This window comes from Streptomyces blattellae (assembly GCF_009709555.1).
Classification (GTDB): Bacteria; Actinomycetota; Actinomycetes; order Streptomycetales; family Streptomycetaceae; genus Streptomyces; species Streptomyces blattellae.
In genome coordinates, this window is sequence record NZ_WJBG01000215.1 from 1 (window position 1) to 56,131 (window position 56,131).

The window sequence follows — 56,131 nt, forward strand, 5'->3', positions numbered from 1 at the left end:
GCCTAATGGGAGCTGCCGGGTCGGAGAGACTCGGTGCCGTAGCCGCCAGCAGGTGAGCACTTATGTCGCCGGAACCACTGTGAGTTCTGTGGTCAGACCGTGCCCCTGCTGGTTGGCCGGAAGGCCATGACCGCTGATGGGGTGGCGTGCCCGCCGAGCTGAGCGTGAGCACTGGATCCATTAGGCCGCGTGCCGTGTCTTCCGCGGGCTGCATGACCGGGAAGTACCTGACCTGGAGGATGAGTTGCTGCTGATCGGCGACGACTGGGCCGAGGACCACCACGATGTCGAAGTCCAGGACACCACCGGCCGCCGCCTCGCGACCGCAAGGTTGCCCGAGGGCGCGGACGGTATCACCAAGCTCCACGAGCTTGTGGCGAAGCATGCGGGTGAGGACCTCGTCCCCTGCGACGTGATCGTCGGGATCGAGACGGACCGCGGCACCTGGGTGCAGGCCCTGCTTGCGGCCGGCTACCGGGTCTACGCGATCAACCCTCGGCAGGTCGCCCGGTTCAAGGAGCGGTACAGCACCTCCGGCGCCAAGAGCGACAGAGGCGACGCCCACGCGCTGGCCGACATGGTCCGCATCGACCGCGACCAGCTGCGGCCCATCGCCGGCGACAGCGACCAGGCCCAGGCCGTCAAGGTCGTCGCCCGCGCCCACCAGACCCTGATCTGGGAACGCACCCGCACCTTCCAACGACTGCGCAACACGCTGCGCGAGTACTTCCCCGCAGCCCTGAACGCCTACGCGAGCCTGGAGCTGACCAGCACCGACGCGCTGGAACTGCTCATCAAGGCGCCCACCCCCCAGGCGGCGGCCAGGCTCACCCGCATCCAGATCACCGCCATCTTGGCCCGCGCCCGACGCCACAACCGGGACCAGAAGGCCGGGGCCATCCAGGCCGCCTTGCGCGAGAAGCACCTGGAACTGCCCGAGCCGGTGGCCGCCGCCTACGGGGCCACCACGACCGCCCATGCTCGTCTCCTGATCGCCCTCAACGAACAGATAGCCGCGATGGAAGAGCAGGTGAAGGCGCATTTTCTCGCGCACCCGGACGCTGAGATCTACCTCTCCATGCCCGGCATCGGAGAGATCACCGGCGCCCGGGTGCTCGCCGAGTTCGGGGACGATCCCACCCGTTACAGCTCCGCCAAGGCCCGCAAGAACTACGCCGGAACCAGCCCCGTTACCCGGGCCTCCGGCAAGAGCCACACCGTCCAGGCCCGCTACGTGCGCAACAACCGGCTCGCCGACGCGCTTCAGCGCCAGGCGTTCTCCGCCCTGCGGGCCTCACCCGGCGCCCGCCGGTACTACGACAAGCAGCGAGCCCGCGAGGCCGGCTACAACTCTGCCCTCCGCCAGGTCGGCAACAGGCTCGTCGGCATCCTCCACGGATGCCTCAAGACCCGCACCCTCTACGACGAAGCAACCGCCTGGTCGCACCACGCACAACCCCATACCGCTTGACACCAAACGACATGGGGTGTCTGACCAGAATCTCGTCGCCCAGGTGCAGGACCGAGTTTCCCGTCTCCTGTCTCGACAGCGCCTTTCCGTCGAAGTGACGGGTGACTTCGCCCGTGCCGATCCGGAGTGTCTCCACACAGAGCTCGCTGCTCAGGTTCAACTTCGAGCGGCCGTACCTCAGGGCCAGTTCGGAGGTGTCCGGTGAGAAGGACGCCCTGTAGTACCACGCGGGGACTTCAGCGGAGACTACGTGCGTGATCAGCGGCTTTTGCGGCAACCGGTCGACGAGGTCCCGCAGTTGACCGGGAGACCGCACCGACGCTCCCGAGAGCACTTCCGCCACTCCTCCGGCGCGCTCCGGCACGGGCAGGAGGGCGGCAGCCGCGGCCGCCTTGGCCGGCGGCAGGTCGCGTGTGAGGCGGCGCAGCTCAGCCCAGTCCTGACGCTCCGCCAGATGGTGTGCGAGGTAGTCGAGTTCGTCGTACGTCATCTCGGCGATCCGGTCGCGCCGGTCACCGGTGACCACTACCCGGATGACCTCTCCGTCACCCTCGGCGGCCATGACCGTACGCAGTCGTCCGCGCAGCCCGGGGGTTGCCGCGCGGTAGGCCAGGGCCAGCAGTGAGCCGTCCGGATCGAGGGCCTGGCGCTGGGCCGGCTGCCCGATGAGGGTGAGATACGCGGCCTGGTCGGCGGGCTCGGACGGTGCCACCGCCAGCAGGTCCCCGACATCTGGGTCGGGCAGGTCGGCGGCCCGGCGGCGTACCGCTTCGTGCACGGCGGGATCGCCCGCGGCGCACGCCCTCACCACCTGCGACCAGGCACGCCGGGCACGCCACCCGCGGGAGCCGTCGGCCCGTCGGCGCGCGGCGAGCTCGGTCAGCCGGGAGGCCTGGGGTGCGCCGAGCGACTTCGTCATACGGCTCACCCGCCCAACTCGATCTCGTGGTCCCCGGCACGCGCGGTGGCGTGCGTGTCTCCGAGCCCCACGTCGTGCCGGAACCGGTGTTCCAGGCACGTCCGCAGCAGTCCCAGCGCCTGCCGGGACGATTCGTTCAGGACCGGGTGCTCCATCACCGTGACCACTTTCGTCAGCTCCCCGTGGCCCATCACGCCCATGGGGCCGGCGACGAACGGGCGAAGGGCGAGGGCGGTGAGGACGTAGATGTCGACGGCGCCCTCTTCCAGGCCCGCCACCGCCAGTAGGTCTCCCCCTGGCGACACCCGTGCGCAACGCGCCCTGGCACGAGGCGTGTCGGCGAGTAGGGGGATCTGCTCGGACACGGGGTCTTCGGGCATGGGCGTGTCACGCGTCGGCGGCACGTCGAGGAGTTGCAGATGCGTTCCCGTGACGGCGAGGAACCGGTCCAGTGCGGGTGACCAGGCGAGGTGGACCGGAACTGTCCCGTACGTCCAGGCCCGGGACATCAGTGGTACCTCTGAGGTCGTCAGAGGTTCGTGCCACACATGCAGACCGCCGGATCCGGTGCCGCAGACAAGGGCGGAGGGCGAGATGGCGGCCGACTGGATGCCGTATCTCAGGGTTTCGGGGCGAATGAGCTGGTGCACGACGGAATTGGCGAGGTCGACCACGATGTGGGCGTTTTCGCTGACCACCGCGATCACGCGCCCCTCCGCATCGACTGTGGTGGCCCTCGGAGCGAAATACTCCGTCCCACCCAGTTTGTCGCTGTAGGTAAGGCCCCCGCCGGAGCGGCCGACGAACACCGCCCACATGCTCGACTTGGGGGCCCTCGCGGTCACGGCAAAGGCACGGTCGCCGGTGATGCGCTCCACGCCACGCACGTCGCTGGGCTGGTTGGCCAGCGTCAGCGTGCCGCTCTCGGCGGCGTAGTGGATCTGCTTACCCGCCACGAGGGCCATGGCGTCGGAGCCCAGATGCGCGATCCGCCGCGCCGGATGCGGGAGGTCGTCGTCCAGCCATACCAACGTCAGACCGGCGAGATCGACGATACCGGCGCAATGCCCCGGCCCCCGCCCGGCGAACGCGAGTTGGCTGCCGTCCGGACCGAAGTCGAGAGCGTGCACCGCGATCGCCTGCTCGTCGGGGGCGCTCGGCCAGATCCGGGTGCGAGGGATGGAGTTGAGCGGACCCGCGCCGGCCAGGGCTTCCACGAACCGGGCCATGGCCTTCGAGTCCGCCGCACGCAGCGCTTCGAAGACACGGCGGTCGTCCTCGCCGGACGGCCGCCAGTCGCCGAACCTGTCGGCCACTCGCACCGCATCGGGCAGTGGCATCAGCAGCGTGAGGGGCCACAAGCGGTCCCAGTCACGTCGATCCGCCAACCGATCTGCCACATACCTGCGTTCGTCCTTGGAGAGGGAGGCGAAGTCTCCCCGCTGGGCACTCTGTCCCGCCAGCACGCGCAGCACATCCAGGGCGCCCAGTCTGCTCATCTCGGTCCGCAGAACCGAACGCTGCTCGTCGGAGGCAGCCCGGTAGCCGAGCGCCAGGAGAGAGCCGTCGGGATCCAGCGCCCGATACTGCGCCAGCTGCCCGGTGCGTACGAAGAACACGGCACGCTGGACCTGATCGGCGGGCGCGAGGTGGTGCTCGGCGCAGAAGGCTGCCGCCCAGGGGGAGTCCAGAGCCGCCGCGCAGAACAGGTCGATGGTCTCGGGGTCGCCCGCAGCGAGCAGCCGGGCCCGGGCACGTTCGCCGAGCGGGTGGCCGAAGCGCAGCGCGGCATCGACGAGCGTGCCTTGTTCCAGGGGTACGTCTTCCAGGGGTACGTCGTCGAGCGCCAGGCGGCTGAGGGAGCGCATCCGGGCCTCGGAGGCCGCTGGGGCGGGGCCCCAGTGCTTCAGCAGTGACCACAGCTCGGCGTCGTCCCGGTCGAGCCAGTCCTGCCATGCGGCCTCGATGAGCAGGGCCGGTACGGGCGTTGAACCCTGTGTCAGCTCCGCCATGAGAGGCGAAGCCCACCGCCCCGGAGACGGCCCGGACGCCGACGGCGTCAGCCAGCACCGGAACACCGCCTCCTGGCCGTAGGTCTCCCTCGCGCGGGCGACGGCGCGCAGGGCCAGGGGCACGCCCGTGTCGGCAGCACGCAAGACGGCAGCGAGAGCCCGGCGGCCCAGCCGCGACTCCGGAGTGGCCCGCAGCCGTAGCACCAGTGCGGCGGTCCATACCCCCATCGGCCTCACCTCTCTCCGTCCTTGCCCAGAGCGATGTCCGTGGCGGCACTCACGGTCACCGGACCGGAGCCCAGCGCGATGTCCCCACCGAAGCGCTCGCGGAGACAGGCCGCCAGCAGGTGCGGTGCGTCTCGTAGCACGGGGTCGCCCATCTTCGTACGCAGGTCCCGTACGCGTTGCGCGTCCTGGGGGCCGCCGTGCAGCAGGGGTTGTTCCACCCGCAGTTGGTCCCAGCGGTGGTGCTCGGCCAACTGGTGCCCGGCGTAGTCGAGTTCGTCGTCCGCCATCTCGGCGATCCGGTCGCGTGGGTCGCCGGTGACCACCACCCGGATCACCGCGGTGTCGCCCTCGGCCGCCACGGGCGTCCGCAGCCGCTCCCGCACATCGGGCGCAGCGGACCGGTGGGCAAGGACGTCGGCGTGCCAGTCGGCTGAGCGAGTGCGCGGGGGGCACGGCGTCGGGTGTGGCGGGGCGATTCCACCGTTTCAGCAGGGACCACAGCTCGCTGTCGTGCTCCGCCAGCCAGTCGCTCCAGGCGGCGTCGACGACCCAGCCGGGAACCGTCGAGGCGTCGGCCGCCAGTTCGTCGAGCACGGGGGAGGCCCACGGCCGTGCCGGGCGGTCGGACAGCGACGGTTCCAGCCACACCTGCCACAGCGCTTCGTGCCCCCGGGCGGCGACGGCCCGCGCGAGGGCCCGCGAAGCCGAGGGCTCACCGGCGTCGGCCGCGCGCACCACGGTGAACAGGGCCCGGTCCAGCCGCTGCCCTCGCAGGGGAAGCCGCAGCAGCAGTGCGGCTACGCGTGGACGCATGATCATCGCCCTGGCCGGTCCTCGCCCGGGGCTACGTCCTGCGGCCCGCCCGCGGAGGCCGGCCCGGGGTCCGGCGCGAGGCCCCCGCGGAAGCGCTCCGCACGGCACACGTCGTGGAGCCCGAGAGTCCTTCGTACGGCAGGAGCCCCGATCCGCAAGCACAACATCCGTACGCGTCGCCGGTCATGCGGGGTGGTGTGCAGCAGCGGCCGTTCCACGGCTGCACGTGCGCGGAGACGGTCGAGTTCGCCGTGTGACAGTTCGGCGATCCGGTCCCGCTGCTCACCGGTGTTCACCACTCGGATCGCCTCCCCCGCGCCCTCCCGGCCAGAGCCGTACGCAGCCGCCCGCGCGGTTCCGCGTCGGCCGCCCGGTAGGCCGGTGCGAGCAGCCGGTCCCGGGCGTGTTCGCCGATCGGGTGGTCGAAGCGGGCGCCGGTGCCGGCGGGCTGCCGGGCGTCGGGGGGCGGCTCTTGGCGGCCGAGAGCCAGTCGGCTGAGACCGCACGGGTCGGCGAGGTCGGCGACGTGGGACGCGGGCCGCCCCCACCTCTTCAGCAGCGCCCACAGCCCCGCTCCGGCCTCGTCCAGCCGGTCGCGCCAGGCCGTGTCCACGGGGAACCCGGGCACAGGCGCCGTACGGGCGGCCGGCCGCCGCCCGGCAGGTGACGCCCGGCGGTCGGCGAACGGCGCCGACCGCCGCAGCCAGGACGCCCAGGCCATGCTGTGGGCCTCGCGGCGCAGGCAGGAGCCGCCCGGCAGCGCAAGCCAGACCAGAACCGCGACGGCACCGAGCCGCTCCGCTCCACCGGGCCGCTTCGCTCCACCGAGCCGCTTCGCTCCACCGAGCCGCTTCGCTCCACCGGACCATGCCATGGCCCTACACCTCCAGTACCGGTACCTGGTGCTCGGCCGCCCGGTCCGCCCCGGTGAACGACGCCGACTGGGCGCGGCCTTCGCGCAGCCAGGCGCGCAGGTCCTCGATGACCTCGCGTTGGGAGCGGCTGAGGGGGACGGTGCGGGCGGCGGCGCGGGCGATGTCGTCGGTGGTGATGTCGCGTTCCTCGGCGAACGCCTCGTACATCGCGTCCACCACGACCTGTTCCAGCTCGGCGCCGACGAATCCGTCGCAGACCCGGGCCAGTTCGTACACGTCGAACATCTGCGGCTTGCGGCCGCGTTTGCGCAGGTGGACGGTGATGATCTCGCGGCGTTCCTCTTCGGTGGGCAGGTCGAGGAAGAACACCTCGTCGAAGCGGCCCCGGCGCAGGGTCTCCGGCGGCAGGGCGCTGACGTCGTTGGCGGTGGCCACCACGAACACCGGGGCGGTCTTCTCCTGCATCCAGGTCAGCACGGTGCCGAAGACCCGCTGCGAGGTGCCGCCGTCGTGCCCGCCGGACGACAGCGCCTTCTCCACCTCGTCGATCCACAGCACGCACGGGGAGACGGTCTCGGCCAGGCGCAGGGCGCGGCGCACCCGTTCCTCCGACTCGCCGACCAGGGAGCCGAACAGCGCGCCGACGTCCAGGCGCAGCAGCGGCAGCCGCCACAGCCCGCCGATCATCTTCGCCGTCAGGCTCTTGCCGGTGCCGGGGATACCGATCAGCGCGATGCCCTTGGGCGCGGGCAGCCGGAACTGGCGGGCGGCGTCGCCGAAGGCGCGTTCGCGCAGCCGCAGCCACTCCTTGAGCACGTCCAGGCCGCCGAGGTCGTCGGGGCTCTCCTCGGCGCTGTAGAACTCCAGGGCCTCGTTCTCCCGGATGACGGCCTTCTTCTCCGCCAGCACCGCCTCGATGTCGCGGTCGTCGAGGACCTCGTCCCGCACGATGGCCTTGGCGAAGGCCCGCCGGGCCTGGGCGGCGGTCAGGCCCAGCGCGGCCTGCGCCAGCCGGCTGCGGCCCGCCGCGGTGAGCGTGGACTTCACCCCCTTGGTGCTGTCGATGAGATGGTCCAGCTCCCGGCGCAGCGCGTCGGCCTCGGGCAGCGGCATCTCCACCACCACCGCGTCGTCGCCCAGTTCCACGGGCAGGTCGCGCACCGGGGTGGTGACGATCAGCGAGGAGCCGGTGAAGACGAGTTTGTGGGCGAGGTTGCGCAGGCGCCGGCGCACGGCCGGGTCGCGTTCCCAGAAGGCGTGGAAGTCTTTGAGGACGTACAGGTCGCGGCGGTGCGGTTCCTTCTGCGCCAGTTCCTTGATCTTGGTCAGGGCGTCCGGCGGGGTGGCCGCCCTGGGCAGCTGACGGCCCGACGCCGACTCCAGGCCGTCGGCGATGTCCCAGGTGATGAGGTCGGAGGAGGGGTCCCGGTCCCGGCGGACCTGGTCCAGCACGTCCAGTGCCCGCTGCTCCTCGACCGTGACCAGCACGATCAGCGCCACCCGGGCGCGCAGGTACAGCCGGATCTCGTCGTGGATGTTCACCGTGCCCACGTCAGAACTCCCCTTCCGGTGCGGCCATCCCGGTGAATGTCAGCGTCCCGTCGTCCGTGACGGTGATCTCCAACTCCGGTACGGCGGCCAGGTCGCCGGCCGTGTAGCGCCCGGTGCGCAGCCAGTACTCCTTGTTCGCCGAGCCCCGCAGCCCCCGCGCCAGACGGAGGCGCGCGTTGTAGCGTCCGGCGATCACCACGTCCGCGTCGGCGACGGCCGCCGAGCGGGCCGCGTCCGCCTCGATCTCGGCCCGGGAGAACCCGCTCAGCACGATCACCGACAGTCCGCTGCGGGCCCGCACCGCGCCGCAGAACGCGGCCACCGCGGCGGGCTGCTCCAGCGGCTCACCACCCGTCACCGTGACCCCCTCGACGCACGCGGCGTCGGCCAGCACCTCCTCGGCCACCTCGCCGGCCGTCCGCACGACACCCGCGCCCGACCCGGAATGCGTCTGAGGGTTGAAGCAGCCGGGGCAGCCCAAGGCACACCCCTGACTCCACACCACATACCGAACTCCCGGACCGTTGGCGGCACTTCGAGGCACCACGGCATGCAGCCGCCACGGTGCGTCCAGGCCGCTCACCCCTGCCACAGCCGGTCCTGCTCCTCGGTCCCGTCCTGCTGATAGGCCTCCTCGGTGAGCACCTGGTGCTCCACCGCCCCGCCGAGCAGCCGGACCAACTCGTCGGTGTCCGCCACACACCGCGTGCCGGCCACCCCTTGGACGTGCACCTCCACGGTGCCGTCCGCCGCGATGACGACCTCGACACTCTCCTCCGCCATCAACTCGCCCTCCACCCAGGGAAAAAGACCCCGCCATTGTGCCGGGAAGAGCTCGGGAGGGGTCCCGGGATACTCCAGTTCGGGCGAGCCTGTACGCGTCGCGGGCGGTGTGCAAGAGGGCGGGCCGGCTACGTGCTCGCGGTCTCGTCCGGGTGGAGGGCGTCGAGGACGAGGGTGAGGCCGAAGGTGAACTCGTCGGCGTAGTCGTAGCCGGTTTTGAGGACGTGCTCGGTGGCCAGCTCGGTGAGGTGGGGGTGGGTGTCGGCCGGCATGTCGCGCAGGATGGCGCTCGCGACCTCGTCCAGCTCCGCCGCACCTCGGAACGGCAGGCTCAGCTCCTGGAGCACGAAGCCGTACAGGTAGCTGTCGATCAGTGAGACGGCGTGCGCGGTCATCGGGACGGAGAATCCGCCCGCGCGCAACGCGCCGAGCACGGCGTCGTGGTGGCGCAGGGTCGCGGGGCCGGGCTGGGAGCGCGAGCACATCAGGCCGATGGCCCAGGGGTGGCGCTTGAGGGCGGCGCGGGTGGAGTTCGCGCGGTGGTGCATGGCGCTTTTCCAGTCCGTGTCCTGCGGCGGCACATCGATCTCGTCGAACACGGCGTCCACCAGGCCGTCGAGGATGTCCTCCCGGCCGGTCACATGGTGATAGAGCGACATCGCCTCGACGCCCAGCGGTTCGGCGATGGCCCGCATGGTGAGTGCGGCGGTCGAGCCTTTGTCGTCCGCCACCGCCATCGCCGTACGGATCACCCGCTCGCGGCTGAGCGGGGTGCGTGCCGACGCCCTGCGCCGAGCTCCCTTGCCGCTCTCGCCCATCCGGCCTCCCCTTCCATCCCACTTGACCGCCTTACGGCATAAGGCTAGCGTACCTTACAACATAAGGTCAGGATGCCGGCGAAAGGCTTGCGCCATGGGCACGGATCGGGTGAAGAAGGTCTGCATCGTCGGAGCTTCCGGGAAGCTCGGGCAGTACATGGTCCGGCACGCACTGGAACGCGGCTATGAGGTGGTCGGTGTGTGCCGGGAGCGCAGTGTGCCGAAGCTGGCCGGGTTCGAAGGCCGGATGACCGTCGTGCCCGGAGACACGAACGACCCCGAGGTGATCCGGCGGGCCGTCGCCGGGTGCGACGGGGTGCTGACGGTGCTGGTCCCCTGGGGCGTACGGCAGTACTCGTCGGGCACGGCACAGGCGGTGCTCGACCATGCCCGGCCGGGCGCGCGTCTGGTCTTCTCCTGCGGCTGGCACATCACGCGCGACGGCAAGGACACGTACTCGCGGACGTTCACCCTCGCCCTCCGGGTCGCCGCCGCGCTGGCCAAGCTCGTCCGTGCCGCCGAGATCGACGACCAGGTGGAGGCGTGCCGACGGGTGTTCGCCAGCGACACCCGGTGGACCGTGGTGCGTGGCAGCAGCCTGGAGGAGGGCGAGAGCCAGGGCCTGCCGGTGTGGAGCCGGCACGTGGGAGACCCGGTGCTGGCCAGCAACCTGACCCGCCGCGTCGACTTCGCGCTGTTCATGGTGGAAGCGCTCACCGACGACACGCTCGTCCAGGAGGCCCCGGCCATCGTCGGCTGCCGCACCCCCAGCGCCCTCGCGCACGCCGGGGGCGGCCACGGCGACGCCTAGGCCCAGCGAAAACGCCTAGGCCCGGCGAATCGGTCAGCGTGCGGCGAGCAGTTCGAGGGTGTCGATGACTCGGTTGGAGAAGCCCCACTCGTTGTCGTACCAGGCGACCACCTTGACGTGGCGGCCGTCGACGCGGGTGAGGGCCGAGTCGAAGACGGCCGAGGCGGGGTTGCCCGTGATGTCGGAGGAGACGAGCGGGTCGTCCGAGTACTCAAGGATGCCGGAGAGGGTCTTTTCCGCCGCCGTACGGTACGCCGCCAGCACGTCGTCGCGTGTCACCTCGTCGGCCACGGTCGTGTTGAGTTCCACGAGCGAGCCCACCGGAACCGGCACGCGGATCGAGTCGCCCGACAGTTTTCCGTCCAGGTTCGGCAGCACCAGGCCGATCGCCTTGGCGGCGCCCGTCGTGGTCGGCACGATGTTGACGGCGGCGGCGCGGGCGCGGCGCGCGTCGCGGTGCGGACCGTCCTGGAGGTTCTGCTCCTGCGTATAGGCGTGCACCGTGGTCATGAAGCCGTGCTCGATGCCGGCGAGTTCGTCGAGGACCGCGGCCAACGGCGCGAGCGCGTTGGTCGTGCACGAGGCGTTCGAGACGATCGTGTGCAGGGCCGGGTCGTAGGCGCCGGTGTTGACCCCGTACGCCAGCGTGACGTCGGCTCCGTCCGACGGCGCGCTGACCAGGACCCTCTTCGCGCCCGCGGTGAGGTGGGCGCGGGCGGCCCCGGCCGAGGTGAAGCGGCCGGTCGCCTCCAGCACGATGTCGATGCCGAGTTCGGCCCACGGCAGCCGCGCCGGTTCCCGCTCGGCGAGCACCCTGATGCGCCGGCCGTCGACGACGAGGGCGTCGCCGTCGACGGTCACCGGGCGACCGAGCCGGCCGGCGGTCGAGTCGTAGGCGAGCAGCCGGGCAAGGGCGGCCGGCTCGGTGAGGTCGTTCACGGCGACGATTCCGAGGCCGCTGTCGCGTTCCAGCAGGGCCCGCAGCACATTGCGTCCGATGCGGCCGAATCCGTTGATGGCGATGCGTGTCATGGATGGTGTCCCTTCGCTTCGTCACCAGCGTCGCGTGCCGCACTGGGCCGTGGCCGTGGCGTGATTGCCAAGGTTCGCAAGGATCGTGCCAACGCCGTACGACGGGCTACTCGCCCTGGGTGAAGGTGCGCCGGTACTCGCTGGGCGTGGTCCCGAGGACGCGCCGGAAGTGCATCCGCAGATTCGCGCCGGTGCCCAGTCCCACATCGCCCGCGATCTGCTCGACGCCCCGCTCCGAACGCTCCAGCAGCTCACGGGCCAGGTCGATGCGGGCGCGCATGACCCACTGCATCGGTGTGTACCCGGTGTCCTCGGCGAAGCGCCGCGAGAACGTGCGCGGTGAGACGGCCGCGTGCTGAGCGAGGGCTTCGAGGCTGAGGGGCTCGTCGAGCCGGTGCAACGCCCACTCCCGGGTGGCGGCGAACCGCTCGCCGAGCGGCTCGGGCACGCTGCGTGGCACATACTGCGCCTGGCCGCCGCTGCGGTAGGGCGCCGCGACCAGGCGCCGGGCCGCGTGGTTCGACGCGGCCACCCCGAGGTCGCCGCGCAGGATGTGCAGGCACAGGTCGATGCCGGAGGCGGCGCCGGCCGACGTCAGCACGCTGCCCTCGTCGACGAACAGGACGTTCTCGTCGACCTGGACGAGCGGATGCCTCTGCTTGAGCGCCCGCGTGTAGTGCCAGTGCGTCGTGGCCCGCTTGCCGTCGAGCAGGCCCGTCGCGGCGAGTGCGAAGGCGCCCGTCGAGATGGCCGCCAGCCGGGTTCCTCCGTCATGGGCGGCGAGCAGCGCCTCGACGACGGCCTGGGGCGGGTCGTCGCGGTCCGGGAACCGGTAGCCGGGGACGAAGGCGATGTCGGCCCACGCGAGCGCGCCGAGGCCATGGGCGACGTGGTACGACAGTCCGTCGCCGCCCGTCACCGGACCGGGCGCCGCGCCGCACACCCGCACGTCGTACGGCATGCTCGCCCGAGTGGTGAACACCTGCGCGGGAATGCCGACATCGAGCGGCTTCGCACCTTCGAGCACGAGAACGGCGACACGACGCAGACGGGAGGACGGCACGGGTCACAGACTACGAAGGGCCGGGCCCCTGGCGTGGAGTTGCGCTTGCTGCTCGGAACGCCCACAGACCTTTGCTGGAACTTTATGTTTCAAGCGTTAGGCTCGGCACTCGCTCCCCCCACCAGGCACAGGAGACTCGTTGTGCATGACGGCGACGTAGTGGTGATCGGCGGCGGCTACGCCGGCGTCCGGCTGGCGAAACGGCTGGACGCGACGGCACGGGTCACGCTGGTGGACCGCAAGGAGATCTTCTTCCACCGCATCGCCTCTCTGCGCGCCGGAGTGCGCCCGGAGTGGTCGGTGACGCCCTTCATCCCGTACGACCGGCTGCTGCGCCACGGCCGGATGGTCGTCGGCAAGGCGGTCCGTATCGAGACCGATGAGCGGCACGTGGTGCTGGCCACCGGCGAACGGCTGCCGTACGACGCGCTGGTGATCGCGACCGGCGCCGACTACCCGGAACCGGCCCGCTTCACCGGCACCACCGCCGAGGAGGCGGTCAAGTCGTTCGCCGAGCACCAGCGGAACATCGCCGCCGCCCGGCACGTCCTCGTCGTCGGCGGCGGGCCGTCCGGCGTCGAGCTCAGCGCCGAGATCCGGCTGGCCCGTCCGGACGCCCGGATCACGCTCGCCCACGCCGGGCCGGCGCTGCTCGGCACCACGGGCAGTGCGCGGGCCGGGCGCAGGGCCCGGACCTGGCTGGAATCCCACGACGTGGAGGTGCGGCTCGGCTGTTTCATGGCGCCCGGCAACGACTTCGGCACCTACCGCGACGCCCACGGCCACATCGTCGAGGCCGACCTCTCCTTCTGGGCGACGGGTATCACCCCCAACACGCTCTGGCTGCGCCTGGCCGGGCACGGCGCCTGGCTGAACGCGGCCGGGCACGTGAAGGTCGACCGCACGCTCCGGGTCGACGGGAAGCCGGACGTGTTCGCGGTCGGCGACGTCAACGACGCCACCGAGCTGAAGATCACCCCGGCCGCGATCGTCCAGGCGGACCTCGCCGCCCACAACATCCGCACCTACCTGAACAGTTCGGGCCGGCACCGCAAGGAGCCCCGTCTGTACCGGCCGATCCACCGCAGCCCGATCGTCGTGCCGTTCGGCCCGGCCGACGGACTGACCGTGCTGCCCGTGCCGGGCGGCGAGGCCGCGGTCATCGGCAGCCGTCCGTCGGTCCGGGCCAAGGCGAAGACGCTGATGACGCCGTACATGAGGCGCCAACTCGGGTACACCGCGACGTGAGAGGGGGTGCGCGTCGGCGCAAGGGAGGCCCGGAGGCCCGGCAGGAAGGCCGGCCCGAACACCTCCCTGACGGCGGCAGGCCGCGGCAGACCGGGTGAGGCCGTCACCCGCCAAAGCCCTGGGCCGGACGCCATGGGGATCCCGGCGGCGACCGGCGAAGACGGTACGGCGACCGTCCCTGGCGTGTCCCACTGACCGTCACCCCGTCACCCCCGCATGCGCCAGGCACCTGGCCAGGTCGGAGCGCGACCGAACGCCCAGTTCGCGGTAGACCCGAGTGAGATGGGCCTCGATCGTCTTGCGGGACAGGAACAGCGACGCTGCGGCCTCCACGTTGCTGAGTCCCTCGCCGATGGCGCGTGCCACCTGGAGCTCCTGGGGGGTGAGCAGGGCGACCGGCGGTGGTTCGTTGCCGTGGACGGCGGTGCGGTGTCCTGTCGCGGCGACTTCCGCCTCGGCCCGGACCGCCCACGGGACGGCATCGAGCGCGGTGAAGGTGCGCTGGGCGAGCAGCAGCGGTTCCCGTGCGGCGGAGGGCCGCCGGAACCGCCGTAGGACCTCTCCCGCGACGAGCCGTGTGCGAGCCAGCTCGAAGGCCGACTCCTGGTCGGCGTGGACGCGTTCCGCGACGGCCAGCCAGTCGGCGGCCTCCTCGGCGGACCGTGCGAGCATCACCCGGCAGCGCGCGTGCGCGGCCGCCGCCCAGGCCAGACCGGTCGCCACGGCACGCTCCCGCAGCCAGTCGGCGACGGTGACCGCCCTGTCCCGCGCCCCCGTGCGCAGACAGGCCTTGGCGAGATCGGCGATCCACGGCATGAGGCACGGGTTGACCAGCCCCATCTCCTCCGCCATCGCGAACGCCGCCGCCAAGTGCGCACGCGCCGCCTCCGGATCGCCGGCCGTGAGCGCGCCCGTACCGAGCGCACCGCGTGCGAACAGGGACAGGCCGCGCAGCCGGCCACCGCACCAGCGTTCGTACTGGGCCACGCGCTCCTGGCAGGTGGCGCCCGCGGTGACGGTCGCCTCGACGCTGCTCCTCAGCTGGTCGAACGCCGCCGCTCCGGCAGGATTCGCGGGCCGTCCCGCGGTGATGTCGGAGACCGCGCTCACGACGGCGTCGTACCAGGACAGCACCGTCGCGGCGTCGGCGTCGGCGTCGACCAGGCCCAGGGACTCGGCGACGACGGCGACGGCCAGGGGCCCGGCCACCTCCCGCCGCAACTCGGCGCGGCCCCGCGGCCGGACGGTCTCCACGAGGCGGGCTGCTTCGTCCGCCACGAACCCGGCGAACCGCTCCCGCACCTCTCGCGGGCGGAACGGATCGGTGAAGGGAGCGCGGTGCCGCGCGTGCTCGGCGCCTTCCAGGGAGAGCATGCTGGGGCCGACCACCTGGGCGGTCAAGAAGCGGGGGTCGTCCACGGTGAAGGTGTCCGTGTCGCGCAGCACACGCAGCGCGAGATCCCGCCGGGTCACCAGCCAGCCGCCCAGCGCGGGGAGCCAGGAAGCCGGCTCGTGGGCACGGAGCAGGGCCAGCCTGGGGTGCGGGGTGCCGGCCAGCTCCGCGAGCGTGGTGGTGGAGCCGAGCGGAAAGCGATCTGCTGTCACCATGGGAGCTGCCCTGTCTACAACGACGACGCCTATGGAGCCGAGGTGCACCATTTCGGGCCCGACGGACACCCGCTCGGCCTGGTCGAGTTCCCGCCCACCGACATCGCCGCCGTGGCGCGGGGCTACGGCTTCGAGGCGGTCACCGTACACACCCGGGCGGACCTGAAAGCCGTCGAGGACTGGGTGACCGGGCCGCGCTCCGCTCCGCTGCTGATCGACGCCAAGGTGGTCCGGGAACACGGGGCCTGGTGGCTGGAGGAGGCGTTCCGGGGACACTGACCGCAGCAGATGAACTCTCAAGCCTTTGCGCCGTCCCGGACCACGAGCTTCCGGAGCAGCGGCCAGACCAGGAGCAGCGCGACCACCGCGTAGACGGTCACCGCGAACGGCGTATTGACCAGCCCCGACACACTGCCGTCGCTGATCTGCAGGGCCCGCCGCAGCTGTTGCTCGGCGTTGGGACCGAGGATGACACCGATGACGGCAGGCAGGATCGGCAGGCCGTAGCGCCGCATGCCGAAGCCGATCAGCCCGATGACCAGCAGGGTGACCAGGTCGACGACCTCGCCGCCGACCGCGTACGCGCCGACCATCGCGAAGAACAGGATCCCCGCATACAGATACGGCCGCGGAATGCGCAGCAGCCTCGCCCACACCGGCGCCAGCGGCAGGTTGAGCGCGAGCAACAGCACCATGCCGACGAACAGCGAGGCGATCAGCCCCCACACCAGCTCCGGTTCGCGCTCGAACAGCAGCGGCCCGGGCTGGATGCCGTACTGCTGGAACGCGGCCAGCATCACCGCGGCGACCGCCGTCGTCGGCAGCCCCAGCGTCAGCATCGACACCAGCGTGCCCGCCGCCGAGGCCGACGCCGCCGACTCCGGTCCCGCGACGCCCTCGATGGCGCCCTTGCCCCACTCGTCCTTGTGCTTCGACAGCCGTTTCTCCGTGACGTACGACAGGAAGGTGGGGATCTCCGCGCCGCCCGCCGGAATCGCGCCGAACGGGAAGCCGATGAACGGGCCGCGCAGCCACGACTTCCACGTCCGCCGCACATCCCCACGGCTCAGCCACGGGCGGCCCACCGGGATCGCCTCGCCCGGACTGCGCCGCAGATGCGCCGCGACCCACAGCGCCTCGCCGATCGCGAAGAGCCCCACCGCCACGATCACCACGTCGATGCCGTCGGCGAGTTGGAGGGAGCCGAAGGTGAGGCGCTGCTGCCCGGTCATCTGGTCCAGGCCGACCAGGCCGATCGTCAGGCCGATCAGCAGGGAGGCCAGTCCCCGGATCCGGGACGAGCCGAGGACCGACGTCACGGCGATGAACGCCAGCACCATGATCGCGAAGTAGTCCGGAGCGCCGATGTCCACGGCCAAATCGGCGACCGTCGGCGCCAGCGCCACCAGCAGGACGGTGCCGATGATGCCGCCCGCGAAGTGACCGATGGCGGCAGCGGCCAGAGCCTGGGCGCCGCGCCCCGACTTGGCCATGGGGTTGCCCTCCATCGCTGCGACCACGGCGGCGCTCTCACCGGGCGTGTTGAGCAGGATCGAGGTGGTGGAGCCGCCGAACATCGCGCCGTAGTAGATACCCGCGAACATGATGAACGCGGCGATCGGGTCGAGTCCGTACGTCACCGGCAGCAGCAGCGCCACCGCCATCGCGGGCCCGATGCCGGGCAGCACCCCGATCGCGGTGCCGAGCAGCACACCGAGGGCCGCCCACAGCAGGTTGACCGGGGTGAGGGCCGTACCGAAGCCGTCCAGAAGGGAGTTCAGGGAGTCCATGTCACAGCGCTTCCATCAGCGGGCCACCGGGCAGTGGCACTCCGAGCAGGTTGTTGAAGACGGCGTAGGTGACGAGGGAGAGGACGGCCGCGATGAGCGGGTCGCGGTCGATACGGCGGCTGCCGAGGGCGAAGGCGGCACCCCAGAAGAGCAGCGCGCCCGCGGCGGGGAAGCCCAGCGGCTCGATGAGGCCGGCCGCGCCGAGGAACACCCCGGCGAGCAGCGACACCGTGCGCCAGTCGGCCGGTTCGGACAGGTCGATGTCCTCGCCGGTCTCGGCCTGGCCACGGCCGCCGCGCAGCACGTCCACGGCGAGGAGCGCCGCGATGACGAGAAGCCCGATGCCGACGACGATCGGCACGGTCCTCGGGCCGACGGGGCCGCGCTGGGCGATGTCCACGTCCATGGTCAGCGCGTCGGTCAGCACCAGCACCCCGAGCGCCAGCAGCAGGGCGCAGACGCCGAGTTCGGAGTGCTCGCGCAGCCATGAGCGCCGCTCGGCCGTCTCGGCGGAGGGAGAATCCGTCTGCGTCGTCACAGTCCCAGCTCCTTCAGCACCGACACCACGCGCTTGTCCTCGGCCTCCATGAAGTCGCCGAAATCGTCGCCGGTGAGGAAGGCGTCCTCCCAGCCGTTCTGCTCCAGGGACTTCTGCCACTCGGAGGAGTCGTGGAGCTCCTCGACGAGCCGGGTGAGCTTGTCGCGCTCGGCGGTGGACAGACCGGGCGGGGCGACGATGCCCCGCCAGTTGGTGAAGTTCACGTCGTAGCCGGACTCCATCAGCGTGGGGGCGTCCTTGAGTTCGCCGACGCGCTCCGGGCCGGTGACCGCGAGCACCCGCAGCTCGCCCGCCTTGATCTGGTCGAGGTACTCGCCGACGCCGGACACCCCGAACGCGACCTTGTTGCCGAGGATCGAGGCGAGCAGCTCACCGCCGCCGTCGAAGGGGATGTAGTTGACCTCCTTCGGGGCGATGCCCGCGGCCCGCGCCATCAGCATCGGCGCGAGATGGTCCGGTCCGCCGGGCGAGGAGCCGCCGCCGACCGGAAGCTCGCCCGGGTCGGTCTTCCAGGCCTCGATCAGCTCGTCGATCGTCCGGTACGGGGAGTCCTTGGAGACCACGACCACGTCCTGCTCCTCGGTGAGCCGGGCGATCGGGGTGGTGTCGGCGAGGGTCTTGGGCGCGTCGTTGGAGCGGGCCGCGCCCACCACGCCGAGCCCCATGGACATCGCCAGCTTGCCGTTGCCGTGCTCGTCCACCAGCCGGGTCAGGCCGACGGTGCCGCCGGCGCCGGGCAGGTTGAACACCTCGATGGAGTGCGTGAGTCCGGCGTCCTCGGCGTTCTTCGCGGCGGTCCGGGCCGTGATGTCGTAGCCGCCGCCGGGTGTGTTGGGGACCATGAAGCGCAGGCCCGGGATCTGTGTGCCGGTGTCGGAGCCGCCGCCGCTGGTCAGCAGCGGCGGTCCCAGCAGGACCAGTACGACGGCCCCGAACAGGGCGAGCGGTGTGCGCAGACGCACGAGTGCCACCACCTGTCGGTCGATGCGGGTATGTGGAGCGTGATGTGGGCCACATCGTGCACGGGCGTCGACGACGTGTCTCGCTTCCGGAACCAACGGAGGTTTTGGTCTTTGTGTCAGCGGGAGGGCGGCGACGGATGTCTTCCCCCGGCTCCCGGGCCGACGCCGTCATGGGGCCGTCCCGGCACCCGAACCACCAGGATGGAGATTGAGCAGGTCGTGGTCACCACCTTCCGTCGCCAGACCCTCGCGGGTGAGCTGCTGGTACTCCAACCCGCCATCGTCGTGGTGGTGCTGGTAGCCGTCGCCGCGGTCTCCCTCGCCCAGTCCGGGGCCACCTTCGACCGCGTCGAGGGCCGCCGCGCCGCCGCGCTGGCCGAGCAACTGGCCGCCACACCCCTGGTACGCAGGCGAAGGCCTCGCTCGCCGCCGAACGGAAGGTCACGCTGCGGATCTCGGACGACACCGCGCTCGACCGGCTCACCCCGGAGGACGCCGCCGACGTGGCGACCGTGGTCGGCAACCTGGTCGACAACGCCGTGGACGCCGCGGCCCACCACGGCGGACGCTGGGCCGAGGTCGAGCTGCGGCAGGACGCCTCCAGCGTGGAGATCGTCGTGCGGGACTCCGGTCCCGGCGTGGCACCCGAACTCGCCCAGGAGGTCTTCCAGCACGGCTTCACCACCAAGGCCGCCCAGGAAGGCGAGCGCGGCATAGGCCTGGCGCTCACCCGGCTGGTCTGCGAACGTCACGGCGGTGAGATCTCGGTGACCGACACCCCCGAGGGGGCCATGTTCACCGCGCGCATGACCGTGAGCCACCCCACCGACGCGGTGGCGGAAGGAGCGATATGACCGACGACCCGAATACGATAGGCGTCCTCATCGTCGACGACGACTTCATGGTGGCCAGAGTCCATCGCACCTTCGTCGAACGCGTCCCGCCCTTCACCGTCGTCGGCGTCGCCACCAACGGCGAGGAGGCCATCGCCGCCGTCGACGAACTCCGCCCGGACGTCGTCCTGCTCGACCTCTACCTGCCCGACGTCTTCGGCCTCGACGTCATCCCGCGGCTGCGCACCGCCGGCCACGACTGCGACGTCATGGTGATCAGCGCCGCGCGGGAGGCCGACACGGTACGCCGGGCCGTCCGCCGAGGCGTCGTCGACTACCTGCTCAAGCCGTTCGAGTTCCAGGACCTGCGCTCCCGCCTGGAGCGGTACGCCGCCGAGCGCGGCCGTCAGCTCACCACCGTCGTGCGCAGCCAGGCCGACGTGGACCGGGTCCTGGCCGGATCCGCCGTACCGGCGCAGGCCGTCGCCGCCCTGCCCAAGGGCATGAGCGTGGAGACCGCCGAACTCATCGAGCGCACCCTCCGCGACTGCCCCGGCAGCCTGTCCGCCACCGAGTGCGCGACCCTGACCGGGATCTCCCGCGTCAGCGCCCGCCGCTACCTGGAGTACTTCCACACCACCGGGCACGCGGAGGTCTCCCTGCGCTACGGCGCCGCCGGCCGCCCCGAACGTCGCTACCGCTTCCGCGACCGCCTCACCGGCCTGCGGCCCGAGGACGAGGCCCGCGCGTAGCGCCTGTCCGGCGGATCATGCCGGCGCCGCAGCACTGACGCGGTCCCGTTCCGTGCGGCCGGCCCGTGCCCCGGCAGGCGGCGTTCGCCCTGCCGCGACGCCCGGCACGCCGGGAACTCACTCCCCGGCGAGGCCGCTCAGCAGATGTTCTGGCTGCTGTTGACCAGCGTGTTGTTGCGGAACGTGGTGTTCGTGCCGCAGGGGCTTTCCCTGATCGCCGAGTTGGTCACCGTGAGGTTCTGGATGGTGATGTCGGAGTTGTTGGGGAACTCCGAGCGGGCCGCGAGCCGGATCTCGCCGCCGCCGGTGACACTGCCGCTCTGTGCGGCGATGTTCACGTTGGAGCAGTTCTCGATCAGGATCGAGTTGTTGCCGGTGTTGGAGAGGTTCACCCGGTCGATGACCGCGCCGCCGCTCTCGGAGACGCAGAACACGCCGCGGCCCCCGCCGCGGGCGATCACTTCACCCACCCGGATGTTGGTGGGGTAGGAACTGCCCACCCGGCCGTTGCGGTTGGCCATGCGGAACGCCGCGTAGCCGGTGCCCGTGCCCGCTCCGTCCGCGTCGACCCTGGTGACGGTGGCGTTGATGGTCTGGTTGAGCAGCAGCCCGGACTCGCCCACGTTGCGCGCGGTGACGGTTCCGACGGTGAGGCCGTCGACGCCGTACGTCTCCACGGCGTGGCTGCTCGCGCCGGACACGTACACGTTGTCGATCCTGACGTTCCGCGTCCACTGGCTGGTGTCGCCGCGGTTGTCGACGCGTACGCCGAGGCCCCCCGACAGCCGCATGTCGAGCTCGCCGAGTACGACGTTCTGCACGTTGCGCAGGAAGACGCCGTACAGCGGGCTGCCCGTGAGGGTGAGGTGCTGGACCTCGATGTCCCGGACGCCGCGGGCGTACACCGGCGCCTGGTCGCCGGAGCCCGATCCGGTGACGTTGATCGTGCCGCAGACGTCGAGGACGGTGTAGCTCGGCAGGGAGACCCGGGACCCGGCGCCGATGGAGCCCGAGCCGCGCACGACGACCCGTTCCTTCGAAGTGCGGCCCGCGGTAAGGCTGTTGACCGCCGCTTGCATCGCGGCGCGCATGTCGCTGCCGGTGTACACGACACTGCTGCCGCGCCGGGCGGTCCAGGTGCTTCCGCTGAGTACCGCCTCCGCCTGGTAGGAGCCCTCGCCGCAGGCCGCCGCCGGCTGCGGCGGAGCGGCCGCGCTCGCGGGTTCGGTGAGCAGGGCCGCGCCGGTGAGCAGGGCGGTGGCGCAGACGGCAGCGGCGACGGCCCGTCCGCTGCGGGCGGTCGCGGGAGTGCCGGCGAGGTGTTGTGCGGCTCTGCGTCGCATCTCGTCTTCTCCAAGTGATCCGTGTGGGGTGTGCGGGGGGTTGGGTCCCTCGCCGGTGCCGTCGTTGAATCCCGTTCGACTCCCGCTTCCCGTTCCCGTTCGACTCCCATTCGACTGAATCGATTCACGATCAGGGGGTGCGTGACCTGGAGGGTCGTGGCTCCGAAGGGTCGCGCGGCGCGCGGCGAGGCTGTAGCAAGCGTTTTCTGCGAGCGGTCGGTGAGTGTGCCAACGGGGTTCGTGGGCGTCAAGGGGTGAGGACGGGTTTGCCGCCGCCCGTACGGGCTACGCGGGCGGCGTGCCCTGCTCCGTGGATCCGGGAGGTCCGATGACCCGGCAGATACGTGACGTGATGTCGCCCGGCGCGGCAGCCGTCGAACCGATGACGACCGTCACGCGGGCGGCCGAACTCATGCGTGAGCAGAACGTCGGCGATGTGCTGGTGGCGTACGACTGCGATCTGTTCGGCGTCCTCACCGACCGCGACATCGTGGTCCGCACCCTCGCCGAGGGCCGCGCCCCCGACACCACCGCCGTCGGATCGGTGTGCACGCACCCGCCCGTGGTGACCCTGACGCCCGACGACACCACCGACCGGGCGGCCGAGCTGATGCGCCACCACGCCGTCCGGAGGCTGCCGGTCGTCGAACGGGGCGGCTGCCCGGTCGGCGTCGTCAGCCTCGGCGACCTCGCCACGGCCGACGACCCGCGTTCCGCGCTGGCCGACATCAGCAGGGCGGATCCCACCCGCTGACGCAGAAGGAGCGTGCCATGACCCAGCACGTACGCGACATCATGACCAGCACACCCGTCATGGTCGAACCGCTCACGTCGGTGACCGCGGTGGCCCGGCTGATGCGGGACCAGGACATCGGGGACGTCCTGGTCACCGAGGAAGGACGGCTGCGCGGCATCGTCAGCGACCGGGACCTCGTGGTCCGTGCCGTCGCCGCGGGCGAGGACCCGGAGCACACGACGGTGGCCCAGGTGTGCACCGCCGACGTGTTCAGCGTCGGCCCCGACGACGACCTCGACCGGGTGGCCGAGCTGATGCGCGAGCACGCCGTACGCCGGATCCCGGTCGTGGACCGCGAGCACCCCGTGGGCATCGTCTCCCTCGGCGACCTGGCCGTCGACCGGGCCCCGGAAACGCCGCTCGGGAACATCAGCGCCTCCAAGCCCAACCGGTAGCGGGGCGCACATGGCACGGCCCAACGACGAGGTCGCCGCGCTGTTCCAGGAGTACGCGGACCTGATCGCGATCACCGGCGGCGACGCGTTCAGGACCCGTGTCTACGAGAAGGCCGCCCGCTCGATCGGCGGCTATCACGCCGACGTCTCCACGCTGGACACCAAGGGTCTGACGGAGATCCCCAACGTCGGCAGGTCGATCGCCGAGAAGGTGGTCGAGTACATGGGCACCGGCCGAGTCTCCGCGGTCGAGGAACTGCGGGCGAAGATCCCGGCCGGGGTACGGCGGCTGACGGCCGTCCCCACCCTCGGCCCGAGGAAGGCACTGGTCCTCTACGAAGAGCTGGGCATCTCCTCGATCGACGAACTCGCCGACGCCATCCACGAGGAACGGCTGCGCGACCTCAAGGGCTTCGGGCCCAGGACGGAGCAGAACATCCTCCACGGCATCGGCCTTCTGCAGTCCTCCGGAGACCGCGTCCAGCTCGATGTCGCCACCGACCTCGCCGAGGACGTCGTCGCCGCACTGTCCCGCGTACGCGGCTGCCGGCGCTGCGCGTACGCGGGCTCGCTGCGCCGGGGCCGCGAGACGATCGGCGACATCGACGTCCTCGCCGCGGCCAGGAAGCCGGGGCCGCTCATGACGGCGCTCACCGAGCTGCCGTACGTCACCGAGGTCGTCGCGCACGGCGAGACCAAGACCTCGATCCGCACCAGCAAGGGCCTCGCCGTCGACCTGCGTGTCGTACCGCCGGACGCGTGGGGAGCGGCGCTGCAGTACTTCACCGGCTCGAAGGCGCACAACATCCGCACCCGGGAACTGGCCGTGCGGCACGGGCTCAAGCTCTCCGAGTACGGGCTGTTCGACGTGGAGAGCGGCGAGAAGACCGTCTCCGAGACGGAGGAGGAGGTGTACGCCCGGCTCGGGCTGCCGTGGATCCCGCCGCCGCTGCGCGAGGACCGCGGCGAGATCGAGGCCGGGCTGCGCGGAGAACTGCCCGAGCTGGTCCAGGAGCGGGACATCCGGGGCGACCTGCACACCCACACCGACCTCACCGACGGTCTCGCCCCGCTGGAGGAGATGGTCGCCGCAGCCGCCGAGCGCGGCTACGCCTACTACGCGATCACCGACCACGGGCCGAACCTCTACATGCAGCAGATGACCGACGACCGGATGCTGGCCCAGCGCGAGCGGGTGCGGGAACTCGATCGCGCCTATGGCAAGCCCGGCATGCGGCTGCTGCACGGCGCCGAGCTGAACATCGACCCGGACGGCGAGGTGGACTGGCCGGAGGACTTCCTGGCCGGCTTCGACCTGTGCGTGGCCTCCGTGCACTCCCACTTCAACCAGGACCGCAGGGCGCTGACCCGGCGGCTCGTCCGCGCCTGCGAGAACCCCTACGTCAACGTCATCGGCCACCCCACCACGCGTCTCATCGGCAAGCGGCCCGGCCTCGACGTCGACCTCGACGAGTTCTTCGCCGCGTGCGCCCGCACCGGCACCGCCCTGGAGATCAACGCCCACCCTGACCGGCTCGACCTGTCCGACGAGCACATCCTGTGGGCCAGGCGGTACAGGGCGAAGTTCGCCGTCGACAGCGACGCGCACTCCGTCATCCACCTGGCCAACATGCGTTACGGCGTGGGCACGGCACAGCGCGGCTGGCTCACCGAGCACGATGTGATCAACACCTGGCCACAGACCCGCCTGCGACGTTTCCTGCTCAAGGGCCGCGCCCCATAGGGGCGCGGGGCTGCAGTCGATGTGCGGCTACCGCCGAGTGGGCGCGAGCAGCCACAACGAGCCCGCAGACGATCGACGACCTGTCGCGGCACTTCCCGTCCCGCGGAGCGTTGAGGTCCTGTCCGGCGGATCATGCCGGCGTCGCGGGGTCTGGCACGCTCACCTGCACTGATGAGGTGCTGTTCCGTGCAGCCAGCCTGATCCGCCGGACAGGCCCTAGCGGCGGTACAGCCCGATGAGCGTGCCGTCGGCGAGTTCCTGCTTCTCGACGACCTGCCGCACGTCGTCGGCGTGCGGGGCGTCCGGGAGGACGCACGGCTCCGCGAGGGCGTAGAGGTGGAAGACGTAGTGATGCGACTCGTCCCCGGGCGGCGGGTGCGGTCCGCCCCAGCCGGGACGGCCGTAGCCGTTGACGAGTTCGGTGCCGCCGGGCGGGCTGTGCCCCTCGCTCACGCCGTCGCTGTGGGGGTCGACGCCCACCACGATCCAGTGCACGAAGTTGCCCGACGGAGCGTCGGGATCCTCGCACAGCAGGACCAGCTCGGCCGCGTCGTCCGGCACGCCGGACCAGGTCAGGGGCGGGGAGACGTTCTCGCCCTCCAGCGCGTACCGGCGGGGGACGGGGGCGTGGTCGGTGAATGCGCTGCTCTTGAGATCGATGCCGGTCATGCGGCCCGGAGTACCCGCACCTGGCCGGACATATCAAGAAGACGTGTGGATCTCCGCGCGACGGATACCCGGGCCAGGTCAGGACTGCTCCGGACGGAGAAAGGCCGGCTCCGATGATCTCGCAGACCGTTCTGGTGCCCGTCGACGGCGTCGAGCTCCCCGGGGACTTCGACGTCCCCGCGCCGGCCCACGGCGTCGTCCTCTTCGCGCACGGCAGCGGCAGCTCCCGGCACAGCCCGCGCAACCGGCAGGTGGCGGCCGAACTGCGCACCGCCGGTCTGGGCACCCTGCTGATGGACCTGCTGACCGAGGACGAGGACCGGCGGGACGCGCTGACCGCCGAACACCGCTTCGACATCCCGCTGCTCGCCCGCCGCCTGGTCGCCGCGATCGACTGGCTCGACGCGGAACCCGGCGTCCAGGCACTGCCCGTCGCCCTGTTCGGGGCCAGCACCGGCGCGGCTGCCGCGCTGATGGCCGCGGCGGACCGGCCGGACCGCGTCCTGACCGTGGTCTCGCGCGGCGGACGGCCCGACCTGGCGGGCGACGCGCTGGACCTCGTACGCGCACCCGTGCTGCTCATCGTCGGCGGCCACGACGAGCAGGTGCTGCGGCTGAATGAGGACGCCGCCCGGCGGCTGCACGCCCCCTGCACCCTGCGCGTCGTGCCCGGCGCCACCCACCTGTTCGAGGAGCCGGGCGCCCTGGAGCAGGTCGCCGGCCTGGCCCGGCAGTGGTGCGTGGAACGCCTGGGCACGCGGCGGCGGTGACGCCGTGTGGGCGACCGGAGGGCCGGGTACCCGGCAGCCGCGCACGGAGGCAACGGAAGGAGCAGCCATGCAGTTCCGTGACCGCAAGCAGGCCGGCCGGGAACTGGCCGAGCGGCTGCGCACCCTGCAGGAGAAGGGGGCTCTCCCGCACGCTGTCGTCCTCGCGCTGCCCCGCGGTGGCGTCGCGGTCGCCCGCGAGGTCGCACACATGCTGGACGTCCCGCTGGACGTCCTCGTGGTCCGCAAGATCGGGGCGCCGTTCCAGGAGGAGCTGGGCGTCGGCGCGATCGCCGGTGACGACCCGCCGCTCTTCGACGAACGGGCCCTCGACCGGCTGGGCCTGAGCGAGGCAGTCCTCGCCGAGACCGTCGAACGGGAGCAGGAGGAGGTACGGCGTCGCGAACGGCGCTACCGGCGCGGCCGTCCCCCGGTGGACCTGCGGGGCCGCACCGTGATCGTCGTCGACGACGGCCTCGCCACCGGCGCGACCGCGCGCGCCGCGCTGCGCCGGGTCCGCCGCGACGCGCCCGAGCAGGTCGTCCTGGCCGTGCCGGTCTGCTCGCCGGAGGCGGTCGAGCTGCTGCGCGACGAGGCCGACGACGTGGTCTGCCTCCACCAGCCGGAGCAGTTCATGGCCGTCGGCCTGTGGTACGAGCACTTCGACCAGCTCACCGACGACGAGGTCCTCGACGCGCTGCACGGCTCCCACACCCTGCCCGGCTGACGAAGGAGAAGCGAGTGACTGACGCGACCGGCACGGTCCTGGTCGGCGTCGACGGCACACCGCAGGCCTGGCTCGGCCGTGAGTGTCACTGCGGCGATTCGGGCGCCGGGGTATCCGCCCCGCCAGACGCTTTAACCACCCCGGTCTCTCTCACCACTCCGGTCCCTCTGACCACTCCGGTCCCCCGAAGCACAGGTGTCCGAAGAGGCTGATCCGCCCGATTCCATGCGCCGACACGCCACTCCACGGAGGCGGAGCGATGGACCTGATCGAGGAACGCCCCTGCCGTTTCCGTATCGACCCGCACGACGGGATGCGGGTGCCCGGCGTCGTGTTCGCCTCCCGTGACCTGCTGAGCGACGCCGAGCAGTCGCTGGAGCAGGTTGCCAACGTCGCCACGCTGCCCGGCATCGTCGGTGCCTCGTACGCCATGCCGGACATCCACTGGGGCTACGGCTTCCCCATCGGCGGCGTCGCCGCGACCGCCGTGGACGAGGGCGGCGTGGTCTCGCCCGGCGGGGTCGGCTTCGACATCTCCTGCGGGGTGCGGCTGCTGGCGGCCGACTGCGAAGGCCGGGAGCTGCGCAGGGCGCTGCCCGCGGTCATGGACGGCCTGGACCGGCGGATACCGCGCGGCGCCGGACCCGGCGGCGTGTGGCGGCTCGGCGGTCAGGCGGAGCTGGAGCGGATCCTGCGGGGCGGCTCCCGGTACGCCGTCGAGCAGGGCCACGGCGAGCAGCGCGACCTCACCCGCTGCGAGGACGGCGGGGCGGTCGCCGACGCCGACGCGGCACAGGTCAGCGAGCGGGCCCGGGAGCGGGGCCTCGGCCAGGTCGGCAGCCTCGGTTCCGCCAACCACTTCCTGGAGGTCCAGGAGATCGCCGAGGTCTACGACGAACCGGTCGCCGCCGCCTTCGGGCTCGCCCGCGGCCAGGTGTGCGTGATGATCCACTGCGGTTCGCGCGGCCTCGGACACCAGATCTGCACCGACCACGTCCGGGCGATGGACCAGGCCATGGCCCGCTACGGCATCACCGTCCCCGACCGCCAGCTGGCCTGCACCCCGGTCGGCTCACCCGAGGGCCGGGCCTACCTGGGCGCGATGGCCGCCGCCGCCAACTACGGCCGCGCCAACCGCCAGTTGCTGTCCGACGCGGCACGCGGGGTCTTCCGCCGCGTCACCGGCGTACGGCTGTCGCTGGTGTACGACGTGTCCCACAACCTCGCCAAGATGGAGACGCACGAGGTGGACGGCGCCCGGCGTCCGCTGTGCGTGCACCGCAAGGGCGCCACCCGGGCCTTCCCGCCCGGCCACCCCGAACTGCCCGACGACGTGAGGGAGTTCGGCCAGCCGGTGCTCATCCCCGGCACCATGGGTACGGCCTCCTACGTGCTCACCGGAGTCCCCGGCGGCGACGCCTTCCACTCCACCTGCCACGGCGCCGGCCGCACCCTCAGCCGCCACCGGGCCGCCCGCACCATCACGGGCAGGGAACTGCGCGCCCGGCTGGAACGGGCCGGTATCGCCGTGCGGCCGAAGTCGTGGCGCGGGCTGGCCGAGGAGACCCCGGAGGCATACAAGGACGTCAGCGCGGTCGTCGCCGCGAGCGAGACGGCGGGACTGTGCCGGACCGTGGCCAAGCTCGTGCCGCTGGGCGTGGTGAAGGGATGAGCCCGATGCGCTCACACGTCGATGGTCACCGCGCAGGACCAGCCGTACGGACCGGGCTCGATGCGCAGGTTCTCCCACGCGATGCCCTTCGGCGCGGCGCCGACGACCTCCACCACACCGAGGTCGGCGACCGCCATCCGCACATCGAGCCCCTCGTCGAACGCCTCCGCCTCCACATCGACCGGAACCTGGCCGTGCACCTCCAGCCGGAAGACGACCTCGTCGAGCAGCGTGGTCAGCAGATCCTCCGGGGTCCCCTCGGCCAGCCGCAGCCGGGCCACGCCGGTCGGCCGGGTCCCGGAGACATCGGCGAAGCCCTCCACCATGCCCGTCACGGCCTCCACCAGGCAGCGCTCGCGGCTCTCCCCCCAGGCCTCGACGCGCACGTCAGCCGTGTGCGGCACCAGCCGGTGCCCGCTCACCCCGCGCCTGCGCGCCGTGATGTCGTCGCCCATGTCACCGACCATGTCCACCGTGTGCCCACTGCGCGGGACCGCACACTGGTTTCAGGGGGATGTCCGGACCGGCAGGGGACCCACCGCCTCAGGAGCCGCGATGACCGACCCGACGCACCCCGCCCTCGGACCCGCACTGCGGGACGTGCGGGCCGTCGTCTTCGACACCGACGGAGTGATCACCGACTCGGCCCGGGTGCACGCCGCCGCCTGGCGGACCGCCTTCGACGCCTGCCTGCGCGCACACCCGCCCGAGGATCCGGAGCAGGGGCGCCCCTTCGATCTGCGCGACGACTGTCTGCGGCACGTGGACGGCAAGCCCCTCCTCCAGTCTCCGGCCGGGGGGACCCTCATCGCCGCGCTCGACGGTGCCGCCGCCTTCCTCGCCTCCCGCGACCTCGACACCTCCGGCGGAAGCGGGCGGGCCGTCGCCGCGGACAAGGAGCGGCACTTCACCGAGCGGCTGCGCGCACACGGCGTCGAGGCGTATCCCGGGACGGTACGGCTGGTGCGTGCCCTGCGTGAGGCCGGGGTACCCGTGGCGGCGGCCTCGGCGTCCCGGCACGCGGGCGAGCTGCTCACCCGGGCCGGGGTCCGGGACGTCTTCGACGCCCTGGTGGACGGCCGGGGCGCGTTCGCACTCGTCGCCGGCGTGGACCGGGCCGCCGGTGCGGACACCGGCGCGGGACTGCCGCGGCACGGCGCCGACATCGTCGTACGAGACCTCGGAGAACTGCTCGTGGAAGGAGTACCGCGGTGACCGCACCGACGTCCTGGACCTGGGAGTACGACGGCTACGAAGCAGCCGACGAACACCTCAGGGAATCGCTGTGCACCCTGGGCAACGGATACGTCGCCACCCGTGGCGCGTTCCCGGAGTGCACTGTCGACGAGGTGCACTACCCCGGCACGTACGCGGCCGGCTGCTACAACCGGCTCACCTCGGACGTCGCGGGACGCAGCGTCGAGAACGAGGACATGGTCAACCTGCCGAACTGGCTGTCGCTGCGCTTCCGCCGCCCCGGCGGGCGGTGGCTCGCACCCGACACGGCGACGGTCCTCGACCACCGTCAGGTGCTGCACTTCGACTCGGGGCTGCTGGAGCGGCTGACCCGGTACGCGCTGGGGGAGGGCAGGGCCCTGTTCGTGCGGCAGCAGCGGTTCGTGGACATGGCCGACCCCCATCTGGCGGTCCTGCGCACCGAGTTCACCGCCGAGGGCTTCGCGGGCGGCCTCGACGTCGAGGCGGCGCTCGACGGGGGCGTCACCAACGCCGGGGTCGCGCGCTACCGCGATCTGGACGGCCACCATCTGACCCACGTGCACTCCGGGAGTTCCGCGCCCGACACGGTCTGGCTGCGCTGCCGGACCCGGACCTCGGACATCCGGATCGGCATGGCGTCCCGCCTGACCGCCGAGGTACCGGTGACCGAGCGACTCGAAGTCAGCCGCGCCGTGCAGCGCATCCGCCTCGACCTGATCCCCGGCCATACCGTCACCGTGGACAAGACCGTCGCCCTGCACACCTCCCGCGACCCGGCCATCAGCGATCCGCTGGACGCCGCCGTCGACCGGGTGGAAGCGGCCTCCGGCTTCGAGGACCTGCTGAAGGCCCACCGCACGGCCTGGGACCAGCTGTGGCGGCGGGCCGAGATCGACGTCCCCGGGGCCGCGGGCCGCATACTCCGGCTGCACCTCTTCCACGTCCTGCAGACCCTCTCCCCGCACACCGCCGACCTGGATGTGGGCGTGCCGGCCCGGGGACTGCACGGCGAGGCGTACCGGGGGCACGTCTTCTGGGACGAGCTGTTCGTGCTGCCGTATCTGAACCTGCACTTCCCGGAGGTGTCCCGGGCCCTGCTCGGCTACCGCCACCGGCGCCTGGACCAGGCCCGTGCCGCCGCCCGCGCGACCGGGCGGCGCGGCGCGCTCTATCCGTGGCAGAGCGGCAGCGACGGACGGGAGGAGACGCAGAAACTGCATCTCAACCCGCGCTCGGGGCGCTGGCTGCCGGACCACTCCCGGCTCCAGCACCATGTCGGCTCGGCGATCGCGTACAACGTGTGGCAGTACTGCGAGGCCAGCGGCGACGCCGAGTTCCTGCACACCAAGGGCGCCGAGATGCTGCTGCAGATCGCCCGCTACTGGGCGGACTCGGCGGTGTACGACGAGGGCCTGGGCCGGTACCGCATCAGGGGCGTGGTCGGGCCCGACGAATACCACGACGGCTACCCCGACGCGAAGCTGCCCGGCCTCGACGACAACGCGTACACCAACGTCACCGCCGCATGGGTGCTCACCCGCACCCTGGAGGTGCTGCGTGCCCTGCCCGAACCCCGCCGCCGCGAACTCCTCGAACGCACCGGCCTCGACGGCGGCGAGCGAGAGCAGTGGGAGGAGGTGTCCCGCACCCTTCATGTGCCCTTCCACCAGGGTGTCATCAGCCAGTTCGAGGGCTACGGCGACCTCGCCGAACTCGACTGGGAGGGCTACCGGAAGCGCTACGGCGACATCCGGCGCCTGGACCGGATCCTGGAAGCTGAGGGTGACACCGTCAACCGCTACCAGGCGTCCAAGCAGGCCGATGTGCTGATGCTCGGCTACCTCTTCTCACCGTCCGTACTCGAAGGGATCTTCAGCAGGCTGGGCCACCGGCTGGAGCCGGACACCTGGCGGCGCACGGTCGACTACTACCTGCGGCGCACCAGCCACGGCTCGACCCTCAGCGGCCTGGTCCACGGCTGGGTGCTGGCCCGGGCCCGGCGCGCGGAGGCGTGGATGTTCTGCCAGGAGGCACTGCGCGGCGACATCGCCGACCTCCAGGGCGGCACCACCGGCGAGGGCATCCACCTCGGCGCCATGGCCGGCACCCTCGACCTGGTCCAGCGCGGACTGACCGGCCTGGAAACCAGCGGCGGGGCCCTGTGCCTCGACCCGGTACCCCTGCCAGAGCTGTCCTCGTACGGCTTCGCCATCCACTACCAGGGCCACTGGGGCATCCAGGTACGGCTGGAACACGGGCGCCTGGAGATAGCGGTCCCCGCCTCCGACCGCGACCCGATCGACATCCGCCTACCGGACCGCACCGTGTCCGTCCGGCCGGGCGAGATGCGACGGCTGGCGCTGCGGGGGTGATGTCCCGGTTCAGAGGGTCAAGGTACCGGACACGGTCGGTGGGTGTACACGTCTGATCCGCGAACTCGTACGACGTCAACTCGCGTCGCATCGCGGACGGCTGACCTCTGCGCCCCGGTGAATGCCGGTGCCGAAACCCTGCTGACCTGCGCGGATGCGTTCTGCGTCGAGGTGCTTGAGCGTCAACTCCTGGTCAACCGGGGGGTATTCGGTGACGACTCCCGGTACTGCGGTCGTTACCCACCGAAGCCCCGGGTGCGGCAGACTGCCGTGAGCCGTACCCGGGTGCGGGCTGATCGCGGCACCGGGTGGGCGGTACGAAAGGCGTCGATTCCGGCTGGACGAGAGGGAGTTTCATGGACCGGTATCTCAGGGGGGCGAGGCTCTGGCCCGACGGGTGGACCAAGCTCAGGGTGGACTTCGTCCCGCGGCTCCCCGAGATCAAACCGGTGACCGACACCTTTCGCCCGGTCCTCGCCCGGTTCGGGTTCGTCTCGCCGGTGAAGGACGAGTGGCTGCACGAGACGCTGGCCGTCGTCGACGACCGGCCCGCCAGCGAGGTGACCGGAGCGGAACTCGCCCTGTTCCAGGCCCGGTTGCGGGAACGGCTCGGCGCGGTGCGCCCCTTCACGGTGACGGTGGGCGCGGCGGTGGCGGGCCGGTGCGGTGTCCTGCTCGACCTCGCGCCCGAGGACGAGTTCCAGGAACTGCGGCACCAGGCCAGGGACGCGGTCGTGGAGGTGTTCGGTGAGGACGCCGACGACTACGAGGACGAACGCCCGAGGATCTCACTCGCCTACGGCACCGCACTCGGTGACTCGCGGCTCCTGCAGGGCAGGCTGCGCAGCGCCTCGGGCCGGCAGGCCACGCTGACCGTGGACGGCGCGCGGCTCGTGGAGGCCGTCCAGGACCGCAAGCAGCACGAGATCCGCTGGCAGGAGCTGGCGTTCGTGCCGTTGGGCGGCGCGGAGTGAGGTCCGCCTTCAACCAGCCTTCCCCGTAAGGCCGTTGAACATCACCCGTCCCGGTCCCGTACCTCAGGGCACACCGATCCCGGACGACAGGAGTACCTGCCATGGCCGAGAAGCAGTACACCGTCATCGGCATGAGCTGCGGCCACTGCGCGGCGAGCGTCACCGAAGAGGTGGTCGCCGTGCCCGGCGTCACCGAGGTCGACATCGATGTGCGGGCCGGCCGGGTGGTCGTACGCGGAGCGCAGTTCGGTGAGGACGCGGTGCGCGACGCGATCGTCGGGGCGGGCCTCGACGTGGTGCGTGGCGCACGGGCCGCCGCGGCCTGACCGCCGCCGCCTCATGCCACCTGGCCGGAGGAGGCCGGCAGCGCATCGGGGCAGTCGGGGCCGGCGACCCGTCGCAGGCCCCGGCCGCCCTCGTCCGTCTCGGCCGCCCGGCGGATCCGGGGCGTGGTGAGGCTGCCGTCGGAGACCTCGCAGCTCAGGGCGCGACTGCGCGGCGGACGCAGCACGGCCGGGCCCTGGCCACGCCGTACGACATTGCCCACCAGCGCGCTGTCCAGCGGCTCTCGTCGTCGCCGGATCGTCGAGGCCTCCTCGGACAACCGCGCAGGGACCAGCTCGCGTGGCTCGCCCGCCGCCTGTGGCTCCGCGGCCGGCGGACACCTGGCCTGTTCGGCTAGTCGGGCCGGGCGGCGCGCTCGGCGTTCTTCCGCTTGATGCGGGCCGCTTCCTTGCGGACCTCGGCCTGGGTGGCCCGCTCCTTCTCCAGCCACTCGGGCATGTCCTTCTTCAGGGCCTCGATCTGCTCGGTGGTGAGGGGCGCTGTGATCCCGCCGCGCCCGAGGCCCGCGATGGACACGCCGAGCTTCGCCGCGACGACCGGACGCGGGTGCGGGCCGTCGGCGCGCAGATCCCGCAGCCACTGCGGCGGATCGGTCTGGAGCGCGTTCAGCTCGGCACGCGAGACGACACCCTCCTGGAACTCGGCGGGGGTGGCCTCAAGGTACACACCCAGTTTCTTCGCCGCGGTCGCGGGCTTCATCGTCTGGGTGGTCTGGTGCGACTTCATGCTGTCAAGACTAACGACCGGGCAAGAGAGCTCCGACCACGCCGGGTAACCTGGCGGGGTGACAGGCTCGGAAAGCTCCCCCTCGTTCCGGCTCGCGTACGTCCCCGGGGTGACGCCCGCCAAGTGGGCGCGGATCTGGAACGAGCGCCTGCCCGACACCCCGTTGAACCTGGTCGCCGTACCGGCCGCGGAAGCATCCGACGTCTTGCGCGCAGGCGCAGCGGACGCGGGTTTCGTACGGCTCCCGGTGGACCGTACGTTCTTCAGCGCGATCCCCCTCTACACCGAGACGACGGTCGTCGTGGTCCCCAAGGACCACCTGGTGACCGCCGTCGAGGAGGTGTCCGTCGCGGATCTCGCCGACGAGGTGGTGTTCCATCCCCTGGACGACGTCCTCGGCTGGGACCGCCCGCCCGGACAGCCCGCCTTCGAGCGCCCCGCCACCACGGAGGACGCCGTCGAACTGGTGGCGGCGGGCGTGGGCCTGCTCGTCGTACCCCAGTCGCTCGCCCGCCTGCACCACCGCCGGGATGTGACGTACCGGCCCGTCGTGGACGCCCCCCAGTCGAGCGTCGCGCTGTCGTGGCCCGAGGAGGCGACCACCGACCTGGTCGAGGACCTCATCGGGATCGTCCGGGGGCGCACGGTCAACAGCACGAGGGGGCGCGCACAGCCTGCTGCCCAGCGTCAGCGTCAGTCTGGGCGTCAGTCTCAGTCTCAGTCTCAGTCTCAGCCGAAGGCCGAGCGGGTCGAGACGACCGGCGCGCGGCGCAAGCCCGCGGCGGGAAAGCCCACCCGCGGCGGTGGCGCCAAGGGTGCGAAGCGCGGCAAACCCCGCCGCCGGTCGTAGTCCGGCCCGTCAGGACACGAACGTCGCGCTTTCCGCCGTGGCGACGACCGTCTGCCCGTTCGCCTGGCTGAGCAGCCCCGCCGACACCCACGCGTTCACGGTGGACCGCACCCGGGCGACCAGCGCGTCCTTGGTGGCGAAGGGAGCCCCGGCCCAGACCTCGTCGAGCAGGGTCGTGCCGTCGGCCCGTGCGGGGTTCGCGACGCCGGAGTCCGTGGTGCCGAAGACCACCCGGGGTTCCGAGCGCCGGAAGTAGGCATGCGTCGGATCCTCGGTGCCCTCGGCGAAGGGGGCGAACTCCGTGCCGTTGAGGGTGTAGTGGAGCGGCTTGCCGGTGACCGGGGCGAGGGAGGGCAGCAGGTCACCGGAGAGCGCGGCGTTGCGGTAGAGGCCGAACTGCAGGTAACTGGTGGAGGCGTTGCGGGCGGCCAGGTTCACCGGGCCGTAGAACAGGGTCTGCAGGGTCGGATCGTCGAGGGTCTTCTCGACCCGGAGCCGGAAGGGGACGGTGACGCGCACGGTGTCGCCGCTGTGCCAGGTGCGGGAGACGGTGAAGTAGCTGCCGGCCGTCGGAGTACCGCTGACCGCGCTGCCGTTGACCGTCACCCGGAAGCCGTGGGTCGCCCAGGACGGCACCCGCAGCCGCAGTTCGAAGGAGGCGTCGGCGCCGCCGATGGTGAGCGTGCTGCCCTGCTCCCTCGGATAGTCGGTGGTCTGGGTGACCGTGACGCCCTTCTCCGCCCAGTTCAGCGTGGACGGACTGTAGAGGTTGACGTACAGCGCGCTGCCGTCGGCCTGCTTGAAGTACACCGAGTCCTGGTACTTGGTGGCGCTCTCCATGCCGGTGCCCTCGCAGCAGGTGGTGCCCTGCTTGGGCGTGTAGTCGCGGACATGGCCGGGCGTCAGACCGATGAAGTACGTGACAAGGGGCTTCTCCGCGTCCGCCTTGTCCTGCTTGGAGCCGAGCACCTGGTTGTAGAGGGCCCGCTCGTAGTAGTCCATGTACTTCGGGTCCTGCTCGTGGAAGAACAGCGTCCGGCTGAGCTTGAGCATGTTGTACGCGCAGCAGCTCTCGGCGGTGCTCTCGCCGATCGTGCCCGCGATCACGCCCCGGGCCCGCCAGAACTCTCCGGTGCTGGTGCCGCCGATGCCGTACATCCGCACCGGTACGACCATGCCCCAGAAGTTCTTCGCGGCCGTGAGGTAGCGCGTCTCGCCCGTCGCGTCGTACAGCCGGACCAGGCCCGTGAAGATCGGTATGTGCTGGTTGGCGTGCAGCCCGTCGAGGGTGTCGGTGTTCGCGGCGCAGGCGTCGATGAGCCTGTCCAGGTCGAACAGGCGGGCCAGCGCCAGGTGTTCGGCCTTGCCGGTGAGCGTGTGCAGATCGACGATCGCCTCGACGATGCCCCCGAACTCACCGCTGGAGAACAGGCCCCACATGCGTTGCAGGGTGGCCTCGGGCAGTCGGGACAGCCGGGAGTACATCCAGTCGCCCATGCCCGACGCGAGGTCCAGCGCCCGGGCGTCGTCCGTCGCGGCGTGCGCGTCCAGCAGTCCCCGGAGGATCTTGTGGGCCGTGTAGTACGGCGCCCACACCCGCGTGTAGTCGCTGGCCGTCATCGACTCCAGCTGGATGAACTGCGTCTCCGGGTACGCGGCCAGGAACCCGGGATGGCTGGGCGCTCCCCAGGTGCGGCGCAGGGTCGCGGTCAGCCCGCGGCCGGAGGCGTCCGCGAAGGCCGAGCCGGTGGTCTCGTCGAAGGCGTACGACGCCAGGTTGCCGCGTCCGGCCGTGGTGTCGGCGGCCCGGCTGCCCTGCAGCTGCGTGATCTCGGCGGCGGTCAGGGCACGCGACCAGACGTTGAACTCGTCGAAGGCGCCCGCGAAGACGGGGTCGGTGGAGAAGTTGGAGCGGCCGAGCCAGTTGTTGGCCAGGGTGCCGAGCGCGGCAGGCGTGAGGGTCATCGCCGTGTTCTGCGCCACGGCCGTGCCGTTGACATAAAGGATGCCGGCACCGCCCGCGATCGTCACCGCCAGGTGGCTCCACTGGTTCAGCGGCAGCGCGGCCGTGCCGTTGAGGCCCTGCTCGCCGCCGGGTCCGCTGGTGGTGACGGCGAAGCGGGGGACGCCGCCGGCGTTGCGCGCGGCCAGGTACAGATAGCGCGTGGTGTTGTTGCCGAAGTCGAAGACGCGGGCCCAGTTGCCGTCGTGGGTGGGCTTCACCCAGGCGGACAGGGTGATCGCGGAGGCGCCGCCGAGGACCGCGGAGGGGAGATCGACGTACTGGTAGGAGCCGCGGACGTGCTCCGTCGCGGTGCCGAACTTCCCGGTGGTCCTCAGCACCGCCGGGTCGCGGCGCAGCGCCTCCCGCACCTCCGTCAACGCCCCGACCATCGTGCCGATCCTGTCGGCGAAGACCTGCTCACCGGTGCCTGCGAAAGCCTGCGACAGCATCGTCATGAAGTGCCCGGTGTAGTGGCCGCGCAGATTGCCGTTGGCCTCGCCGTCCAGCCCTTCCCAGCCGCCGGGTGCCACCGCGCCGCCCGTGGAGAGCCCGGCGTTGGCGCGGAAGACCTGGAGCAGCCGGTTCACGTCGTAGCCGCGGGCGTGGTCCAGCATCAACTGCCGCTTGTCGGCGAACATCCCCTGCCCGAGCCTGACTTCGTCGAGTGCGAAGGGCTGCGTGGTCCAGGTGGCGGGTGCGTCGGCCGCGGCGGCTGCGGCTGGGGCGGCCGGTGCGGCGGCGGCCCGGCCGGAGGCCGCTAAGGAGAGTGGCGGGGTCGTCGCCGCGAGGGCCGCGGCCTGGAGAAGGAATCGGCGGGAGAGGGGCGGTGCCATGTGTGCTCCTCCGTGAATCGACTGGTTTACCGGCTCGATATTTCGAACGCTGTACGAATAGTCGACCAGACGATAGAGAGGGGACGGAAGAGCGTCAACGGGTCGGGAGCGTTCGGTTCCGGCTGATCGCCGGGGGATCCGCGAGCGCGGGCCCGAACCGGCCCGACTGGCCCGGCCGCACGAGAGGCGGGGGACGTGACCGGATCCGCGGCGCTCGTCGCGGCGGGCGGCACCGGGGGAGTGCGGCCCATGGTCGTGCACGTGCACCGGGGCAGTGCAGCCATGGTCGTGCACGTGCACCGGGGGCGGCCCACGGTCGTGCACGTGTACCGAGGGAACGCCACCCACGGCCGTGCACGCGGCACCGGCCCGGCGGCGGGCGCCGGACGCCCCGCCCGCGGACGCCCTGGAGCAGCCGGACATCGTGCCGTCGGCGGTCGAACGCCCGCGCGTGGCCGCGCACTTCGCCGACGGAGTGGCCGTGCTCGCGGCGGCCGAGCAGCGTGGCCTGCTGACGGTGCCCCGGAGCACCCGGCCCGCCCCGGGGCCGCGGCACGAGGCGCGGCCCGGAGGGTCACGCAGTCGAGACGGAGCGCACGAGCCAGTCGTACGCGGCGCGTGCCGTGAACTCCGTCTGACCGCCGCGCAGGAGCAGCCCCGCGGTCGTGAACTCCGGGGCGTCGGCCTGCGCGGCGACACAGGGGACGGCGATGCAGCGCATCCCCGCGGCGTGCGCGGCGGCGGCACCCGGCGCGGCGTCCTCCAGGACCACACAGTCGGGCGGGGCCGCGCCGAGCCGGCGGGCCGCCTCCAGGAAGACGTCGGGGGCGGGCTTGCCGCGCTCGACCTCGTCGGCCGACACGACGGTGCGCAGCCATGCGTCCAGGCCGGTGCCGGCCAGGATCGCCTCGATGGCCTCGGGTGACGAACCCGAGGCCACCGCCATGGGCACGCCCGCATCGGCCAGCCGCTCCACGAAGGCGCGCATCTCGGGGTACGCGCGCGTGGCGGTGCGGGCCAGCTCCAGATAGGCACGGTTCTTCGCGGCGAGCAGCTCGGCGACCGGGGCGCCCAGGCCGTACCGCTCCTTCCACAGCGCCACCGTCTCCTGCGTGCTGATCCCGACGTACCGCTCGTGGTCCGCCCAGGTGAAGTCCGGGACGCCCTGCTCGGCGAGGACCTGACGGCCCGCTTCGAAGTAGTTGGGTTCGCTGTCCACGAGCGTTCCGTCGAGATCGAAGATGACCGCGGTGGTGCCGAGACTGTTCATGGGGACCAGCATGCCAATGATCATTTCCCTGCTGTGCGGCCGATCGACTCCACCAACGGCAGCAGCCGGTGCGGCACACGTTGGCGCAGGGCCACCTCGGTACGGGCGCGGACGACGCCCGGCAGGCTGATCAGCTTCTGGATCACGTCCTCCAGGTGCGCGTTGTCCCGCGCCACCACCCGGGTCAGCAGATCCCCGCCGCCCGTGATCGAGAAGGCCTCCACGATCTCCGGCACGGCGGCCAGCGCGTCGCCCACGTCGTCGAGATGGCCCTGAGTGACCTCGATGTGCACGAACGCCAGCACCGGGTGGCCGAGAGCGGCGGGGGAGAGCACCGGGCCGGTCCCCGTGATCACGCCGTCCCGCTCCAGGCGGTCCAGGCGGGCCTGCAACGTCCCACGGGCGACGCCGAGGACGCGGGCGTACTCGCGCACGCTCGTGCGGGGCCGCTCCAGGAGCAGTCGCAGGATGCGGGTGTCCAGCTCGTCCACGGCCATGGCGCCCCGTCTCCTCATACCTGGTCCGTTGGCCCGTCAGTGGACGAGCCGCAGCCGGTTCTTCTGTGCCAATGGTCCAGTGATCCGAGCGGCACTTGAGCCACGCTACGCCTTGATGCTGCAATGAACGCGTCGATGGCGCTGCGGATCCCCGCGGCGCCTTTTTCATTCCGGTGCGCAAGGGAGCGGGAAGCAGTGCTGAAGAGGGTGTTCGTGGCCTCGGACCCGGGGCGGCTGCGGTTGCGCTTCGCCACCCGGGCCGTCGTCGGCGTCGGCCTCGCGGTCGTCGTCTGCGGCCTCGCCGGCCACTCCCTCGCCGGTGCGGTCACCGGCGGACTCGCCGCGCTGCTCGCCCTGTTCACCGTCACCGACGCCACCGTCCGCGGACAGGCGGTCACCACCGCGCTGCTGCCTGTCGTCGGCCTGCCCGTCCTCGCCGCCGCGGCCGAACTGCACGACCAGCCCGTGGCCCGGGACCTCGCCTTCCTCGCCGTGGCCGGCGCGGGCGTGTACGCACGCCGCTGGGGCCCGCGCGGACACAGCCTCGGTGTGTTCGCGTTCATGACCTACTTCGTGGCGCAGTTCCTGCACGCGACCCCCAGGCAGCTGCCCGAGCTGTACGCCGCCGTCCTGCTGTCCGTGCTCACCGCCTCAGCGGTGCGCTTCGGGCTGTGGTGCTACGAGCGCCGACTGCCTCCCGCACCCGCGCCCGCCCCGTCGGCCGGCACCGGCCTGGCCCGCGTGACCACCCGCCAGGCGATCCAGGCGACCGCCGGCGCGGGCTTCGCCCTCGTCGTGGGCCAGTTGCTCTCCGGAGAGCGCTGGTACTGGGCCGTCGGCGCCACCTGGTGGGTCTTCGTCAACACCACTTCGCGCGGCGAGACCCTGGTACGGGGCTTCCGCCGCGTCCTCGGCACCGTGATCGGCATGGGCCTCGGCCTGCTGGTCGCCGTCCCGCTGCACGGGACCGCCGTCCCCACGGCCGTACTGCTCGCCGTCTGCGTCTTCGGGATCTTCTACACGGCCGCCGTGTCGTACACCTGGATGATGCTCTGCGTGACGGTGCTCGCCGGGCTGCTCTACGGCCTGCTGGGCGTCCTCGATCCCGCGCTGCTCGCGCTGCGGCTCGCGGAGACCGGCGTCGGCGCGCTCGGCGCCGTACTGGCCGGCCTCATCGTGCTGCCCGTCACCACCCACACCGTCACCGACGCCTGGATCCGGCGAGCCCTGCGCTGTGTCCACGCCTGCACCGCAGAGGCCGCCGCCCGGCTCGCCGGAAGCGCAGCCGCCGACCCCACCGCGCGCGTGGCGGAGCTGGAGCAACTGCTCGGCCGGGTACGGCTCTCGGTCGCCCCGCTCGTCCACCCGCTCACCCCGATGCTCGGCCGCAAGCGGCGCGCTCGCCGGGTGCTCGCCCTGCTCGACGACTGCGCCCGCGAGATCCACGGCCTGGCCGCCGTCGCCGCCGACCCCGAGGCCTCGCACGACGCACGCCTTGCCGCGGCCTGCCGGCGCGTCGAAGCCGCCGTCGAGGCGCTCACCGGCGACGGCGACATCCCCGTATCCGCCATCGAGGCCACCGAGGCCACCCCCGCGGAGGCCGCGGCACTCGCCCACCTGCACGGTCTGGAGCGGGCACTCGCGGGCCTCGCCAAGCCGCTGCGGGCAGCGTCGCGCTCGCCACTCGTCGGCGCGTGAGGCCCTTAGGGCCTGTATTGGGTTGCCCCGCGGCGTCGCGACCCTGGGCACGCACTCCCCCACTGCCTCAAAGGCGTGGAGGCACCCCCACGCGGCGTTGCCGAAACGCCCGAATGGCTCCGCTGTTAGGGCGCTCCGGTGCCTTGCGATCGCACGCACCCAGCGCCGCTCCTGCTTCCACGGGGCAACCCAATACAGGCCCTGGCGGCCCGTCTTGGTCTAGACCGATCGTGATCGACTGCTAGCGTCACCCACGACAGCACAGGGCGCCGAGAGGGGACAGTGGTGGCAGACGGCGACACGCGGCAGCGGCGGGCCTTCATCGGGTCGTTCACGGCGGCCGGCGGCCCGGGGATCGTGACGGCGGCCATGCACCCCGGCACCGGGGCGCTGACCGTCCTGAGCAGCGAGGACGGCGTGCCCGACCCCTCGTACCTCGCGCTGTCGGCGGACGGGGACACGCTCTACACGGTCAGCGAGACCGCCGACGGAGCGGTGGCCGCGTACCGCGTCACCGGCGACAAGCCCGAACCGGTCGGCCCTCCGGTGCCGGTGGGCGGCAGCGGTCCCACGCACCTCAGCCTGTTCGCCGGACACCTCCTGACCGCCAACTACGGCTCCGGCAGCGTCACCGCCGTGCCCCTGCGCGCCGACGGCACCCTCGCCCCGGCCGCGTCCGGCGTGCTCCGGCACACCGGCTCCGGTCCGCACACACCGCGCCAGCAGGGCCCGCACGCCCACCAGGTGCAGCCCGACCCGAGCGGACGGTGGGCCGTCAGCGTCGACCTCGGCACGGACTCCGTACGCGTGTGCACGCTGACCGACGGGAGCCTCGACGTCCACCGGGAGATCGCCCTGCGCCCCGGCTCCGGGCCCCGTCACCTGGCGTTCCACCCGCGCGGCTCGTACGCGTACGTGCTCAACGAACTCACGCCGACCGTCACCGTCTGCCGCTGGGACGCCGCCGACGGCTCGCTGAAACCGCTGGCCGAGACCTCGGTGCTGGCGAGGCAGCCGGCCGGTGACGCCTACCCGTCGGGCATCGTCGCCTCTTCCGACGGCCGCTTCGTGTGGACCGCCACCCGAGGCGAGGACGTGGTGTCCACGTTCGCCGTCCAGGGCGAGGAGCTGAAGCTGGTGGGCACGGTCACCTGCGGGGGCCACTGGCCCCGGGCCCTCACCGCGGCGGACGGCTTCCTCTACGCCGCGAACGAGCGCTCCGGCGACGTCACCTGGTTCACCGTCGACCCGGACAGCGGCCTGCCGCGGCCCGGCGGTCTGATCGAGGTGACCGCCGCCTCCTGCGTGGTCATCGGCTGACCCCGGCCCGGAACGCCTCGGCCCAGCCGACGCCATGGCGCCTGCTGGGCCGATCCTGCGCATGTCAGCGGGTCCGGAACGTTCGTGCCGACGCCGGCCACAACAGGCCGCGCGGGCCACCGAAAAGGGTTCGCGGACGCCCGGAACGCCGAGGGCGCTCCCGGCAAGGATGCTGTCGGCCGATTCGGTAAGCGGCGCGAGAGCCTCAGCGACATGCCGCCTTCACGGCTTGTCGCTGAGACGGTGCGCCCACTCATCTCTGTGCCCGGCGACCTCGCCAACGGCATCCCGGGAACGGAGCCCTTCGGCGTCGTACGCGAACCGTGCGGGTCAGCGGGCCGGAGCGCCCTGCGGCTGCTGCGGGGCGATGCCCAGCGCCGTCGTGTACTTGGCCAGCGCGAGCTTGCCGATCGCGGGGTAGGGGCCGAGCGCCTCGGCGGCGGAGCAGCCCGCCTCCTTGGCCGCCGCCTCGACCAGGCCCGGGTCGATCTCGGGGCCGATCAGATAGGGCGCCAGGGCCAGCTGCTGCGAGCCCGAGGAACGCAGCTGCTCGGCGACGGACGAGATCGAGCCGTCCTGGTCGAGCGCCGCCGCCATCACCGGCACCGCGAGGCGGGCGGCGAGCAGCATGCCGGTGATCCCGGCCGCCTGCACGGCCTCGTCACCGCCGACCGAGGCCAGGATGATGCCGTCCGCCGCCGTCGCCACGGTGAACAGGCGGGCGCGGTCGGCGCGGGCCAGACCGGCCTCCGACAGGCGCACGTGCAGCGCCTCGGCGAGCAGCGGGTGCGGGCCCAGCACATCGGTCAGATCGGCCGCGACCCGGCTGTCCATGACCGCCTGGCGGACCCGGCGCAGCAGCGAGCCGTCCGGTCCGGCGAGCAGCGGCACGACGACGCCGACCGGGCCGTCCGGCTCCTTGACGTCCACACCCGCGGCGCGCGCCTGCTCGTAGCGGGCCGTGCGCTCCTGGGCGGAGTGCGCGAGTACGGACGTGAGCTTGGGGAACTCCGTGTCGTCCCCGTCCAGGTACCCGATCCGCGCGTCCAGGCCGGGCAGCTCGGAGCGGGCGATGCTCACGACCTCCTCGGAGAGGCCGCGCGTGGCGGCGCTGGGCGTGCCCGGCACCGCGAGGACGAGCGCGGGGGCGCCCTCGGGAGCCGCCAGGGGTTCGGGTCGGCGGTGCCGACCGGGCTGGCGGGGGCGCGGCATTCGTACTGGCAGGCCGGACGCGGGCCCAGTGGGGGAGCTCATGGCGCCGCATGTTACTGGCTTCCTGGGCTCCTCTGTTCGGGGAGGGGGCAGGTGAGCGGTATCCGTCCGGTTTTGTCTGATGAGTTACGGTCGGATCAGAAGTGTTCAGCGGGTTTCGGCCAGGTGATGGGTCAGTCCCCCTTGACGGTGACCACGTTCAGCATCGCCTCGTCACCCGGCAGGGTGAGCGCTCCCGCCGTGAGGTCCGCCGCGATACGCACGGACCCGTCCAGCGGATCGCCGGCGGACGGAACCCGGCGGGCCCACGGCAGTCGCCGGGACAGCTCGTCGTCCAGCGGTACGACGAGAGGGGCGCCCATCCTGAGCAGCCCGCCGGTGACGGCGACCCGGGCATCCGCGTCCGGCGGGCAGACGGCAGCCGCCGACTCGGCCATGTGCCGGGCGGCCGAGCGCAGGATGCCCGCGGCGACGGGGTCGCCGTCCGCCGCGCACCGGGCCACATGCGGTGCGAAGGACGCGAGCACGGCGGGCCGGTCCGGCCGGGGGTACAGCTTTCCGGGCAGCCCCGGCATCGGCCCGAACTCGTCCTCGGCGCGGGCCCGCAGCACGGCGGACCCACCGGGCCGCCCGTCGTACGCCCGCAGCGCCGCCTCCAGCCCGGCCCGCCCGATCCAGGCACCGCCGCCGCAGTCGCCCAGCAGATGGCCCCACCCGTCGGTGCGACGCCAGCTCGTCAGATCCGTCCCGATGGCGATCAGTCCGGTACCGGCGGCCACCACGGCACCGGGCCGCGGGCCGACGGCGCCGACATACGCGCTGACGCCGTCGGCGACGAGCGCGAGCGTCCGGACACCGAGTTCCCGTCGCAGCGCACCGGGGAGTTCGGCGCGCAGGGCGTCGCCGAGCGTGGACAGACCGGCGGCTCCGACGGCAGCGGTGTCCAGCTGTCGCACACCGGTCTCCGCGGCCAACGCCCGCACCATGGGCACCAGTTGCTCCATCAGATGCCCCGGCTCGATACCACGCGCACCGGTCCGCACCGGCACACGGGACTCCCGCTGGGCCCTCACGTCCCCTTGCGAGGTCGCCACGACCACACGCAGGCCGGAGCCACCGGAGTCGACGGCGAGGAAACCGGCCCCCGCACCCGTCACGGCAGGCGCCCGTCCACCGGCTGACCTCCTTGCTGGTTCAGCAGGTCGTCGGCGCGGCTGAAGGGGCGGGAACCGGAGCAGCCGCGGTCGGCGGACACGGGGGCTGACCAGGCATGATGACTATGGCCCAGTGGCTTGATCGCTGGATGCAACAGGCTCTGCTCCGTCCCGGTGACCGGCCGCGTGAGCTGCTCGACCGGTTCGAGGATCTCGATGAGGGGGAAGAGTAGCGTCCGGAGCGGCGGCCGTGCGTGCGGGGTTCTGTGTGTGCGAACCCCCGGTGTGTGCCAGTAGGGTGACGCGCCGTGGCACCACGACCCTTGCATGAACTTGTTGAAGCAGGCTGGGCGAAGGCTCTTGAACCTGTGGCTGAACGCATCGCGGCCATGGGGGACTTCCTGCGGACCGAGATAGCGGCCGGCCGGACTTATCTTCCGTCCGGGGCGAATGTCCTGCGGGCCTTCCAGCAGCCTTTCGATGACGTCCGTGTCCTGATCGTGGGGCAGGATCCGTACCCCACACCGGGCATGGCGATCGGGCTGAGCTTCGCGGTCTCGCCCGAGGTGCGTTCGCTGCCGGGCAGTCTGGAGAACATCTTCCGGGAGATGCACTCCGACCTCGGGCTGCCCAGGCCGTCGAACGGCGATCTCACGCCATGGACGCAGCAGGGCGTGCTGTTGCTCAACAGGGCGCTCACCACGGCCCCGCGCAAGCCTGGCGCGCACCGCGGCAAGGGCTGGGAGGAGGTCACCGAGCAGGCCATCCGAGCTCTCGCGGGGCGCGGGAAACCGCTGGTGTCGATCCTGTGGGGGCGTGACGCGCGTAATCTGCGGCCGCTGCTCGGGGATCTTCCGGCGATCGAGTCTGCCCATCCGTCCCCGATGTCGGCGGATCGCGGTTTCTTCGGCTCGCGGCCGTTCAGCCGGGCCAATGACCTGCTGGTCGGTCAGGGGGCCGCGCCGGTGGACTGGCGACTGCCGTAGGCCGCAGCCCTCGCTGCGTCCGGGTCTGCCTGCCCGCAAAGTACCGGCAGGTTCCCCGTCTCATGGCGGTACACGATGCCGGGTCGCGCCGGGAGAGGGCGGCGCCGCCGGTGATGTGGCGGGCCATCAGGTCGGTCATGGCGAGATGGCCCATGGCTTCGGCGGCGGGGGCGGCGGGCCGGACATCGCGCCGGACCAGGTCGGGCTGTGCGGCCCGGCGCCGCGTATGTTCAGGCGGAGTGGTCGCGTACACCCCCGTCGCGGGCGGCGGCCAGGTCGAGGGCGACGTCGGTGATCATGTCCTCCTGGCCGCCGACCATGGGGGGTCGGGCCGCTCCCGCAGGCCCAGACCCGGCTCCCGTACCGCGGCGAGCGTGGCTTCCCGGGCGACCGCGCCGACATCGGCACCCGAGCGGGCCACAGGCGTCACCCTACTGCCGTACGGGCAGTGGCGATCAACCGGTGGCCAAGGCCGGTCGAAGTGCTCAACTGACCACCGCCGCACGGACACAGAGCACATCCGGCAGATGCGAGGCGAGCTGCTGCCAGCTGTCGCCGTCGTCGGCCGATGCGAACACCTCGCCGTTGCGGTTGCCGAAATAGACGCCCGCCGGGTCTCCGTCATCGGTGCACAGCGCGTCGCGCAGCACCGTGCCGTAGTGGTCCTCCCGCGGCAGGCCCGCCGACAGCGGCTCCCAGGTCTTGCCCGCGTCCGCCGTGCGGAAGACCCGGCACCGGCGGTCGGCGGGCACCCGGTCCGCGTCCGCGTTGATCGGGAACACATAGGCGGTGTCGCCGCGGTGGGGGTGTGTGGCCGCCGCGAAACCGAACGTGGAGGGCAGGCCCTCGCCGATGTCCGTCCAGTGCGCGCCCGCGTCGTCGCTGCGGTAGACGCCCCAGTGGTTCTGCAGATACAGCCGGTCCGGAGTGACGGAGTCCTGCGCGATCTTGTGGACGCACTGTCCGAACTCCGGGTGGGGATCCGGCAGGAACACCGCGGAGACACCGGAGTTGGACGGTGACCAGCTGGCGCCGCCGTCGGTGCTGCGGAACACGCCCGCGGTCGACACGGCGACCGTCACGGCCTGCGGGTCCCGCTTGTCGGTCACCACCGTGTGCAGGCCCTCACCGCCGCCGCCCGGCACCCACTGCGAGCGGGTGGGGTGCTCCCACAGCGGACGGACCAGCTCGAAGCTTTCGCCGCGGTCCTCGGAGCGGTACAGCGCGGCCGGTTCCGTGCCCGCGTACACCACGTCCGGTTCCGCGGCGGCCGGGTGCAGCTGCCACACCCGCTCCAGCGAAGCGCCGGTGTCCTTGGGGAACTTGACGGCCGGCCGGGGCGGTTCGGTCCAGGTCCGGCCCAGGTCGTCGGAGTGGAAAACGGACGGACCCCAGTGCGAGCTGTCGCCGCCGGCCAGCAGCCGCGGGCGGTCGCCGCGGGTGTCGACGGCGACCGAGTAGACGGCCTGTGCGTTGAAGTAGGGGCTCTCGTCGAACGCCCAGGCGCCACTGCGCCGGCGCCCGATGAACAGGCCTTTGCGCGTGCCCACGGCGAGCAGTACCCCGGTCATGCCGATCACCTCCGCGACATCTTCGTCTCAGACACCGGCCAGTCTGCACCCCACCACTGACAGTCACCTCTGGAGACGGCTTCCTCCCAGGTCAGGGCGGTGCGGCGGTCCGTGCCGGGGGTGGCGCACGGTGCTCCGCAGGGGGCCGATCCCGGAACGATCCGGTCATTTTCCGTCAGACGCCGCTGAGCGCGTCGAGCCCGTGGGACCGTCGGCCCGGGGACCATCCCTGAGCATCCGCGAGCCGTGCGACGTATGGAAGGACGGTCGGGGGTGTTCGTGTGCTCATGAGGAGGAAGCCTTCGATGGCGTTCCGTGGTCCGAAGGTGTGGCTGTGGCGCTGGCGACGCAACCCGCTCAAGCGTCAGGCCGACGTGGTGGAGACATGGGTGGTGCTCGGTGCGTGGGCGTTCACCGTCCTCGTCGGGGTGTCCGCGGGCCTGGCGGTGAACCGGTCCGTCGAGCACGGACTGGCCCGGGAGCGGATCGAGTGGCGTCCCGCCGTGGCCCGGCTCACCGAGCGGGCACCCGGCCCGGCCGTCACGAACTCGGGCGCGGTCAGCAGCGAGCGGGTGTGGGGCGAGGTGCGCTGGACCGCGCCGGACGGCTCGGTCCACACCGGCCAGGCGCGGGTCCGTAAGGGCAGCGCCGTCGGCTCCCCGGTCACCGTGTGGACGGACCCGCAGGGCCGCCTGGTGACCAGGCCCGCCACCGCCTCCCAGGCCCGCTCACAGGCCGCGCTGACCGGCACCCTGATGGGAGTGGCAGCGGCGGCGGTTCCCTTCGTCGGCGGCCGGGTCCTGCGCGGCCGGCTGGAGCGCAGCCGCATGCAGATGTGGGACGCGGAGTGGGCGCTGCTCGGCCCACTGTGGGGACGGAAGACAGGCTGAGGTCTGAGGTCTGAGCTCTGAGGTCTACTGACAACGTGGCGGGATCGGAGCGTGACGGTGCGCGATCCGGTCAGGCCGCCGCCGCAAGGGCCCGTCGCAGGATCGCGTCCACGTCGGCGGCGTCGGAGAGGGTGCCGAAGGCGTGCCCCCAGTCGCCGCCGAGCCGGCTGGCGCAGAAGGCGTCGGCGACGGGGGACGGGGCGTGCCGGACCAGCAGGGAGGCCTGGAGGGTCAGCGCCATCCGCTCGACCAGGCGGCGGGCGCCCGACTCGGACCCCTTGGACAACCCGTCCCGGAGGCGGTCGACGGCCGCGTCCAGGCGGGCGTCCGCCCCCTGCGCCAGGGCGAGTTCGGCGAACAACGCGTCCGCGGTGCCGGGCTCGCGGCGCAACGCCCGCAGCACGTCGAGGGCGTTGACGTTCCCCGAGCCCTCCCAGATCGACAGCAGCGGAGCCTCCCGGTAGTGGCGGGGCATGCCCGACTCCTCCACGTAGCCGTTGCCGCCGAGGCACTCCAGGGCCTCTGCGGTGAAGGCGGGACCCCGCTTGGTGACCCAGTACTTGCCGACGGCGGTGGCGATCCGGCGGAAGGCCGCCTCACCGGCGTCCCCGCGCACGGCCCGGTCGGCCGCGCCCGCCAACCGCAGCGTCAGCGTCGTGGCGGCCTCCGACTCCAGCGCCAGGTCGGCCAGGACGTTGCGCATCAGCGGCTGGTCGACCAGCCGTGCGCCGAACGCGCTGCGGTGGCGTACATGATGCCCGGCCTCGACAAGCGTCTTGCGCATCAGCGTCGCCGAGGACATCACGCAGTCCAGGCGTGTGCAGTTGACCATCTCGATGATCGTCTTCACGCCCTGGCCCTCGGACCCGACCAGCCAGGCCACGGTCCCGTCGAACTCCGGCTCGGAGGACGCGTTGGAACGGTTGCCCAGCTTGTCCTTGAGCCGCTGGATGCGGAAGGTGTTGCGGCTGCCGTCCGGCAGGATGCGCGGCACGAGGAAGCAGGACAACCCGTCGGGAGCCTGCGCCAGCACCAGGAACACATCGCACATCGGCGCCGAGGTGAACCACTTGTGCCCGCGCAGCGTGTACACGCCGGGCTCGGCGCTGGGCGTCGCCGTCGTCGTGTTCGTCCGGACGTCGGAACCGCCCTGCTTCTCGGTCATCCCCATGCCCGCCAGCAGGCCCCGCTTCTCGGTGGGCACCCGCAGCCCGGGGTCGTACTCCCGGCCGGTCAGCAGGGGTTCGTAGACCTTCGCCAGCTCGGGCTGCCGGCGCAGCGCGGGAACGGCCGCGTACGTCATGGACGTCGGACAGCCGTGCCCGGCCTCCGTGTGCCCCCACACCAACCCGCCCGCGGTCCGGGCGACATGCGCGCCGGGCCGGTCCTCGGCCCAGGGCGTCGCGGCGAGTCCCTCGGTGACCGCGACGCGCATCAGGTGGTGCCAGCTCGGATGGAACTCGACCTCGTCGATCCGGTTGCCGTAGCGGTCGTGCGTGCGCAGCTCGGGCTCGTACCGGTTGGCCAGCTCGGCCCACTCCTGCGCCTCGGCGCTCCCGGCCCGCAGCCCGAGCCGCCGGAGCCCCTCCTCGGCCCACCCGGCACCCTCGCGGCGCAGCCCTTCGAGCAGCGCCGTGTCGTCGGCCGCGTCGTAGGGGGCCAGGGCAGGGGGCTGGTTGGTCACGTCGTGCGTGGCGTGGCCCTGAGGGCCTTCTTCGTGCGCGGGTATCGAGGCCATACGGCGAGTGTTGCACTATTCCTGCGGTCGCAGCAATCCTGCAACGCCCCGCTCCGGCCCGTACAGTACGTCCCCATGGGAACGGTCCAGGCAGACGAGCTGCATCTGCGCCCCCTGTCGGCGCGCTCGGTCGTCCTGAGCCTGCTCCTCGGTACCCACCCGCCCGAGCTGCCGGTGAAGGACCTCGCGCGCGCGGTGCAGCCCTTCGGCGTGGGCGGCTCCACCCTGCGGGCGGCGCTCAGCCGGATGACGGCCGCCGGTGATCTGCGGCGCACGGACACCGGGTATCGCATCGGCGACCGTCTCCTGGAGCGCCAGCGCCGTCAGGACGACGCCGTGCAGCCCAGTACGCGCGCGTGGGACGGCGATTGGGAGATGGCCGTGATCACGGCGACGGGCCGGGGGCCCGCCGAACGCGCCGAACTGCGGGCCCGGTTGACCACCCTCCGCCTCGCCGAACTGCGCGAAGGCGTCTGGCTGCGCCCCGCCAATCTCCGCCGCTCGCTCCCGGGGGACCTCGAAACCGTGCTCCGGCCCTTCACGGCCCGCCCCGGACAACCCGCACGCGAGCTGGCGTCGGCCCTCTGGCCCCTCGGCACCTGGGCCCGCACGGCGCACGGCCTGCTCGGCCACATCGCGCGCGTGGAGCGCCCCGCCGACCGGCTCACGGCCTTCGCCGCCGTCGTACGCCATCTGCTCCTCGACCCCGTCCTGCCCGGAGAACTCCTCCCCGCCGACTGGCCCGGACCGGCACTGCGCGCCGCGTACGCCGATTACCGGCGGGAGTTCACGCGGGTCGTGCGGGAGCGGCGGGCATGACACGGCGGCCGTCCGAAGCGCCGTGCGGGGACGCTCCGGACGGCCGCCTGCACCGTGGGGGGAAGGGTCAGCGGTAGGTGATGTCCGAGGTGGAGTACAGGCAGTTGGTGCTGTCCGGGCCCGTACCGACCGCGGTGTTGTTGTTGTACTTCTGACACGGGATGACCCTGCGGCTCGCGTCGTTGAGGATCGTGATGCCGCGCAGCGTCGCCACGTCGCCCCGGTTGACGTTGATGCCGACGAGGCGTGCGGTGGAGCCCGTGCCGGTCACCTCGATGTTGCTGAGGTTGACCCTGCGCGTGTACTGCGTGGAGCAGTCGCCGCAGGAGCGGTACAGCGTCTTGAACTCGCTGACGGCGAAGTTGGAGATGTTCAGCGTGCCGGGCCCGTTGTGCTGGAAGACCTTGTCGGCGGCCTTCTTCGCGCCACCACCGGTCACGGTGTAGGTGGAGCCGCCCCGGAAGGTGGCTGCGTCCTCGCCGACGTCCTCCCACCACACGTTCTGCAGCGTGCAGTTGCCCTCGCAGTGGATGCCGTCGGCACCGGGTGCGCCGATGATGACGTTCCGCAGGGTCGCGCCGGCCGCCAGCCTGAAGATCGGGTCCTGGCCCTCTTCCTGGCCGTCGCCGGCCAGGTCGCCGCTGCCGTAGTAGCGCACCATGCCGCCGTCGCGGACGCCGGACACGGAGATGGTGGAGCTCACCGGCTGACTGCTGGTGGGCGTCGGCCAGGTGGCGGCACTCGCCGGGGGCGCTCCGAGTGTCATGATCATGACAGACGAGAAACCGAGTGCGGCCACGGTGCCGGTCAGCGCGCGCCGGCGGGCGCGCGGCAGTGCTGGTGAAGTCATGTCCCGATGCCTTCTTCCAGTTGGGGGGTGGTCATGTGGGGGGTGGTCATGGGGGGTGGTCAGATCTTTCCGGCGCCCGCGCCGGACGTGACCGAGGAGACGACCGTCGATGCGGACTCCGCGGTGTAGCCGTACGGCGGGGCGGTGAAGCCGCCGACCTGCGAGATCTCGGTGGCGGCTCCACCGAGGTCGTTGCCGCGCAGGTTGGCGTATCCGTCGACGTCGCTGCTGCGGTTGGTGGTGACCGCGATCTTCGTCGCACGGAAGACGTTGTTCTCGACGAGCATCTGGGCGCCCATGCGCGAGTGGCAGGCGGTGTCGGCGCCCTCCACGTAGTTGTTGTAGAAGTGGCCGGTGCCGAAGCGCAGGCTGGGGATGCGCGAGTACACGTTGCTGAAGTGGTTGTGGTGGTACGTCACCTTCAGACGGCCGGTGTCCTCGCTCGCGTTGTTGTCGCTGTGCCCGACGAGCGAGCCCTTGAAGTGGTCCTTGAACGTGTTCCAGGAGACGGTCACGTTGTCGGCGCCGTGATTGATGTCGAGCAGACCGTCGTAGTAGTCCTTGTCGTGATCGCGGTCCGCCGAGAAGGAGTTGTGGTCGATCCAGACCTTCGTCGACTCCTGGACGGTGATGCCGTCGGCGGGCGCGACCGGCTTGCTGATGTTGAGATTGCGGATGACGACGTTCGTCACCTCCTTCAGCCGCAGCCCGCCGCCGGTGAACCCGGAGGACGAACCGACGCCCAGGACCGTGGTGTTGGAGCCGATGTCGACCTGACCGCTCAGCGAGATCAGGCCGTTCACCCGGACGACCTTGGCCGCGTTGCCGGTGACGGCCGACTTGAAGGCGTCCAGCGTCGAGACGGTGACCGCGCCGGCGCTGCCGCCGCCGGTCGTGCCGGCGCCGAATCCGACCGGCGAGGTCTCGGCGGCGCCCGCCGGCCGGGGAAGGGCGAGGGCGGCCGCCATGGCGAGAACGGCCGCGGCGGCCGTCACCAGGGGGGTTCTTTGCGCGTGTGTACGGAGGAGGCCTGTACGCATGCGGGTGCGTCCCTTCGGGATGCCTTGACTGGTCGTATGTGTGAATGACGTACGCCATGTTGAACGCTGCGCTGGGGCATGCCGCTGATTCCGGCTTGGTGGGGTATCAGCCGGTCAGCCTGCTGAACGGAACGTAGGGGGCAAGCGCTTTCTAGTCAACGCTTTGCGCAGAACACATTCGGACACCGCAGGTGAGCGCCGCACCGGGAGATGGGAGCGTTTCCACGCCTCGGGTCCGCACACCTCGCGGCAGCCACTCCCCCTGCCCACGGGTGACGTTCCGTTTCGCGGGAACCCGGCCGTGAAGAGAGAGCCGATCTGTGAGGGAGGCATCGAGAGCCATGACACGGCAGAAGCCGTCGCTCGATCTTCCGGAACCCCTGCGCGAACCGTTGCACACCACCGCGTCGGCGCTGCGCAGGGTCCCCGGTGCCGGTGTCGTGACCAGGGCGGCCGAAGGCACGCTGGACACGGTCGGTGCCGTGTCCCCGCGCGGCCGGCGCATGGTCGCGTACACCGGGGCCGGGCTCCTCGGAGTCGCAGGCATCGTCGAATGGCCCATCGCGCTCACGGGGGCGGCAGTGGTCTGGCTGACCCAGCCCAAACCCGGCGGGAACGGAGAGACGGGCGAGCGGAAGACGACGGCGGGCAGCAGTCGCACGTCGTCCAGCAGCAGTACGACGGCCACCGGCCGTCGTACGACATCCAGCCGCGGCGGAAAGACGTCCACGGGCACCCGCAAGACGTCCGGCGGCACCCGCCGCACGTCGAGCACCCGGTCGACGTCCTCCGGCGGCGGCAAGAGCGCGCCGAAGAGCCGGAGCACGGCGTCGAAGCGCGCGAGCACGAAGAGCTGAGGTGAGTCATGGGAGTGCTGACGGGGGCTGCCACGGCCCTGTCCGGTGCGGTACTGGCGGGGCCGCGACTGCTGGTGCACGGGGCCGCGCCCGGTGTGGGTGCGGCCGCCGGAGCCGTGGCCGGGACGGCGCGGGCGGGTGTGCGAGGTGCGGACGCCGTCGCCAGAGTGACACGGGTGGCCCGCCGGGCGCTGCCGGGCGGTGACCACACCTGGCGGTCCGGTCACCGGGCACACCTGCCGCTCCGGCCCACGGAGCCGGAGCGGGTACGGCGGGCGGGCGGGATGGCCAAGGCGGCGCGCAGGGTGGCCACGGCGCTGGCCGAACAGCCGGACGTGGCCTACGCCTACTGGGACGGCGGCCTCGCGCGGCTGGTCGTGGCCGCGAGCGAGGCGGCCGTGTCCGAGCGGGTGGCGGAGAAGGCGCACGCGCTCGCCGCCGAACACGGGCTGGAACCGGCGGACGTACCCGCGGACGAAGCGGCGGAGGAATTCACCCACCCCGGCGACCCGGCCCTCGTACGGACCAGCGCGGCGGCACTCGCGGCCGACGCGGCGGGCGTGCTGGTCTCGGTGACCGGCTCCGTCCTGCGACTGCCGCACTCGCCCCGGGCTGTCACGGCGGCGGCGACCCTGCTGCGTGAGAACCCCCGCTTCCGCGCCTGGCTGCGCGAACGGTTCGGGTTCTCCCGCATGGACCTGATCCTGGCCGTGTCGAACGCCGCGGCCCATGGCGCGGGCCGCACCCCGACGGCCCTCGTGCTCGACGCGGGCCTGCGCTCCGTGCAGCTCGCGGAGGCGGTCGCACGCGCGGCGGCGTTCGACGCGGTCCATGACCGGGTGTGCGGACCCGAGCGGGAGGACGTCTCCCCGGACCGGTTCCCGCGCCCGCCACTGCGGACCACGCCGGCACACGAGTACGCGGTCCACGCCGAGACGGGCAGCATCGTCGGCGCGGCGGTGACGCTGCTGGTGAAGCACGACGGCTCCGAGGCGGCCGAAGCGGTCCTCGCGGGCTCCCCGAAGGCGGCCCGCTACGGACCCGCCGCCTTCCACGCCGCACTGGGCTGCGCGCTCGCCCGCACCGGCGTGCTCGTCCGCCACATGGAACGCATGCGGCAACTGGAGACCCTCGCGACCGTCTTCCTGCACCCGAGCGCGCTGCACACCCCCGACGGCGCCGCGGACCCCTGGGCCGAGGCCGTCCTGGACGCGGCACGGCGGGCCGGACTGCGGGTCGTCGTGCCGGGCGATCCCGCGCTGGGCGACTTCACCGCCCTCGCCGATCATGTCGTGTCAGCCGAGCGGTCCTTCAGCCGGACGGTGCACGAACTGCGGGGTCGCGGAGGCGTCCTGACCGTGGCCCGGCCGCAGTCGGCCGACGACACCGACACCCTGTCCGGGCTGCTCGCCGGCGATGTCGCCGTCGCGCTGGCCGACGGGGACGCGGCCGTGGCCTGGGGCGCGGACGTGGTGGCGCCGGGCGGTCTGGCCGACGTATGGCGGCTGCTCGCGGCCGTACCGGTGGCGCGGAAGGTCGGGCGGCGTTCGCAGACGCTGGCCCGGTCCGGTGCGGCGCTGTCCGGGCTGCTGGTGGCCGTCGGCGAATCCGGGCGCGGCACCCACTCGCCGCTGCCCGGCCTGCGGCACGCGCCCGTCGACGTGGGCGCGGCGGTGGCGTTGCTGTCCGGGGTGCGAGCCGCCTTCGGCGTCGCGGTCACCCGCGCACCGCGTCCCCGGGCGCGCGTGGCCTGGCATGCGCTGAAGGCGAAGGACGTACGACAGCGGCTGGGGCACCGGCTGGAAGAGTCCCCGACCCTGGCGGCCGAGGCGACTTCCAAGGTGCGGCAGGCGGCCAGGACCGTCGGCCGTAACCCGGTGTTCGTGCCGGCCAAGGGAGCGCTGCGGCTCGGCCGGGCCGTGCGGGGCGAGCTGGACGATCCGCTCACCCCCGTGCTGGCCGTCGGCTCGGCCGCGTCGGCGATCCTCGGCTCGGTCGTGGACGCCCTGCTGGTCGTCGGCGCCCTCGACCTGAACGCCCTGGTCGGCGGCGTACAGCGGCTGCGGGCCGAACGGGCGCTGTCCGGACTGCTCGCGGAGCAGAAGCAGAAGGCGCGCGTCGCGCCGGACGACACCTCCGACCAGCCCCACACCGTCGACGCCGCACGCCTCACGCCCGGCGACGTGATCGAGCTGAAGGCCGACGACGTCGTACCCGCCGACGCCCGCCTGCTGTGGGAGGACGGCCTGGAGGTCGACGAGTCGGCGCTGACCGGCGAATCCCTGCCCGCGGAGAAGCAGACCGCCCCGACACCGCGCGCACCGGTCGCCGACCGCAGCTGCATGGTGTACGAGGGTACGACCGTGGTGGCCGGACAGGCCCGGGCCGTCGTGGTGGAGACCGGCGACCACACCGAGGCCGCCCGCGCGGTCCACCTCGCCGCCCGCAAGCCGCCGGCCGCCGGCGTGCAGGCCCGGCTGCAGGAACTCACCCGCAAGGCACTGCCGTTGACGATGGCGGGCGGCGCCGCCGTGACCGGCCTCGCGCTGCTGCGCGGCACCCCGATCCGCCGGGCCGTGAGCGGCGGGGTCGCGGTCGCGGTGGCCGCCGTCCCCGAAGGGCTGCCCCTGGTGGCCACGGTCGCCCAGCTGGCCGCCGCCCGCAG

Annotated in this window: 52 protein-coding genes and 3 pseudogenes (1 of these 55 cut by a window edge); 24 read left to right on the forward strand and 31 right to left on the reverse strand. The window is 72.2% G+C overall.

The annotated features are described in order from the left end of the window. Window positions 1-244 precede the first annotated feature (244 nt). Entirely contained in the window at window positions 245-1,471 is a 1,227-nt protein-coding gene (locus tag GFH49_RS29670; protein WP_155053965.1) for an IS110 family RNA-guided transposase, read from the forward strand. Here the strand turns inward: GFH49_RS29670 and GFH49_RS29675 are convergent. The 8 genes from GFH49_RS29675 to GFH49_RS29710 all read right to left on the reverse strand — a co-directional run bounded on the left by GFH49_RS29675 (window position 1,404) and on the right by GFH49_RS29710 (window position 9,470). After that, entirely contained in the window at window positions 1,404-2,390 is a 987-nt protein-coding gene (locus GFH49_RS29675) for a hypothetical protein (protein WP_155059141.1), read from the reverse strand. The two genes, GFH49_RS29670 and GFH49_RS29675, sit on opposite strands and share 68 nt — an antisense overlap. Window positions 2,391-2,395: 5 nt before the next feature. Beyond that, a complete protein-coding gene (locus GFH49_RS29680) occupies window positions 2,396-4,630 on the reverse strand; it encodes a hypothetical protein (protein ID WP_155059142.1) in 2,235 nt (744 codons plus the stop codon). 5 nt (window positions 4,631-4,635) lie between these two features. Then, a complete protein-coding gene (locus GFH49_RS29685; RefSeq protein ID WP_155059143.1) occupies window positions 4,636-5,013 on the reverse strand; it encodes a hypothetical protein in 378 nt (125 codons plus the stop codon). A 722-nt stretch (window positions 5,014-5,735) separates the two neighbouring features. After that, on the reverse strand, window positions 5,736-6,317 hold the full coding sequence (locus GFH49_RS29690; protein WP_155059144.1) for a hypothetical protein: 582 nt from the start codon (window positions 6,315-6,317) through the stop codon (window positions 5,736-5,738). 4 nt (window positions 6,318-6,321) lie between these two features. Then, window positions 6,322-7,869: a Ycf46 family AAA ATPase gene (locus tag GFH49_RS29695; RefSeq protein WP_230396573.1), complete on the reverse strand. Its 1,548-nt coding sequence runs from the start codon at window positions 7,867-7,869 to the stop codon at window positions 6,322-6,324. Between the two features lies 1 nt (window position 7,870). Next, complete coding sequence (locus GFH49_RS29700; protein WP_230396574.1) at window positions 7,871-8,461, reverse strand: 4Fe-4S cluster-binding domain-containing protein; 591 nt, start codon at window positions 8,459-8,461, stop codon at window positions 7,871-7,873. Next, the gene (locus tag GFH49_RS29705) at window positions 8,449-8,652 is read right to left on the reverse strand and encodes a DUF2997 domain-containing protein (RefSeq protein WP_155059146.1); all 204 of its coding nucleotides are present in this window, start codon (window positions 8,650-8,652) and stop codon (window positions 8,449-8,451) included. The genes GFH49_RS29700 and GFH49_RS29705 overlap by 13 nt, the downstream gene beginning before the upstream one ends. Window positions 8,653-8,780: 128 nt before the next feature. Further along, window positions 8,781-9,470, reverse strand: coding sequence for a TetR/AcrR family transcriptional regulator (locus GFH49_RS29710; RefSeq protein WP_196218164.1), 690 nt, complete (start codon window positions 9,468-9,470; stop codon window positions 8,781-8,783). Window positions 9,471-9,564: 94 nt separating this feature from the next. On the opposite strand from GFH49_RS29710, the gene GFH49_RS29715 reads away from it, so the two are divergent. Next, window positions 9,565-10,281 (forward strand): NAD(P)-dependent oxidoreductase, encoded by a 717-nt coding sequence (locus tag GFH49_RS29715; RefSeq protein WP_155059147.1) that lies wholly within the window; start codon window positions 9,565-9,567, stop codon window positions 10,279-10,281. Between the two features lie 33 nt (window positions 10,282-10,314). On the opposite strand, the gene gap is transcribed toward GFH49_RS29715, so the two are convergent. Continuing rightward, window positions 10,315-11,313 (reverse strand): type I glyceraldehyde-3-phosphate dehydrogenase, encoded by a 999-nt coding sequence (gene gap, locus GFH49_RS29720; protein ID WP_155059148.1) that lies wholly within the window; start codon window positions 11,311-11,313, stop codon window positions 10,315-10,317. Between the two features lie 106 nt (window positions 11,314-11,419). Beyond that, window positions 11,420-12,376, reverse strand: coding sequence for a GlxA family transcriptional regulator (locus tag GFH49_RS29725; RefSeq protein WP_155059149.1), 957 nt, complete (start codon window positions 12,374-12,376; stop codon window positions 11,420-11,422). Between the two features lie 141 nt (window positions 12,377-12,517). On the opposite strand from GFH49_RS29725, the gene GFH49_RS29730 reads away from it, so the two are divergent. Then, the gene (locus tag GFH49_RS29730) at window positions 12,518-13,624 is read left to right on the forward strand and encodes an NAD(P)/FAD-dependent oxidoreductase (protein ID WP_155059150.1); all 1,107 of its coding nucleotides are present in this window, start codon (window positions 12,518-12,520) and stop codon (window positions 13,622-13,624) included. A 198-nt stretch (window positions 13,625-13,822) separates the two neighbouring features. On the opposite strand, the gene GFH49_RS40565 is transcribed toward GFH49_RS29730, so the two are convergent. Then, complete coding sequence (locus GFH49_RS40565) at window positions 13,823-15,232, reverse strand: LuxR C-terminal-related transcriptional regulator (protein WP_230396575.1); 1,410 nt, start codon at window positions 15,230-15,232, stop codon at window positions 13,823-13,825. Between the two features lie 42 nt (window positions 15,233-15,274). Between GFH49_RS40565 and GFH49_RS29745 the strand changes: the two genes are divergently transcribed. Continuing rightward, window positions 15,275-15,511, forward strand: coding sequence for a hypothetical protein (locus tag GFH49_RS29745; RefSeq protein WP_230396576.1), 237 nt, complete (start codon window positions 15,275-15,277; stop codon window positions 15,509-15,511). Between the two features lie 17 nt (window positions 15,512-15,528). On the opposite strand, the gene GFH49_RS29750 is transcribed toward GFH49_RS29745, so the two are convergent. From GFH49_RS29750 to GFH49_RS29765, 4 genes are all read right to left on the reverse strand, one after another. Next, the gene (locus GFH49_RS29750; protein ID WP_155059151.1) at window positions 15,529-17,022 is read right to left on the reverse strand and encodes a tripartite tricarboxylate transporter permease; all 1,494 of its coding nucleotides are present in this window, start codon (window positions 17,020-17,022) and stop codon (window positions 15,529-15,531) included. 1 nt (window position 17,023) lies between these two features. Continuing rightward, complete coding sequence (locus GFH49_RS29755; RefSeq protein WP_155059152.1) at window positions 17,024-17,560, reverse strand: tripartite tricarboxylate transporter TctB family protein; 537 nt, start codon at window positions 17,558-17,560, stop codon at window positions 17,024-17,026. Next, complete coding sequence (locus GFH49_RS29760; RefSeq protein ID WP_196218167.1) at window positions 17,557-18,543, reverse strand: Bug family tripartite tricarboxylate transporter substrate binding protein; 987 nt, start codon at window positions 18,541-18,543, stop codon at window positions 17,557-17,559. Before GFH49_RS29760 ends, GFH49_RS29755 begins: the two co-directional genes overlap by 4 nt. 168 nt (window positions 18,544-18,711) lie before the next feature. Beyond that, complete coding sequence (locus tag GFH49_RS29765) at window positions 18,712-18,927, reverse strand: hypothetical protein (protein ID WP_155059154.1); 216 nt, start codon at window positions 18,925-18,927, stop codon at window positions 18,712-18,714. 26 nt (window positions 18,928-18,953) lie between these two features. Between GFH49_RS29765 and GFH49_RS29770 the strand changes: the two are divergent. Then, window positions 18,954-19,397 (forward strand): annotated as a pseudogene (locus tag GFH49_RS29770) (sensor histidine kinase); the annotation flags it as partial. Then, entirely contained in the window at window positions 19,394-20,128 is a 735-nt protein-coding gene (locus tag GFH49_RS29775; protein WP_155059155.1) for a response regulator, read from the forward strand. The pseudogene GFH49_RS29770 and the gene GFH49_RS29775, both read left to right, overlap by 4 nt. A gap of 137 nt (window positions 20,129-20,265) precedes the next feature. Here GFH49_RS29775 and GFH49_RS29780 read toward each other — a convergent pair whose 3' ends face one another. Further along, window positions 20,266-21,471, reverse strand: a complete 1,206-nt coding sequence (locus tag GFH49_RS29780) for a hypothetical protein (RefSeq protein ID WP_230396577.1) — start codon at window positions 21,469-21,471, stop codon at window positions 20,266-20,268. Between the two features lie 328 nt (window positions 21,472-21,799). On the opposite strand from GFH49_RS29780, the gene GFH49_RS29785 reads away from it, so the two are divergent. From GFH49_RS29785 to polX, 3 genes are read left to right on the forward strand one after another with little or no spacing between them, the layout of a single operon-like run. Beyond that, entirely contained in the window at window positions 21,800-22,225 is a 426-nt protein-coding gene (locus tag GFH49_RS29785) for a CBS domain-containing protein (protein ID WP_155059156.1), read from the forward strand. A 17-nt stretch (window positions 22,226-22,242) separates the two neighbouring features. Further along, the gene (locus tag GFH49_RS29790; protein ID WP_155059157.1) at window positions 22,243-22,662 is read left to right on the forward strand and encodes a CBS domain-containing protein; all 420 of its coding nucleotides are present in this window, start codon (window positions 22,243-22,245) and stop codon (window positions 22,660-22,662) included. A gap of 10 nt (window positions 22,663-22,672) precedes the next feature. After that, window positions 22,673-24,406 (forward strand): DNA polymerase/3'-5' exonuclease PolX, encoded by a 1,734-nt coding sequence (gene polX / locus GFH49_RS29795; protein WP_155059158.1) that lies wholly within the window; start codon window positions 22,673-22,675, stop codon window positions 24,404-24,406. A 216-nt stretch (window positions 24,407-24,622) separates the two neighbouring features. Here the strand turns inward: polX and GFH49_RS29800 are convergent, their stop codons facing one another. Further along, window positions 24,623-25,075, reverse strand: a complete 453-nt coding sequence (locus GFH49_RS29800) for a YbhB/YbcL family Raf kinase inhibitor-like protein (protein ID WP_155059159.1) — start codon at window positions 25,073-25,075, stop codon at window positions 24,623-24,625. A 113-nt stretch (window positions 25,076-25,188) separates the two neighbouring features. On the opposite strand from GFH49_RS29800, the gene GFH49_RS29805 reads away from it, so the two are divergent. From GFH49_RS29805 to GFH49_RS29815, 3 genes are all read left to right on the forward strand, one after another. Further along, window positions 25,189-25,845 carry a dienelactone hydrolase family protein gene (locus tag GFH49_RS29805; protein WP_155059160.1) on the forward strand — a complete coding sequence of 219 codons (657 nt, stop codon included), beginning with the start codon at window positions 25,189-25,191 and terminating at the stop codon, window positions 25,843-25,845. A 67-nt stretch (window positions 25,846-25,912) separates the two neighbouring features. Beyond that, window positions 25,913-26,569 (forward strand): phosphoribosyltransferase, encoded by a 657-nt coding sequence (locus GFH49_RS29810; RefSeq protein ID WP_155059161.1) that lies wholly within the window; start codon window positions 25,913-25,915, stop codon window positions 26,567-26,569. A 259-nt stretch (window positions 26,570-26,828) separates the two neighbouring features. Next, the gene (locus tag GFH49_RS29815; RefSeq protein WP_155059162.1) at window positions 26,829-28,241 is read left to right on the forward strand and encodes an RtcB family protein; all 1,413 of its coding nucleotides are present in this window, start codon (window positions 26,829-26,831) and stop codon (window positions 28,239-28,241) included. Between the two features lie 11 nt (window positions 28,242-28,252). Here the strand turns inward: GFH49_RS29815 and GFH49_RS29820 are convergent, their stop codons facing one another. Then, the gene (locus GFH49_RS29820) at window positions 28,253-28,708 is read right to left on the reverse strand and encodes an archease (RefSeq protein WP_155059163.1); all 456 of its coding nucleotides are present in this window, start codon (window positions 28,706-28,708) and stop codon (window positions 28,253-28,255) included. Window positions 28,709-28,796: 88 nt separating this feature from the next. On the opposite strand from GFH49_RS29820, the gene GFH49_RS29825 reads away from it, so the two are divergent. The 4 genes from GFH49_RS29825 to GFH49_RS29840 all read left to right on the forward strand — a co-directional run bounded on the left by GFH49_RS29825 (window position 28,797) and on the right by GFH49_RS29840 (window position 33,131). Continuing rightward, window positions 28,797-29,456, forward strand: a complete 660-nt coding sequence (locus tag GFH49_RS29825) for an HAD family hydrolase (protein ID WP_155059164.1) — start codon at window positions 28,797-28,799, stop codon at window positions 29,454-29,456. Then, entirely contained in the window at window positions 29,453-31,831 is a 2,379-nt protein-coding gene (locus GFH49_RS29830) for a glycoside hydrolase family 65 protein (protein ID WP_155059165.1), read from the forward strand. The genes GFH49_RS29825 and GFH49_RS29830 overlap by 4 nt, the downstream gene beginning before the upstream one ends. A gap of 356 nt (window positions 31,832-32,187) precedes the next feature. Next, window positions 32,188-32,805 carry a 2'-5' RNA ligase family protein gene (locus tag GFH49_RS29835; RefSeq protein WP_155059166.1) on the forward strand — a complete coding sequence of 206 codons (618 nt, stop codon included), beginning with the start codon at window positions 32,188-32,190 and terminating at the stop codon, window positions 32,803-32,805. 101 nt (window positions 32,806-32,906) lie between these two features. Beyond that, complete coding sequence (locus GFH49_RS29840; protein WP_155059167.1) at window positions 32,907-33,131, forward strand: heavy-metal-associated domain-containing protein; 225 nt, start codon at window positions 32,907-32,909, stop codon at window positions 33,129-33,131. An 11-nt stretch (window positions 33,132-33,142) separates the two neighbouring features. Here GFH49_RS29840 and GFH49_RS29845 read toward each other — a convergent pair whose 3' ends face one another. Then, window positions 33,143-33,409, reverse strand: a complete 267-nt coding sequence (locus tag GFH49_RS29845) for a hypothetical protein (RefSeq protein WP_230396579.1) — start codon at window positions 33,407-33,409, stop codon at window positions 33,143-33,145. Between the two features lie 74 nt (window positions 33,410-33,483). Then, window positions 33,484-33,876: a DUF5997 family protein gene (locus GFH49_RS29850; RefSeq protein WP_155059168.1), complete on the reverse strand. Its 393-nt coding sequence runs from the start codon at window positions 33,874-33,876 to the stop codon at window positions 33,484-33,486. Between the two features lie 58 nt (window positions 33,877-33,934). Between GFH49_RS29850 and GFH49_RS29855 the strand changes: the two genes are divergently transcribed. After that, a complete protein-coding gene (locus tag GFH49_RS29855; RefSeq protein ID WP_155059169.1) occupies window positions 33,935-34,726 on the forward strand; it encodes a LysR substrate-binding domain-containing protein in 792 nt (263 codons plus the stop codon). A gap of 9 nt (window positions 34,727-34,735) precedes the next feature. Here the strand turns inward: GFH49_RS29855 and GFH49_RS29860 are convergent, their stop codons facing one another. The 3 genes from GFH49_RS29860 to GFH49_RS29870 all read right to left on the reverse strand — a co-directional run bounded on the left by GFH49_RS29860 (window position 34,736) and on the right by GFH49_RS29870 (window position 39,331). Beyond that, the gene (locus GFH49_RS29860) at window positions 34,736-37,564 is read right to left on the reverse strand and encodes a beta-L-arabinofuranosidase domain-containing protein (RefSeq protein WP_155059170.1); all 2,829 of its coding nucleotides are present in this window, start codon (window positions 37,562-37,564) and stop codon (window positions 34,736-34,738) included. Window positions 37,565-38,138: 574 nt separating this feature from the next. Further along, window positions 38,139-38,834, reverse strand: a complete 696-nt coding sequence (locus GFH49_RS29865; RefSeq protein ID WP_155059232.1) for an HAD family hydrolase — start codon at window positions 38,832-38,834, stop codon at window positions 38,139-38,141. A gap of 20 nt (window positions 38,835-38,854) precedes the next feature. After that, window positions 38,855-39,331, reverse strand: a complete 477-nt coding sequence (locus GFH49_RS29870) for an Lrp/AsnC family transcriptional regulator (protein ID WP_155059171.1) — start codon at window positions 39,329-39,331, stop codon at window positions 38,855-38,857. 195 nt (window positions 39,332-39,526) lie between these two features. Between GFH49_RS29870 and GFH49_RS29875 the strand changes: the two genes are divergently transcribed. Together GFH49_RS29875 and GFH49_RS29880 are read left to right on the forward strand one after the other, a co-directional pair. After that, window positions 39,527-41,029, forward strand: a complete 1,503-nt coding sequence (locus GFH49_RS29875; protein ID WP_155059172.1) for an FUSC family protein — start codon at window positions 39,527-39,529, stop codon at window positions 41,027-41,029. A 285-nt stretch (window positions 41,030-41,314) separates the two neighbouring features. After that, window positions 41,315-42,349, forward strand: coding sequence for a lactonase family protein (locus GFH49_RS29880; protein ID WP_155059173.1), 1,035 nt, complete (start codon window positions 41,315-41,317; stop codon window positions 42,347-42,349). 330 nt (window positions 42,350-42,679) lie between these two features. Here the strand turns inward: GFH49_RS29880 and GFH49_RS29885 are convergent, their stop codons facing one another. The 3 genes and pseudogenes from GFH49_RS29885 to GFH49_RS29895 form a co-directional block, all read right to left on the reverse strand. Further along, entirely contained in the window at window positions 42,680-43,603 is a 924-nt protein-coding gene (locus GFH49_RS29885; protein WP_155059174.1) for a sirohydrochlorin chelatase, read from the reverse strand. A gap of 131 nt (window positions 43,604-43,734) precedes the next feature. Next, window positions 43,735-44,718 (reverse strand): N-acetylglucosamine kinase, encoded by a 984-nt coding sequence (locus GFH49_RS29890; RefSeq protein WP_155059175.1) that lies wholly within the window; start codon window positions 44,716-44,718, stop codon window positions 43,735-43,737. Continuing rightward, a pseudogene (locus GFH49_RS29895) lies at window positions 44,715-44,822 on the reverse strand (uracil-DNA glycosylase); the annotation flags it as partial. The gene GFH49_RS29890 and the pseudogene GFH49_RS29895, both read right to left, overlap by 4 nt. Window positions 44,823-45,023: 201 nt before the next feature. Here GFH49_RS29895 and GFH49_RS29900 point away from each other — a divergent pair. Then, the gene (locus GFH49_RS29900) at window positions 45,024-45,701 is read left to right on the forward strand and encodes a uracil-DNA glycosylase (protein ID WP_155059176.1); all 678 of its coding nucleotides are present in this window, start codon (window positions 45,024-45,026) and stop codon (window positions 45,699-45,701) included. Between the two features lie 230 nt (window positions 45,702-45,931). Here GFH49_RS29900 and GFH49_RS29905 read toward each other — a convergent pair. Beyond that, window positions 45,932-46,036: pseudogene (locus tag GFH49_RS29905) on the reverse strand (4-hydroxy-2-oxovalerate aldolase family protein); the annotation flags it as partial. Window positions 46,037-46,186: 150 nt separating this feature from the next. Next, the gene (locus GFH49_RS29910) at window positions 46,187-47,272 is read right to left on the reverse strand and encodes a WD40/YVTN/BNR-like repeat-containing protein (RefSeq protein ID WP_155059178.1); all 1,086 of its coding nucleotides are present in this window, start codon (window positions 47,270-47,272) and stop codon (window positions 46,187-46,189) included. Between the two features lie 305 nt (window positions 47,273-47,577). Here GFH49_RS29910 and GFH49_RS29915 point away from each other — a divergent pair, with 305 nt between their 5' ends. Continuing rightward, complete coding sequence (locus GFH49_RS29915) at window positions 47,578-48,162, forward strand: Rv1733c family protein (RefSeq protein WP_155059179.1); 585 nt, start codon at window positions 47,578-47,580, stop codon at window positions 48,160-48,162. A gap of 70 nt (window positions 48,163-48,232) precedes the next feature. Here the strand turns inward: GFH49_RS29915 and GFH49_RS29920 are convergent, their stop codons facing one another. Then, a complete protein-coding gene (locus GFH49_RS29920; protein WP_155059180.1) occupies window positions 48,233-49,900 on the reverse strand; it encodes a DNA alkylation response protein in 1,668 nt (555 codons plus the stop codon). 75 nt (window positions 49,901-49,975) lie between these two features. Here GFH49_RS29920 and GFH49_RS29925 point away from each other — a divergent pair, with 75 nt between their 5' ends. Continuing rightward, complete coding sequence (locus GFH49_RS29925) at window positions 49,976-50,719, forward strand: PaaX family transcriptional regulator C-terminal domain-containing protein (protein ID WP_155059181.1); 744 nt, start codon at window positions 49,976-49,978, stop codon at window positions 50,717-50,719. 67 nt (window positions 50,720-50,786) lie between these two features. Here GFH49_RS29925 and GFH49_RS29930 read toward each other — a convergent pair whose 3' ends face one another. Both GFH49_RS29930 and GFH49_RS29935 read right to left on the reverse strand, forming a co-directional pair. Continuing rightward, window positions 50,787-51,569 carry a pectate lyase gene (locus GFH49_RS29930; RefSeq protein WP_155059182.1) on the reverse strand — a complete coding sequence of 261 codons (783 nt, stop codon included), beginning with the start codon at window positions 51,567-51,569 and terminating at the stop codon, window positions 50,787-50,789. A 59-nt stretch (window positions 51,570-51,628) separates the two neighbouring features. Next, window positions 51,629-52,609 carry a pectate lyase family protein gene (locus GFH49_RS29935; protein WP_155059183.1) on the reverse strand — a complete coding sequence of 327 codons (981 nt, stop codon included), beginning with the start codon at window positions 52,607-52,609 and terminating at the stop codon, window positions 51,629-51,631. A gap of 341 nt (window positions 52,610-52,950) precedes the next feature. Between GFH49_RS29935 and GFH49_RS29940 the strand changes: the two genes are divergently transcribed. Together GFH49_RS29940 and GFH49_RS29945 are read left to right on the forward strand one after the other, a co-directional pair. Next, window positions 52,951-53,466, forward strand: a complete 516-nt coding sequence (locus tag GFH49_RS29940) for a hypothetical protein (RefSeq protein WP_230396580.1) — start codon at window positions 52,951-52,953, stop codon at window positions 53,464-53,466. A gap of 8 nt (window positions 53,467-53,474) precedes the next feature. Then, window positions 53,475-56,131: the 5' portion of a cation-translocating P-type ATPase gene (locus GFH49_RS29945; RefSeq protein WP_155059184.1), read on the forward strand. Its footprint extends 1,624 nt past the window's final position; only the first 2,657 of its 4,281 coding nucleotides appear in the window; the start codon lies at window positions 53,475-53,477; the stop codon falls past the right edge of the window.

Bases quoted from the DNA above. Each gene is read 5' to 3' on its own strand.
- GFH49_RS29780 (WP_230396577.1), bottom strand. From the start codon at position 21,471: ATGCGACGCAGAGCCGCACAACACCTCGCCGGCACTCCCGCGACCGCC.
- GFH49_RS29885 (WP_155059174.1), bottom strand. From the start codon at position 43,603: ATGAGCTCCCCCACTGGGCCCGCGTCCGGCCTGCCAGTACGAATGCCG.
- GFH49_RS29820 (WP_155059163.1), bottom strand. From the start codon at position 28,708: ATGGTCGGTGACATGGGCGACGACATCACGGCGCGCAGGCGCGGGGTG.
- GFH49_RS40565 (WP_230396575.1), bottom strand. From the start codon at position 15,232: ATGGTGACAGCAGATCGCTTTCCGCTCGGCTCCACCACCACGCTCGCG.
- GFH49_RS29840 (WP_155059167.1), top strand. From the start codon at position 32,907: ATGGCCGAGAAGCAGTACACCGTCATCGGCATGAGCTGCGGCCACTGC.
- GFH49_RS29785 (WP_155059156.1), top strand. From the start codon at position 21,800: ATGACCCGGCAGATACGTGACGTGATGTCGCCCGGCGCGGCAGCCGTC.
- GFH49_RS29870 (WP_155059171.1), bottom strand. From the start codon at position 39,331: ATGGCCGTGGACGAGCTGGACACCCGCATCCTGCGACTGCTCCTGGAG.
- GFH49_RS29860 (WP_155059170.1), bottom strand. From the start codon at position 37,564: ATGGCACCGCCCCTCTCCCGCCGATTCCTTCTCCAGGCCGCGGCCCTC.
- GFH49_RS29930 (WP_155059182.1), bottom strand. From the start codon at position 51,569: ATGACTTCACCAGCACTGCCGCGCGCCCGCCGGCGCGCGCTGACCGGC.
- GFH49_RS29835 (WP_155059166.1), top strand. From the start codon at position 32,188: ATGGACCGGTATCTCAGGGGGGCGAGGCTCTGGCCCGACGGGTGGACC.
- GFH49_RS29715 (WP_155059147.1), top strand. From the start codon at position 9,565: ATGGGCACGGATCGGGTGAAGAAGGTCTGCATCGTCGGAGCTTCCGGG.
- GFH49_RS29850 (WP_155059168.1), bottom strand. From the start codon at position 33,876: ATGAAGTCGCACCAGACCACCCAGACGATGAAGCCCGCGACCGCGGCG.
- GFH49_RS29710 (WP_196218164.1), bottom strand. From the start codon at position 9,470: ATGGGCGAGAGCGGCAAGGGAGCTCGGCGCAGGGCGTCGGCACGCACC.
- GFH49_RS29790 (WP_155059157.1), top strand. From the start codon at position 22,243: ATGACCCAGCACGTACGCGACATCATGACCAGCACACCCGTCATGGTC.
- GFH49_RS29920 (WP_155059180.1), bottom strand. From the start codon at position 49,900: ATGGCCTCGATACCCGCGCACGAAGAAGGCCCTCAGGGCCACGCCACG.
- GFH49_RS29865 (WP_155059232.1), bottom strand. From the start codon at position 38,834: ATGAACAGTCTCGGCACCACCGCGGTCATCTTCGATCTCGACGGAACG.
- polX (WP_155059158.1), top strand. From the start codon at position 22,673: ATGGCACGGCCCAACGACGAGGTCGCCGCGCTGTTCCAGGAGTACGCG.
- GFH49_RS29805 (WP_155059160.1), top strand. From the start codon at position 25,189: ATGATCTCGCAGACCGTTCTGGTGCCCGTCGACGGCGTCGAGCTCCCC.
- GFH49_RS29775 (WP_155059155.1), top strand. From the start codon at position 19,394: ATGACCGACGACCCGAATACGATAGGCGTCCTCATCGTCGACGACGAC.
- GFH49_RS29675 (WP_155059141.1), bottom strand. From the start codon at position 2,390: ATGACGAAGTCGCTCGGCGCACCCCAGGCCTCCCGGCTGACCGAGCTC.
- GFH49_RS29815 (WP_155059162.1), top strand. From the start codon at position 26,829: ATGGACCTGATCGAGGAACGCCCCTGCCGTTTCCGTATCGACCCGCAC.
- GFH49_RS29915 (WP_155059179.1), top strand. From the start codon at position 47,578: ATGGCGTTCCGTGGTCCGAAGGTGTGGCTGTGGCGCTGGCGACGCAAC.
- GFH49_RS29705 (WP_155059146.1), bottom strand. From the start codon at position 8,652: ATGGCGGAGGAGAGTGTCGAGGTCGTCATCGCGGCGGACGGCACCGTG.
- GFH49_RS29690 (WP_155059144.1), bottom strand. From the start codon at position 6,317: ATGGCATGGTCCGGTGGAGCGAAGCGGCTCGGTGGAGCGAAGCGGCTC.
- GFH49_RS29910 (WP_155059178.1), bottom strand. From the start codon at position 47,272: ATGACCGGGGTACTGCTCGCCGTGGGCACGCGCAAAGGCCTGTTCATC.
- GFH49_RS29810 (WP_155059161.1), top strand. From the start codon at position 25,913: ATGCAGTTCCGTGACCGCAAGCAGGCCGGCCGGGAACTGGCCGAGCGG.
- GFH49_RS29800 (WP_155059159.1), bottom strand. From the start codon at position 25,075: ATGACCGGCATCGATCTCAAGAGCAGCGCATTCACCGACCACGCCCCC.
- GFH49_RS29750 (WP_155059151.1), bottom strand. From the start codon at position 17,022: ATGGACTCCCTGAACTCCCTTCTGGACGGCTTCGGTACGGCCCTCACC.
- GFH49_RS29940 (WP_230396580.1), top strand. From the start codon at position 52,951: ATGACACGGCAGAAGCCGTCGCTCGATCTTCCGGAACCCCTGCGCGAA.
- GFH49_RS29680 (WP_155059142.1), bottom strand. From the start codon at position 4,630: ATGGGGGTATGGACCGCCGCACTGGTGCTACGGCTGCGGGCCACTCCG.
- GFH49_RS29925 (WP_155059181.1), top strand. From the start codon at position 49,976: ATGGGAACGGTCCAGGCAGACGAGCTGCATCTGCGCCCCCTGTCGGCG.
- gap (WP_155059148.1), bottom strand. From the start codon at position 11,313: ATGACACGCATCGCCATCAACGGATTCGGCCGCATCGGACGCAATGTG.
- GFH49_RS29825 (WP_155059164.1), top strand. From the start codon at position 28,797: ATGACCGACCCGACGCACCCCGCCCTCGGACCCGCACTGCGGGACGTG.
- GFH49_RS29935 (WP_155059183.1), bottom strand. From the start codon at position 52,609: ATGCGTACAGGCCTCCTCCGTACACACGCGCAAAGAACCCCCCTGGTG.